The sequence below is a fragment of the Actinophytocola sp. genome, assembly GCF_049647105.1.
Classification (GTDB): Bacteria; Actinomycetota; Actinomycetes; order Mycobacteriales; family Pseudonocardiaceae; genus Actinophytocola.
Genome location: NZ_JBARWZ010000217.1, coordinates 1 through 41,167 on the forward strand (window position 1 = coordinate 1; position 41,167 = coordinate 41,167).

Below are 41,167 nucleotides of genomic sequence, written 5' to 3' on the forward strand. Positions count from 1 at the left end.
GGGTGGCCCGGGTGCGGGGGGCCACCGGCACACTCAGAGCAGGACGCCGAGCAGCGCGTCCACCGCGGCGCGGACCAGCGCCCCGCTGTCCGCGTCGGAGCCGCCGGACGACAGGGCCTCGTCCGCCCACGCGTCGACCGCGGCCAGCGCGGCCGGGCTGTCCAGGTCGTTCGACAGGTGGGTCCGCAACCGGTCCACCAGGTCCTCGGCCGGCGGTGCGGCGGCCAGCGACACCGCGGCACGCCACCGGGCCACCCGCTCCTGCGCCGACGACAGCACCTCGGCGGTCCACGGCCGGTCGTCCCGGTAGTGGCCGGACAGCAGCCCGAGCCGGACCGCCATCGGGTCGATCCTGTCCGCACGCAGGCGGGACACGAACACCAGGTTCCCGCGTGACTTGGACATCTTCTCGCCGTCCAGCCCGATCATCCCGGCGTGCGTGTAGTGCCGGGCGAAGGGGTGCTGGCCGGTCAGCGCCTCGGCGTGCGCGGCGCTGAACTCGTGGTGCGGGAAGATCAGGTCCGAGCCGCCACCCTGCACGTCGAAGCTCATGCCGAGCTGGTTCAGCGCGATGACGCTGCACTCCACGTGCCAGCCGGGCCTGCCGGGCCCCAGCTCGCTCTCCCAGCTCGGCTCGCCCGGCCGCGCGGCCCGCCACAGCAGTGCGTCGAGCGGGTGCCGCTTCCCGGGGCGGTCGGGGTCACCGCCGCGCTCGGCGAAGAACGTCGCCATCTCGTCCGGCGAGTAGTGCGACACGGCACCGAACCGGCCGGACGCCAGGTGCGAGAAGTAGATGTCCGGGTATTCCTGGTCGTCCACCCGGTAGGCGACGCCGTCGGACAGCAGCTTCGCGACCGTCTCCACGATCTCCGGGATCGACTCCACCGCGCCGAGGAAGTCCCTCGGCGGCAGCACCCGCAGCGCCGCCATGTCCTCTCGGAACAGCGCCGTCTCACGCATGGCCAGCACGACCCAGTCGTCCTGATCGCGCTTGGCGCGCTCCAGCAGCGGGTCGTCCACATCGGTCACGTTCTGCACATAGTGCACGTCGTGGCCGTTGTCGAGCCACTGCCGGTGCACCAGGTCGAACGCGAGGTAGGTCGCCGCGTGCCCGAGGTGGGTGGCGTCGTACGGGGTGATGCCGCAGACGTACATGGTCGCGGTCGGACCTGGTGCGGTCGGGCGGATCTCGCGTGCCGCGGTGTCGTACAGCCGAAGCGGTCGGGGGGTGCCGGGAACGCGAGGCACCGGAGTGGATGGCCAGCTCTGCATGCTTCCGACCCTAAACGTCCGGCTCGGGAAGGTCGGCACGGACAGATCATGTGATGCCCGTTACACCACATCGGCCGCGTGCGAAATACCTAGTGCCCCGTCCAGGTGGATCGGGGTGGTTATCGGCGGATCCCGGTGTTCGCCGGCAAGGCGCCGAAAGGTCCTCGTACCGGGTTGTACTCGGGCCTTTCGGCAACGCCGCCAGCGGGCGGCGGGGCCGAAAGAGAATCGTGCCGTATCCGCCTGGACGGGGCACTAGTGGCCGGATGCACGCGAGCCGAGCGAAAGAGAAGAAGGTGGCGGCCATGACAGCGGCTGCAGACGGGACGACGGGACGGTACCTCGTCCTGCTCAATGACGATTGGACCGACGCGACCGGCGAGCTGAACCGGGTGGCGGGTATCCGCACCGTGGACTCGGCCGACGGCGCCACGGAGGCGCTGTGGGAAGCGGACGGTCTGCTGATGCACGAACTGGGCGTCGCTCTGGTGAGCGCCGATGACGACCAGGTCACGGCGCTCGCGCGGGCCGCGGACGAGCCAGGGCCGATCGAACTGATCGAACCGGAGCGCTTCGTGGAGGCCATCGAGCCCACCGCCCCGGTGACCGACGCGGACCCGCACACGGTCGACGAGTCCGTGTTCACGTGGGGGCTGCAGGCCACGGGCGCGCTGAACAGCAGGGCGACCGGCGAGGGCATCAAGGTGGCCGTGCTGGACACCGGCTTCGACCTGTCGCATCCGGACTTCGCGGACCGGACCGTGGTGTCCGAGTCGTTCGTCCAGGGCGAGGAGGTGCAGGACGGCCACGGGCACGGCACGCACTGCGTCGGCACCTCGTGCGGGCCGCGCGAGGTCGGCGACGGCCCCGGCTACGGGGTGGCGTACCAGGCGGAGATCCATGTCGGCAAGGTGCTGAGCAACCAGGGCTCCGGCGCGGACGGCGGCATCCTGTCCGGCATCAACTGGGCGATCACAAGCGGGTGCTCGGTCGTGTCGATGTCCCTCGGCGCGCCGACCCAGCCAGGTCAGGCGTACTCCCGCACGTTCGAGCGGGTCGCGACGAGGGCACTGGAGAAGGGCACGCTGATCATCGCGGCCGCCGGCAACGAGAGCGACCGGCGGATCGGGCGGGTCAACCCGGTCGGCCACCCGGCGAACTGCCCGTCGATCATGGCGATCAGCGCGATCGACGTGGCCAGGGCGATGGCGTGGTTCTCGTGTGGGACGGTCGACACGATCGGTGCCATCGACCTGACCGGGCCCGGGTTCGACGTGCACTCCAGCTGGCCCATGCCGCTGCGGTACAAGCGGATCTCCGGCACCAGCATGGCGACCCCGCACGCGGCGGGCATCGCGGCACTCGTCGCGCAGGCGACCGGCGCACGTGGACTGGAGCTGTGGGCACGGCTGTCGCAGTACGCGCGGCGGCTGCCTTTGCCGTCGACCGACATTGGGGCAGGATTGATGCAAGCGCCCTGACATGTCGAGGAGGCCTGGTGGCGGACGAGCAGGTGGTCATTTCGGTGGCCGACGACCAGGTCGACGACATGTCCACTGTGGTGGACGCGCTGCGGGCCGCGGGCCTGCGGGTGAGCGAGGTACTCGACAGTGCCGGAGTGGTGACCGGCACGGTCGACGGGGAGGCGCTGACCTCCCTGTCGACCGTGCCAGGGGTCGTCGACGTGGAACGGTCCCGGGTGTACCAGGTGCCGCCGCCCGACTCACCCGCGCAGTAGGCGCCCGATCTCGGTCATCTGCTCCGGCCTCAGTGGACCGTGCGCGAGCGCGCCCGCGTTGTCCTGCGCCTGGGTGACGTTGCGGAAGCCCGGGATCGGGATGGTCCGCTCGCTGCGCGCCCACAGCCATGCCAGCGCGCCCTGCGCGAGGGTGCGGCCGTCGCTGGTGAGAATGTCGCGCAGGCCGTCCACCACGCCGGCCCACTCGGCGGTTGGCACGCCGTCGGCGAAGAACCGCAGCCATTCCGGTGCGGCCGAGCGGATGTCCGCACCGGTCGCTGGTGTGCTGCTGTCGCGGCGGCCGAGCAGCCCCATGGCGAGCGGGGTGCGGTCGACGCTCGCGAGGCCGTGCTGTTCGCAGAGGCCGAGGATCTCCGGCGCGTCGTGCAGCACGCTGCACTCGTGCTGCACGGCCACGTAGCCGGGCCTGCCCACCCAGGACGCCGCCCGCTCCGGGTCGTCGGTGCTCCAGGCGAAGCCGAGGATGAGGCCCTCCTTGACCATGTCCTCGGCCGCGTCGGCGAGCGGCGCGGCGTCGGTGACCGACGGAGCGGTGTGGAGCTGGTAGAGGTCGAGGTAGTCGGTGCCGAGCCGGGTGAGCGTGGCCCGGATCGCCCGGTGCATGTACTCGACGGTCTGGTCGGCGCCGGTGAGCACCTTCGTGTCCCCGTCGAACACGTTGCCCCATTTGCCGGCGACGACCACGTCGGCACGCCGCTTGCCGAGCGCGCGCCCGAGCACCCGCTCGCTGTGGCCCGCGCCGTAGACGTCGGCGGTGTCGAAGAAGGTGATGCCCAGGTCAAGCGCCCTGTGGATGGCGGAGATCGACTCGTCGTCGTCGACCTCGCCCCAGCCGAGTGGTTTGCCGTCCGTGTCGGAGAAGGGGCCGCCGATCGCCCAGCACCCGAAACCGAGCGCGCTGACCTCGCGGTCCCCCAGGAGTCGTGTCTTCATGTCTGACCATCGTGGTACGTGGAGCGCGCTCCAGGTCCAGAGTAATTTCGAGGTTGTGCGTAAAGAGGTGAGCCCCAAGCGGGTGCGGGTGTACGCGGGTGGTCAGCTGGTGGCCGACAGCAGGGCGCCGATGCTGGTGTGGGAGGTGCCGTACTACCCGGCCTACTACCTGCCGGCGGCGGACGTCCTCGCGGAGGTGACACCGTCCGGGGACGTCGTGGTCGGTGACGTGACGGTGCCGGGCGCCGCCCGCCGCGTCGACGACCTCGTGCGGCTGGAGTTCTCCGCCATGGACGAGTGGCTGGAGGAGGACGAGCCGATCTACGTGCACCCGCGCGACCCGTACAAGCGGGTGGACATCCTCGCCAGCTCGCGGCACGTGCAGGTGCGGCTCGACGGGGTGACGGTCGCGTCGTCGCGGCAGCCGAGGATCCTGTTCGAGACGTCGCTGCCGCCTCGGTACTACCTGCCGCTGCCCGACGTGCGGATGGACCTGCTGCGGCCGTCGGCGACCACGACATCGTGCCCGTACAAGGGGACGGCGTCGTACTGGAGCGTCGGCGACCACGAGGACGTCGTGTGGATCTACCGTGCGCCACTGCCGGAGAGCCAGAAGATCACCGGGCTCGCGTGCTTCTACAACGAGAAGGTGGACCTGTACGTCGACGGCGAGCACCAGGAGCGGCCGAGGACACCGTTCAGCTGAACTCGCGGGTGTCAGTAGCCGAGTGCTTCGTCGATGGTGCGGTAGATGCGTTTCTCCGAGACCGGGTACGCCGTTTTGAGGGTCTGCGCGAAGTAGCTGATCCGCAGTTCCTCGATCATCCAGCGGACCTCGCGCAGCCTCACATCGTCGGGCCCCAGTTGCCCTCTGGCCTCCTCGTACGCCTCCCACACGCCCTGCACCGCGTAGGCCCAGTCGGCGTCGCGCGCCGGGCGTTCCGGGAGTTTGTCCAGGCGGCGCAGGATTCCGTTGAGGTAACGCTCCACATCGGACAGATGACGGTATCCCGTCGCGGTCACGAAACCGTTGAACACCAACGCGTTCCGCTGTGCGTGCATGTCCGCGACCGACTCCGCGAACACCTTGCCCGTCATTCTCGACAGTGCCGCGTCCAGGTTCGCGTTCACCGTGAGCACGCCCCTTGTCCTCGCCAGCACGTCGTACAGCGCGTCGTGTAGATCCGCCCTTACCTTGTCGCACAAGGACTTGAACGCGGCCGCCGTCCACACCGGTCCGCCTGCCGCGGTGATCAGGTGGTCCGCGGCGCAGCTGAGGCAGTCCTCCAGCAGCCCCGGCACGCTGCCGTGCGGGTTCGCCGACAGGGCCAGCTTCGCCGTGTTGTCCAGGCGGCGCACCACCTGCTTCACCGGCGACGGCACGGTCAGCAGCACCAGCCGCCGCGTGCCACGCCACATCGCCGACGCCTGTTCGCGCTCGTTGTCGAACAGGCGGATGGCGACCGAGGTGCCCTCGTCGACCAGCGCCGGGTACGCCGTCACCTGCTGGCCAGCACGACGCAGGGACACGCTGCGCGGCAGCTCGTCGAAGTCCCACGAGGTCAGCCCGGTGCGCGTGATGCCTTCGGCACCGGTCGCGAGCGACTCACGCACCCGGTCCGCCAGCTCCCGCTTCAGCGCACCGAGGTCCTTGCCCTCGACGATCGGCCTGCCGTCGGACTCCTCCACCACCTGGAACGTGGTCTTCAGGTGCTGTGGCACCTGGTCGAGCTGCCACGCGTCCGGCGGCACGACCACGCCGGTCAGCTCACGCAGCAGCGCGCCGACGTCGTCGACCGTCGGCTCGGGGCCCAGCCGGTCCAGCACGGCGGCCACGTAGTCCGGCACCGGCACGAAGTTGCGGCGCACCGGCTTGGGCAGCGACCGGATCAGCGCGGTCACCAGCTCGCCACGCATGCCAGGCACCTGCCACGGCAGGCCGTCCGCGTTCACCCTGTTCAGCAGCGGCAACGGCACCCGCACGGTGACCCCGTCGGTGGCCTCGCCTGGCTCGAACCGGTAGGTCAGCGGCAGCCGGACGTCGCCAGACCGCACCGCGTCCGGGTAGTCCTCCGCGCTGACGCCGACGTCCGGGTTCACCAGCAGGTCACGCGTGAACGTCAGCAGTTCCGGCTGCTTGTCCCTGGTCTTCTTCCACCAGGTGTCGAAGTGCCGTCCGGACACGACGTCCTGGCCGACGCGCTCGTCGTAGAAGGCGAACAGCGTCTCCTCGTCGACGACGATGTCGCGGCGCCGCGCCTTGTGCTCCAGCTCCTCGGCCTCGGCGAGCAGCTCGGCGTTGCGTTTCAGGAACCGGTGCCGGGTGTCCCACTCCCCCTGCACCAGTGCGTGCCGGATGAACAGCTCACGCGCCACCGGCGGGTCGATCCGGCCGTAGTTCACCGCCCGGTCCACCACGATCGGCACGCCGAGCAGCGTCACCCGCTCGGTCGCCATGACCGCGGCGCGCTTCTTCTCCCAGCGCGGCTCGCTGTAGTTGCGGCGCACCAGGTGCCCGGCGAGCGGTTCGATCCACTCCGGTTCGATCTTCGCGACGATCCGGCCCCACAGCCTGGTCGTCTCCACCAGCTCCGCTGCCATGATCCACCTCGGCTGCTTCTTGAACAGCGAGGAACCGGGGAAGATGCCGAACCGCGCGCTGCGGGCGCCAAGGTAGTCGTGCTTGGCGGCGTCCTTGAGGCCGATGTGCGACAGCAGGCCCGCGAGCAGGGACATGTGCACCTGCTTGGCGGGGGCAGGCGACTCGTTCGGCACCACGTCGAGGCTCTTCGTCATCTGCTTCAGCTGGCCCGCCACGTCCTGCCACTCCCGCACCCGCAGATAGTTCAGGTACTCGGCGCGGCACAGCTTGCGGAACCGGTTCGCCGACAGGTCGCGCTTCTGCTCGGTCAGGTAGTCCCAGAGCTTGAGGTAGGACGTGAAGTCCGAATCGGGGTCCCGGAACCGGGCGTGCTGCTGGTCGGCCTGGGTCTGCTTGTCCGAGGGACGCTCGCGTGGGTCCTGGATGGACAGTGCCGCCGCGATGATCGTCACCTCGGTGACGCAACCGTTCTTGTCGGCCTCGAGGACCATGCGGGCGAGGCGCGGATCGACCGGGAGGCGGGCCAGCTTGTGTCCCAACGCCGTCAGCCGCAGCGTGGTGTCCTTCGTGGACGTGTCCAGCGCGCCGAGCTCGTGCAGCAGGTTCATGCCGTCGGTGATGTGGCGGCGGTCCGGCGGCTCGACGAACGGGAACTCCGCGATGTCGCCGAGGTCGGCCGCGGCCATCTGCAGGATGACCGACGCGAGGTTGGTACGCAGGATCTCCGGGTCGGTGAACTCGGGCCGCGCGTCGAAGTCGTCCTCCGCGTAGAGGCGGACGCAGATGCCGTCGGAGGTGCGCCCGCAGCGGCCCTTGCGCTGGTTCGCCGACGCCTGCGAGATCTTCTCGATCGGCAGCCGCTGGACCTTCAACCGGTTGCTGTACCGGGAGATCCGTGCGAACCCGGGGTCGATGACGTACTTGATGCCGGGCACCGTCAGCGACGTCTCCGCCACGTTCGTGGCCAGCACGACCCGGCGCCCGCGATGTCGCTGGAACACCCGGCGCTGCTCGCCGGAGGACAGGCGCGCGTACAGCGGCAGGATCTCCAGCCCTGGTTTGTCCAGCGCGAGCAGCGCGTCCGTGGTGTCGCGGATCTCCCGTTCGCCGGAGAGGAACACGAGGACATCACCGGGGCCCTCGGCGGACAGCTCGTCGACCGCGTCGAGGATCGCCTGCGTCTGGTCACGGTCCGAATCGGCGTCCGGGTCGTCGGGGTCGACGATCGGGCGATAACGGACCTCGACCGGGTACGTCCGGCCGGAGACCTCGACGATCGGCGCGTCGTCGAAGTGGCGGGAGAACCGCTCCGGGTCGATCGTGGCGGAGGTGATGATCACCTTGAGGTCCGGGCGGCGCGGCAGGATGCGCTTGAGGTAGCCGAGGATGAAGTCGATGTTGAGGCTGCGTTCGTGCGCCTCGTCGATGATCAGCGTGTCGTACTGGCGCAGCATCCGGTCGGACTGCAGCTCGGCGAGCAGGATGCCGTCGGTCATCAGCTTGACGTGGGTCCTGTCGCTGACCTGGTCGGTGAACCGGACCTTCCAGCCGACGGCGTCGCCGAGCCGCACGGAAAGCTCGTCGGAGATGCGTTCGGCGACCGTGCGCGCGGCGATCCGGCGGGGCTGGGTGTGCCCGATCAGGCCGCGGACGCCGCGCCCAAGCTCGAGGCAGATCTTCGGCAGCTGCGTGGTCTTGCCGGAGCCGGTCTCGCCGGCCACGATCACGACCTGGTGCGCCTCGATGGCCGCGCGGATGTCGTCGCGCCGCTGGCTGATCGGCAGCTCTTCCGGATAGGTGATCTTCGGGACCGACGCGGCACGTGCGGCCATGCGCCCGGCGGCCCTGTCGATCTCCTTGCCGATCTCCTCGGCCCGCGCGGCCCTTGCCTCGGTGTCCCTGATCTTGCCAAGGCTCTCGATGCGACGAAGCAGGCGGCGTTCGTCGCGGAGCGTCAGTTCTGGGAGGCGCGCGCGCAGGTCGGCGGTGGAGGACATACTCATCTCGACATCGAGCCTAACGGCGTGCACGAACGAGTTTTCCCCGCCTACGGCCCCGGCGGCCTCCGGACCGGCCCTACGCCAGTCCCAGGGGGGCCAGGTCGCCGGCGCCTTCGCGGATGACCTCGGCCTCGTCGTCCGAGAAGTCGATCACCGTGGTCGGCTCGGTGCCGCAGTCGCCGGAGTCGATCACGGCGTCGACGACGTGGTCGAGCGCCTCCTTGATCTCCCAGCCCTGCGTCATCGGCTCCTCCTCGCCCGGCAGGAGCAGCGTGCTGGACAGCAGCGGCTCCCCCAGTTCGGCGAGGATCGCCTGGGTGACCACGTGGTCGGGGATCCGCACCCCGACGGTCTTCTTCTTGGAGTGCATGAGCCTGCGCGGCACCTCTTTCGTGGCGGGCAGGATGAACGTGTACGGGCCCGGGGTGGACGCCTTGACCGCGCGGAACACCGTGTTGCTGAGGTAGACGAACTGACCGAGCTGCGAGAAGTCGTGGCACACGAGCGTGAAGTGGTGGCGGTCGTCGAGCTGCCGGATCGCCTTGATCCGCTCCAGCCCGTCCTTGTTGCCGAACTGGCAGCCCAGCGCGAAACAGGAGTCGGTCGGGTACGCGATCAGCCCACCGGACCGCACCAGGTCGACGATCTGTCCGACCGAACGCCGCTGCGGGTTGTCCGGATGCACGTCGAAGTACTTCGCCACCCTGACGAGCCTAGAGTGACCGCTGTTTCGCACACCTGTTCACTGCGGCGAATCCTGTGGCCGCCCCGCGTCCAGGTAGCGCCGGAACACGATCTGCCCATCGGAGACGAACGGCCAGGAAGCGATCGCCTCGGTCAGCTCCTCGGGGGTGAGCCAGCCGTGCCACGCGATCTCGCGCGGATCCGCCCGGACCTCGCCGTCGAACACGGCCTCGTACACGGCCAGCCAGTACGAGGTCAGCTCGCCCCGGCACAGGAACACGCAGACCGGGCGCACCGGCACGTCGATGCCCAGTTCCTCGCGCAGTTCGCGGACGGCCGCGGCCGCATAGGACTCGCCGACGGCGACCGCACCGCCGACGCACACGTCATGGTGGCCGGGAAACCGGGTGATGCCGTCCGCCCGCCGGTAGACCAGGTAGCGGCCCCGCGTGTCACGGCAGACGGTCGCCGCCACCCGGTGGAACCAGCCGTTGCGCACCGCATCGTCCCGGTCGACCACGCCGACGACCCGGTCGTGTTCGTCGACGCGTTCGACCCGTTCCGACACGGTCAGAGGTGGACCTGGGTGTGCACCAGGCGGTCCAGTTCGGCGGCGGGGTCGTCGGTCAGGCCGGTATGGGCCGGGGACGTCTGCAGGATGGTGCTGCGCGGGGCGGTGAGCCAGCGGAAGCGTTGCCCGACGCCGGTGCCCGCCATCGGGCCGGTGCCCTCGCAGGCCTCGTGCATCGAGCTGAGGGCCGCGTCGAGAATTTCCAGGTCGAGTCCCGGGTCCAGGGCACGCAGGCGATCCTTGTCCACGGCCACCGCGCACCTGAGAAAGCGGAGCGACGCGCAGTAGACGATCGCACCGACGTTCATGAACTCGCCACGTTCCTGGCGGGGCACGGCACGTACGATAACGTACTCAAACACGTGCGGCACGGGTCTCCTCCAGGGCGGCGACCCAGTTGGGCGCGTCGGCGAGGCGCGCGGCGAAGTATGCCGCATACGCGTCGCGGACCTGCGCCGGTGACCCGAACGCGGGGTCGAGCCACTCGTCGGGGACCAGGGCCAGCACCTCGCGTACCAGCTCGGGTGTCACCTGCGGGCGCAGCACGGCGTCCGCCGCCACGACCGAGCCCGCGACCGGCATCATCACGTGGTCGGCGGCGTCGTAGCGGTACGTCGGCGCCGGCCGCCAGCCGGGCAGCCAGCGGTGGTGGAAGATCAGCGCCGCGCCATGGTCGATGAGCCAGATCTGACGGTGCCACAACAGCATGTTCGGGTTGCGCCAGCTGCGGTCCACGTTGAGCACCAGTGTGTCCAGCCACAGCAGCCGGGCCGCGAGCTCGCTGCCGGGGTCGCGGACCCGTGGGTTGAAGTCGAACGAACCGGGCAGATAGTCGATGCCGAGGTTCTGGCCGGGGCTCGCGCGGAGCAGGTCCTGGATCTCCTCGTCCGGCTCAGCACGGGACAGCTCCGGGTCCAGGTCGACCAGCGCCAGCTCGGGCACCCGGAACCCGAGCCTGCGTGCCAGTTCACCGACGATGATCTCCGCGGTCAGCGCCTTGAGGCCCTGACCTGCACCTCGGAACTTGAGTACGTACATGCCGAGGTCGTCCGCCTCGACGAGTCCGGGGAGTGAGCCGCCCTCCCGGAAGGGCGTCACGTAGCGGGTGGCCGCCACGGTACGCAGGCTGTGCTGATCCACATTCGCATCATGGCAGGTCAGGACCTGACATTCACATGGGCTTTCGCCCCCGATGGCCGCCCCCTACCGGATCGCGGCCGCGTACTGCGGCACCAGTTCCGCGCACAGGGACGCCTTGAGCTCCGGTTTGCCCCGGCCGACGATCACGCCTTCCCTACCGGTCCGGTGGGCGAACTCCACCATGAGCCGGTAGTGGTTCAGGTACAGGTTGGGGCGGTCCGGCCGGGTGGCCGGGCGCGCCGACCAGTGCCGGGTGACCGGCCACCTCGGGTGGTCGAGGACCGACACGAACGCCTCAAGCTCACCCGTGTCCGCAGTGCGGTAGGCCCCGACCACGACGTCCGGCTGGCGCAGCAGCGCGGTCAGGTAGCCGGTGGTCTGCGGGAGCGGGGCCAGCCTGCCCCCGTACTTGCGCTCGTTGTGACGCAGCACCCGCGCGACCTCCAGCGGATCGAGGCTCGCACCAGGGACCACGTCGACGGTCAGCGCCTCGTACTGGTCCACCGTGCGGATGACCTGCCGCATGTTGTGCCTGCGCTTGCGTTTCATGGCCGCCACCCAGGCCGCCACCGACGGCCACGCCGACGCGCGCAGGATCGCGAGGGACTCCGTGGGGCGGGACACACAGCGGCCCATCGCCGCGACCTCGTCGGCCGTGAGCTGGCGCAGCAGCGCCCCACCGCAGCCAGGACCCAGCGCGCGGCGCATGGCGCTCACGTAGTCGCGGAGGAACTCGGCGGTCGGCAGGTCGTCCGACCACCAGCCCGGCGTCGAGCCGGAGCCCGGGTTGCGCACGTGCAGGCCACCGACGAGGCGGGCCCGCCTGGTGCCGACGAACCCGTTGCGGCGCACCGGAAGCCCGGCCCAGTTCGCGAACACGACACCGGCCGCGGCCGGGCCGTCGCGCAGGACCGCGACGAACACCGGGGTGCGGGACGTCCACGCCTGCGCCGCGAGCACCTCCCACGCCCAGTCCGCGCGCAGCGCCGCCTTCGTGCGGAGTTCGCGCCAGTACGGCGGTTCCTTGTCATGGCGCGGGTCCAGCACTTCCCAGCTCATCGGCCGATCACCGGGCCGGGCACGCCGACGACGCACATCGGGCGGGCGCCGAAGCCAAGCGACTCCTTCTGCGCGAACTTCGCGCGGCCAGCGGACAACTCCTTGCGGCCGCCCGCGATCACGTGCCGGATCGCGCGGGCGTGGCAGTCGAAGTAGAGGTGCCCCCGGTCCTCGCGGCTCGCCCAGAACTGGAGAATCGGGGCCACGGGGTGGTCGAGGTAGGTGCTGAACGCCAGCACCTGACCGTCCACATCGGAGTAGGTGAGCGTGTGGACGTCCTGCCGCCGCACCACCTCCGCCAGGTACGCGCCCGCCACCGGGGTGCGCGGGTCGAACGGCTGCTTGCCGAACTTCGAGCGGTGCGTGCGCATCAACCCGGCCAGCGCCACACCGTCCACATCGGTCCGGGCGGGCCCGAAGCGCACCACCAGTGACGGGTCGGCGGCGACCAGGCGGTCCACGCGGCGGACGTTCTTGCGCCGGTTGCGGGACAGGCTCGCCAGCCACTCGTCCTCGTCACCGAAGGTGTTCTCGAGCACGGACGCCGAGGGCGACACCTGGCGCACCACCCGTCCACGGCCCGAGACGAGCGGCGCGAGCGAGGCGGGGACGTTCCGGTAGATCAACCCGGCGAGCGCGGGACCCAGGTGCGCCCGCACTCCTTTCTCCAGCGCACGCACCACGTCCACGGCACCGGACGGCACGAAGAAACCCTCACCGCCGAGCCACGGCTGGTAGACCTGGGCGACCTTCGGCGCCAGGCGGCGCATGCGCGGCGGCGCGTAGCGGTCGCCCCGGCCCGGCACGCACACCAGCACCGCCATCGCACCGGCGATCTCGCCACCCGACCGGGCCACCGCGAGCAGCGGCGGGTTGCGGGACAGCCACGCCTCGACGCCGAGCAGTTCGTAGTCCCACGGCGGGTAGAGGTGGTGCCGGGCGGCGAAGTCGGACCAACCGGACGGCGCTGGGTCGTGGCGGGGGTCGTGGACGGTGACGGTCACGGCAGCACCACCGGCGTCCCGTGCCGAGGGCAGCGGGCGAGCACGGCGGGTCCGACCAGGATGTCGACGAGGCACGGCGACCGCTGCCCCAGCAGCGTGACCGCGAGGCCCGCGTCGGTCTCCCGCGCGTACACGCGCCGCCAGTCAAGGTGCCACCGGCCGCATTGCCGCAATGTGCCGAGATAACCCAGCAGTGAATCGTGGAGAAGACCGGCGGGCCCGCCGTCCAACTCCGCCAATGTCCTGTTGGGTACCACGTCGAGCCGGACCGCGAGTTCCTCCGGCAATTCGGCAACCAGTCCCGCGAGTTGTTTGTCGCCGCCGACGGCGACCACGGGCACATCGCGCCCCAATGCGACAGTCAGTGCGCGCCACGCGCTCTCGGTCGGCCCCTCGACCACGTCGAGCACACAACCAGTGACCCCACGTGGCAGGTCGTTCGGCGGCAGTACGTCCGATTTGTCCAGGACTGTCACGAATCCCTTGCCGCGAAAATCGGATCGCGCCGCCAGCGCCGAACCGAGTCCTCGGAGCGTTTCGACCGTCGCCGTACCACCGGCCAGCGGTACGAGATCAACCAACCGGCGTAACGCCTCGTCTTTCTGGATGGCTCCGCTGTGGACGCCATGCCGTCCCGGCACCACGACGGGGTCCGTCCGGCCCGACAACGCCCACCGCTCGCGATAGAGCGGGACGGTGCGAAACGCGGACGCTACTCTTCGCTGGTAGACCGCCCGCCACCACAGCTCAACGTTCACGACCGGGCAGTGTGCCACTCGTTTGCCCTACGGCGACCCTCGGCGCCTCCGTGCGGCCGAACGCCGCAGCAGGGCGGTACCCCCGCTGAACTGAACGGCCGAATTACGGGAGGTGAACTGCCTTTCGATCTCCGCGCCTGCTAGGAACTGTCCCGCGTGCCAGCACCACGGCACATCCACAGAGGGACGGGATCGGAGATCCATCGATGAAGGTTGGCGTCACGGGGGGTAACGGTTTCATCGGCCGTTACGTGTGCGAGGAGCTCATCAGCAGGGGCCACGAGCCGCTCGTGTTCGACCACCACGGTCGAACCGCAGGTCAGGACCATGCGGTGATGCTGGGCGACATCCGGGACGCGACGGCGATGGTGGAGCTCGCCGCGCACTGCGACGCCATCATCCACCTCGCCGCGGTGCTCGGCACCCAGGAGACCATTCTCAATCCCCGGCCGGCCGCGGAAACAAATCTCATCGGTGGCCTGAATTTCCTCGAGGCCGTCGCGCAATACGACCTTCCCGGCGTGAACATTGCCGTCGGTAACCACTGGATGAACAACAGCTATTCCATTTCCAAGTCGGCCGTCGAACGTTTTGTGCACATGTTCAACGCCGACCGGGCAACACGCGTGAACAATGTCCGCGTGGTCAACGCGTACGGCCCCCGGCAGCTCGCCGCCGCGCCCTTCGGCTCCGGCAAGGTACGCAAGATCACCCCCGCCGTCATCTGCCGCGCGCTCGCGGGTTGGCCGGTCGAGCTGTACGGCGGCGGGCGCCAGATCTCCGACATGGTGTGGGTCGGCGACGTCGCCCGCGCGCTCGTGTCCGCACTGGAGGTCGCCGCGCGCGGCGAGGTGCTCGACCGCGTTGTCGAGGTCGGCCCGGTGGAGTCCACGAGCATCCGGGCGGTGGCCGAGCTGATCATCGAGCTGTGTGTCGAGCGCGGGTACGCCCCCGTGCCCATCGAGGACCTGCCGATGCGGCCAGGTGAGCAGGCGGGTGCGGTCGTCACCGCCGACCCGGAGACGCTGCACTCGGTCGGCATCGACCCGGTGTCCATGATCTCGCTGCGTGAGGGCATGGCCCGCACGGTCGACTGGTTCATCGAGCACGAGGGCGTCCACTGGTCGGTTCCGGAAGGCGAGCAGCTCGTCCGCACGGTCAACTAGGACGGCACCCATGTCCGGTCCGGTCAGCACGGGCATGACCGCGGTGGTGCCCTGTTTCAACGAGGCGGACAACGTCGAGCACGCGTACCGGGAGATCGTCACCGAACTCGGTGGCCACGACCTCGAGGTGCTCTTCGTCGACGACGGCAGCTCCGACGGCACGCTGGAGACGGTCCGCGCACTCGCGCGGACCGACCCGCGCGTGCAGTACCTGTCGTTCACCCGCAACTTCGGTTTCGAGGCCGCGTTCTCGGCGGGCTACCGGTACGCGAGCAGGCCGTGGATCCTGCACATCGACGCGGATGTGCAGTTCCCGGTCGCCGAGGCGCACAAGCTCGTCGCGGCCGCGGAATCAGGCCAGGACGCGGTGTTCGGCGTCCGGGAGACCCGGCACGACCCGCTGGTACGGCGGGTCGGTGCGCGGTTCTACCACTTCGTCGCGCGGCGGGTGCTCGGCATCGAGATCCCGCCTGGCGCGACGACGTTCCGGCTCGTGCGTGCCGAACTGGCCCGCGCGATCGTGGACCTGCGGCTCGGCACGCCGTACTTCCTCGCCACCGTCCCCCGGCTGACCAACCGGTACTCGACCGTGCCGGTCGCACACCGGGCCAGGGAGCGCGGCGGGTCCAAACTGCACTTCCGCTGGCTCGTCGGGCACGCGATGGGGTTGTTCTTCGGCTTCTCCAAGCGGATGGCGACGGCCGCGTCGCTGCTCGCGCTGTTCGCGGCCGCGGTCGCCGGGCTCGGGGCGGCCGGCGCCGCCGCCGGTCTGCTGAGGACCGACGTGGTCGCGACCGTGGTGCTCGGGGTGCTGCTCGCGGTGCTCGGCGTGCTGGCGGTGGCGGTCCGCTACCTCGTCGCCGTCGGCGCGGGACAGGCGAGACCCGCGTTGTTCTACGTACGGGAGTCGACCATGCCGGTCGACCCGGCGGACCGCCTGATGACGGAACGAATCGGCGAGGGGGTCCGCTCGTGACGTCACTGGTGGTTCTCGGCGCGGCCGACGGCGCGGTGCCGACCTACCAGCGGGCCGCGAAGCTGGGTTACCGCACGATCTGCGTCGACATCCAGCCCGGCGCGCCCGGCGTCCCGCTCGCCGACGAGTACCTGCACATCAGCACGCGCGCACCGGAACAGGTCGCGGCCGCGCTGGCGGGCAGGAAGGACATCGTCGGGGTGCTCGCGCCAGCGAGCGACATCGCGCTGCCGTCCCAGCGGTGGCTCGCCAACCACTGGGACCTGCCCGACCCGATCTCCGAGCAGGCCGTGCTGGCGTCGGCGGACAAGTCGGTGTTCCGGGAAGTGTGCGAGCGGCTCGGTTTCCCCGTCTACGGCGCGGTCGCCGGCACGATCGGGTCCGGGTTGCGGGAGGCGGCGCTGGGGCTGCGATTCCCCACGCTCGTGAAGCCCGTGGACAGCACGGGCAGTCGCGGGGTCGTGCCGTGCGGCGAGCCAGGCGGGCTGACGGCCGCGATCCGGGCCGCGATCGAGCACTCGCCGTCCGGCCGGGTGGTCGTCGAGGAGCACGTCACCGGCGAGCACCTGACCGTCGAGGCGGTCGTGGCCGAGGGCCGGGTGCTGTTCCACGCGGTGAGCGCGCGCACGCTGACCGCGCCGCCGTACTTCATCACCGCCGCCCAACTGCTGCCCGCCGACCTGCCGGAGGACACCGACCGCAGGCTCGTCACCATGCTCGACAGGCTGTGCGCCGAGCTTGGCTACGTCAGCGGCCCGCTGAACCTGGACGTGGTGCTCGCGCCGGACGGCGAGCTCTACTTCATCGAGATGGGTGCGCGGACCGGCGGCAACGGGCTCGCCGAGCTGATCGAGACGATGTGCGGCGTCGACACACTGTCCGCGACGATCGCGCTGGCCGTCGGTGAGCCGGTGGTCGTGACACCGCGCACCCCGCGCCCGGTGATGCTGCGGGTCATCGCCGCGGACCGGCCGGGCAACCTGGTCGCCGTCCACGGGCTCCGGCAGGTCACCGCACTGCCCGAGGTGGTCGACCTGCGACTGTTCGCGCAGCCCGGTGACCACGTGCGGCCCTACACGCAGGCCGCGCACAAGGTCGGTTACGTCGTGCTGTCCGCGACGACCACAGGAGAACTGCGAGCCGCGGCCAGGGTGGTGGACCGGACACTGCGGCTGGAGTTGGCCACGCCATGACGGTCGCGTCCACGGCGCCGCCCCGGCTGTCGGTGATGGTGCGTCTCGCGGCGGGTCGCGGGGTGTTCCGGCTGGCGAGCCAGCTGATGGCGGTGGCGCTGGCCGTGGTGTGGGGCGCCGAGTCGTTCGGCCGGTTCGCCAACGCCATGGGCCTGTGCGCGTGGCTGCTGTTCCTGCCGACCGCGGCGGAGAAGGCGGCGCTGAAGGTGCTGCCGCGCACGCGTGTCCTCACCGCGCAGGTGGCGCGGCTGGTGATCCGGCTCGCGGCGGCGCCGGTGCTGGCGCTGGTGGCGGCGTTCGCGGTCGCACTGGCGGTGAGTCCACAGGGGACCGTCACGCTCTACCTCGTCACGGCGGCATGGTCGGCGGCCACCGGGCTGCTGATGACCATCTCCGGCCTGCACCGCCTGCGGGACAAGCCGATGCTGGACGCTGGCGCGTTCGGCGCGATGACCGCGGTGGTGCTCGGCGCCACCGCGGTCACGTGGGTCGCCGGCTGGTCGCCGACCACCCACCTGTCGCTGCTGCTCGCCGGGCTGCTCGCGGTCACCGGGTACTCGGTGTCGGCACTCCCCCGCGACTGGGTCCTCGGCACGGGCACGGACCGCAGGCTCCTGCCCGCGCTCGGCCGGACCACCTGGCTGCTCGGCCTGTCCGAGCTGCTGGACGTGGCCGCACTGTCCACTGTGTATCTCGTGCTCGCACTCACCGGACGCACCACCGACAGCGGTCCGCTGTATCTCGCGGTGCTCGTGGCGAGCATGGTGGGTTCCCTTGCGCTGTACCAGTTCAAGCTGTACCAGCCCGCCACGTCGTCCCGGCTGCGTGGCGCGGGCGGCGCGGGCGGACGGGCCCGCACCTTCCGGCTGCTGCACACCGCGGAACGCGCCGGGCTCGCGTTCACGGCGGTCGTCGCCGTACTGGTCGCCTTCCCCGGCACGAGGGCATTCCTGACCGCCGAGTCCTACGTCGTGCTCGGCACGATCCTCGCCGTCGAGGTCGCGGTGTCCACACTGGTCATCTACGCGAACTTCCTGCTGGAGAACACGAACAGCAGCGTGCTCACGATCACGTCGGTCTCGGCGGTCGTCGGGCTGGCCGCCACCGCGGTGATCGCGCTCGCCGTCGTGCCCTGGCTCGGTGCGGCGGGCGGGCTCACCGCGCTCGTCCTCGCCGCCGCCGTGAAGGCAGGCACCCTGCGCAGGCTGCTGCTGCGCAGGCACCCAGAACTCCACCCGTAACACGAGAAGAACAGCGGAGCCACCATGTACGTACTCGGTATCAGCCGCCACCACGACGCCGCCGCGGCGCTGGTGCGCGACGGCGAGATCATCGCCTTCGCCGAGCAGGAGCGGTTCAGCAGGGTCAAGCACGACGGCCGCTTCCCCACCGACGCCATCCGGTTCTGCCTGGAGCGGGGCGGCATCACGCTGTCCGATGTGGACCACGTGGCGTACTTCTGGCAGCGCTGGCGCGAGCCGTGGCACGCGGCGAAGGTGTTCGCCCGCTACTTCCCCGGCACGCTCGAGGTGTTCCGCAACCAGGGCGACCATGGCGCGAAGGCGTCCGGGCTGGTCGAGACGTTCCGGCAGGGCGGCAAGGGCGTCGACAACTTCCACGTCGGCGGCGCGGTCCTCGGGCACGTCAAGCGCGGCTACACCCTCGGCCGCGACGTGCGGGAGGCACTGGGGCACACCGGGCCGACCAAGTACAAGGTCCACCTGATCGACCACCACCGCGCGCACGCCGCGAGCACGTTCTTCATCTCGCCGTGGGACGAGGCCGCGATCCTGACGCTGGACGGCATCGGCAGCGACGGCACCAGCACGTTCCTCGCGGTCGGCAAGGGCGACAGGATCACCGACCTGCGCCGGTACAAGTTCCCGCACTCGCTCGGCGCCATGTACGCCGGGGTCACGAACTACCTCGGGTTCTACCCGACCATGGACGAGGGCAAGGTGATGGGCCTCGCCCCGCTCGGCAAGGACACCTACGTCGAGAAGTTCAAGGACCTGGTGTTCCTGACCGACGACGGTGGCTACGAGCTGAACCTCGACTGGTTCCGCCACCACACGTCCGGGCGGCACCTGATGTCCGACGAGTTCATCGACCTGTTCGGACCGCCGCGCGAGCGCACGCGGGTCACCGAGGACAACCCGATCTCCCAGCACTACATGGACATCGCGTACGCGCTGCAGGTCCGCCTCGAGGAGGTCGGCCTGCACCTCGCGCGGTGGCTGCACGAGAAGACCGGGCTCACGAAGCTGTGCGTCGCCGGTGGCGTCGCGCTGAACTCGGTGATGAACGGGCGGATCTTCCTCGAGACACCGTTCGAGGACTTCTTCGCCCAGCCCGCGGCCGCCGACGACGGCTCGTCGCTGGGCGCCGCGCTCGCGGTGAGCGTCGGGAAGTACGGCGCGCCGCGGCCCACCGACGGGTTCCTGTACACCGGCCCGGACTTCACCGAGGCGCAGATGGAGCAGGCGCTGCGGGACGCGGGGGTGGAGTACCGGCGCGTCGAGGACATCGCGCAGCACACGGCGACCCGCGTCGCCGACGGGCTGATCGTCGGCTGGTTCCAGGGTCGCATGGAGTGCGGGCCGAGGGCGCTCGGCAACCGGACGCTGCTCGCCGACCCGCGCGACCCGGAGTCGAAGACCCGCATGAACGAGAAGGTCAAGCACCGCGAGGCGTTCCGGCCGTTCGCGCCGTCCTGCCTCGCCGAGCGCGCTGGCGAGTTCTTCGCGAGCGGCTACCCGTCCTCGGTGATGCTGCTGGTGTTCGACGTGCTCGAGGACAAGCGCGACGTGGTGCCCGCGATCACGCACGTGGACGGCACGGCCCGCGTGCAGACCGTCAGCCGGGAGGACAACCCGCTGTACTGGGACATGATCTCGCGGTTCGAGCAGCTCACCGGTGTGCCGATGGTGCTGAACACGTCCTTCAACGACAACAACGAGCCGATCGTGTGCACGCCGGAGGACGCGATCAACTGCTTCCGCAAGACCGACGTGGACGCGCTCGCGCTCGGCCCGTTCTGGGTGGAGAAGTGATCACGAGCTCGGAACCCTCTGTCGTGCGCCGGATCTACGCGGCACGCCGGTGGCTGTGGCTCGCCGCCGCGGTCCCGGCCGCCGTGCTCGCCGGGCTGATCATGGTGGTGCTGCCGCCGGACCAGACACTCGGCAACCTCGGCGAGTGGCTGTTCAAGCTGAGCCCGTTCCTGTTCGCGGTACTCGCGGTCGCCGTGTTCCCCCGAGGCCGGTTCGGGCCCGCGCTGGTGGTGGCGGGGGTGCTCGTGTACATGGGCTACCTGGACACCGCGTTGATCCTGCGGATCCTGGAGTACCGGGCCGACGGCGAGTTCTCGGTGGTGTACCAGTTCCAGCTGTTCGTGGTCACCTACATCGTCCTGTTCGGACTGCTCGCGTTCCGGCTCGGCGGTGCCCGCACGGCGACCGTGGTGAAGGTCGGTGCCGCCGGGGTGCTGATCGTGATCTCCGGGCTGAACGACCTCGGGTTCTGGGTGATGAACGACTGGGGTCCTGACGGTCGGCCGTCGACCCTGGACTGGGCGTCGCACATCAGCGTGTTCACCGGCGGTCCGCCGAGTGTCCCGGTCGCGGTGGTGTTCCTGCTGGTACATCTGGCACTCGCGGCCGCGGTGGTGATGGCACCCGTCGAGCGCTGGACCGACCGGCGACTCGCGCCGTGAGCACGCTGGTGGTCCTCGGTGCGGCCGACGGAGTCCGGGGTGGCCCGTTCCCCCTCCTCTGGAAACCAAAAGCCGCCCACGGTCGGTGAGCGGCTCCGGCGTGACATGGTCACGGCACGGAGCCGCCCACCGGCCCGCGAGCGGCAACAATGGTTCGCCATGGCGGAAACTGACGACCGAACCCGCCAAGGCAGTCAGGTGAACAGGGTTGGCAGCGGTCACCTGGCGCCGAGCGGTGTGCACCGCCCGGCGCCGAAACGGGCAAGCCTGCGTGCGCCGTGGACGGCGGTGAGGAACTCCCTTCCCCGGTCCTCCGCGACCGGGCGCAGGTGTGGCATCAGCGGGTTGTCGACCACGACAGTGCGGTTGGAACGGAACTCGTAGGCACGGATGGGTGTGGTGAGACTCAGGTTCACTACCGTGTGGGGCCAGCCCTTCTGAATGGGGAGCACGTCACCGCGGTGTTGTAAGGCCTCGAACTCCAGGTTCTCGCCGAACAGAGTCAAGGCACCCTCGTCGCCGCAGTCGTAGACGAGCACGATCACATCGGTTTCCACATGTCGGTGGGGGTTCGCGATGAACCCGCCCGGTACGTCCAGCCCGCCTGCGCACAGGTCGATGCCGGGCGCGTTGCCGTTCGCACGGCCGTCGACCAATGGCCGGATCCGGTGCCCCTGGGGGGTGAGCACCGGGTCGATCGACTCGAAGGGGATTGCGGTGGGAGGTTTCTTCGACATGGGCATTCCTCTCCGTCGGGGCGCCCCGGTGCCCACAGCGTGGGGCTCCGGGGCGACCTTGGGAAGAGATTGTGACGTGACGAAGTAGACATGTTCGCGAAACTTCACAATGTCGCATGCACGTGCTGATGCACATGCAGGCCGCTCAGAAATTGCCATTCGGAATTGCGACAAATGTCGGCGCATAGTGAACCGTCCACTGTCGATACGGAACGGCGCGGGGAACAATCGAGCGATAGTTACGACAAATGCCATGGCTCACTCCCGAGATGGAGCAGGCCGGTACTCCGGAGGGACGTGCGGCGCCATCGGCTCCGCGACAGTCGCCGCATGGACGTCGCACGGACCGCGGCGGCGACCGCGAGTCTCACCGCCACCGCCCTCGGCGTCACCTGGCTGACGACCGGCACCCGCAACCCGCTCGACCACCCGGGCCGCCCGTTCAGCTCGGCACTGTCGGCCTACCCCGGCGGCTGGGCCTCCTGTGGCGGCTGTGGGCGTTCGCGCTCGCCATGGCGAGTGCGAACTACGGAATTCGGCGCACACTCACGGAAGCGAAAGTTTCGGCGGACCACAATGCGACGGAAATGGTGTACGTTCCGAGCACGGGCACACAATTTCCGAAAACTTCCGGAAATTGAGGCAATCTTTCGCTTTCCCTGTCCGAGGAGTTCCCGTGAGAAAGATCCTGAGCCGGCTCGGGGTTGCCCTGCTGCTGGCGACAGCGCTGCTGGGGGCACCGGCACCCGCGTCGGCGGCCACCCTGGTCGAGGTCACCGGCTTCGGCACCAACCCGAGCAACCTGCGGATGCACCTGTACGTGCCCGACAACATCGGCACCAGGCCTGCGGTCGTGGTCGCGGTCCACTACTGCACGGGCTCCGGTCCCGCGTTCCACAGCGGCACCGAGTTCGCGCGTCTCGCCGACCAGCACAAGTTCATCGTGATCTACCCGTCCGCGACCCGCAGCGGGCAGTGCTTCGACGTGTACACGCAGGAGGCGCTGCGGCGCGACGGCGGCAGCGACCCCGTCGGCATCCGGTCGATGGTGAGCTACGTCCAGCAGCGCTACAACCCAGATCCGGACCGGATCTTCGTGACCGGCGCGTCGTCCGGCGGGATGATGACCAACGTCCTGCTCGGCGACTACCCCGACGTGTTCAAGGCAGGCGCGGCGTTCATGGGCGTGCCGTTCGGCTGCTTCGCGACCACTCCACCGAACACGTGGAACAGCGAGTGCGCGAACGGCCAGATCACCAGAACCCCCCAACAGTGGGGCGACCTCGTCCGCGGCGCCTACCCCGGCTACGCGGGCACGCGCCCGCGCATGCAGGTGTGGCACGGCACCGAGGACTCGACGCTGCGCTACCCGAACTTCGGTGAGCAGATCAAGCAGTGGACGAACGTGCTGGGGGTGAGCCAGACCCCGGCGTACACCGACAGCCCGCAGTCCGGCTGGACCCGCACCCGGTACGGCGGCACGGGCACCACGGCCCCGGTCGAGGCGATCAGCCTGCAGGGCGTCGGCCACAACCTCCCGATGAGCGGCATGGCGGCCATGGCGCTCGCGTTCTTCGGCATCACCGGCGGCAGCACCGAACCACCGCCGACCGCGGGCCCGTGCCGGGTGGACTACGCGGTGAGCTCGTGGAACACCGGGCTGACCGCCGCGGTCACGATCACGAACACCGGCACCGCCCCGGTCAACGGCTGGTCGCTGGCGTTCACCCTGCCGAGCGGGCAGACCATCACGTCCGGGTGGAACGCCACCTACAGCCCGGCGAGCGGCCAGGTCACCGCGCGGCCGCTCACCTACAACACGACCATCGGCCCGTCCGCTTCCGTTGGCATCGGCTTCCAGGCAACGCACACCGGCGACACCGGGGAGCCGACGTCGTTCACCCTCAACGGGAACGCCTGCACGGTCACCTGACCGGGTTCGTCAGTGGTCGGCCCGCCCGGTGCCCGCACCGACCGGCACCGGGCGGGGGCCCTCCGTCTCGTCCTCGGTGAGCAGGCGGCGGGCAACGGTCCTGACCGCGGCACGCAGGTCGGTGCCCGGCGGGCGGCCGAAGTCCCGCTCGACGCGTTCCTCCAGCCACGTCGCCCACGACCGGCCGATCAGCTCCGCCTCGTGCCGCCCGCCCTCGGTGTGCGCGTACTCCCAGCCGTCCCGGGTCAGGTAGCCCTGGCCCGCCATGCGGTCGAACACCGGCACCAGCACCTCGGCGGGCAGGTGGCGGCGGGCGGCGATCGCGTGCAGGTCCGCCGTGCCGGTCAGCCGCGTGGCCAGCTCGACCTGGATCACGGCCCACGCCCCGGCCACGTCCAGCCGGGTGCCGGAGTCGGCGACGATGCGCCGCATCGCGTCGGCCTCGGTGCCGCGGATGATCCGGCTGACCGCCGACTCGAGCAGGCACTGCGAGTCCCCGGTGGACGGCGACGCGAAGCCCTCGCCCATGTCGGTCGAGCCGAGGCGGGCACTGTCGCGCAGCCGGACCTGCTTGAGGAACAGGGCCACGACGAACCCGATGAGCGCGACCGGCACCGTCCACAGGAACACCGTCCCCAGCGCGTCGGCGTACGCGTGGATGATCGGGTCGGCCGCGGCGGGCGGGAGCGCGTGCAGGCCCTGCGGGCTCTGGGCCGCGGTGGCGATCGTGGCCGGGTCGGCGGCGCCGGTCCGCGCGGCCGCCACCACGGCGACGGTCAGCTTAGGGGTCAGGACGTTCGAGTAGATCGTGCCGAACACGGCGGTGCCGAACGCGCCGCCGAGGGTGCGGAAGAACGTGACCCCGGAGGTGGCCGTGCCGAGGTCGGCGTAGTCGACGGTGTTCTGCACGGCGATCGTCAGCACCTGCATGCACAACCCGATGCCCGCGCCGAGCACGAACATGTACAGCGCGACCGTCAACGCGCTCGTGTCCGGCCCCATGCGCGACAGCAGGAACAGTCCGAACGCCGTGACCGCCGTGCCCACGATCGGGAAGATCCGGTAGTGACCGGTCTTGCTGACCACGTTGCCGCTGAAGACCGACGCGCACAGCAGCCCGGCCACCATCGGCAGGGTGCGCACGCCCGCGACGGTCGCCGAGTCGCCGTCGACGTACTGCAGGTAGGTCGGCAGGAAGATCATCGCGCCGAGCATCGCGAAGCCGACGATGAAGCTCAGCAGCGAGCACACCCCGAACACGGGGTTGTGGAACAACCGCATCGGCAGCATTGGCTCGGCGGCGCGGGTCTCCACCCAGCAGAACAGGCCGAGCGCGACCACGCCACTCACGAACAGCCCGATGATCACCGGCGAGCCCCACGCGTACTCGGTGCCGCCCCAGCTGGTCGCGAGGACCAGCGCGCTGGCCCCGACCGCGACGAGCCCGATGCCAAGGTAGTCGATCACCGCGCGGGCCTGCGACCGCACCACGGGGATGGTCCGCGCGGCGGCGATCACGACGACGACCGCGATCGGCACGTTGACATAGAACGCCCACCGCCACGAAAGGTGGTCGGTGAACAGCCCGCCGAGCAGCGGACCCACCACTGTGGACACGCCGAACACCGCGCCCATCGCACCCTGGTACTTGCCGCGTTCGCGCAGCGGGATGACGTCCGCGATCAGCGCCATGGCGGTGACCATGAGCCCGCCCGCGCCGATCCCCTGCACGGCCCGCCACGCGACGAGCAGCGTCATGGAGGTGGCGGTGCCGCACAGGAACGAGCCGGTGATGAAGACGACCGTGGCGACCTGGAAGACCACCTTGCGCCCGAACAGGTCACCGAACTTGCCGGCGAGCGCGGTCGCGACGGTCTCCGCCAGCAGGTAGGCGGTCACCACCCACGACATGTGCGCCGCCCCGCCGAGGTCGGCCACGATGGTCGGCAGCGCGGTGCCGACGATCGTCTGGTCCAGTGCCGCGAGCAGCATCCCCAGCATGATCGTCACGAAGACGATGTTCCGGCGCCTGCCGTCCAGCACCGGCGGCGCGGCGTCCAATGTGGTCGTCACCCCGCCACGATCACACGGTGCCCACGCCACCGCACTCCGAGTTGTCGTACCACCGTTCTAGGGTGTCGGCCATGACTGACACACCATGGGAGCCGCCCTGGGCGGGCACCGAGGCAGAGCACCTGACCGGCGCGCTCGACCGCCTGCGCGCGACGTTCCGCTGGAAGGCCGATGGCCTCGACGCGAACGGGCTGGCGACCCGCATCGGGGTGTCCACGCTGTCGATCGGCGGGCTGCTCAAGCACCTGGCCTTCGTGGAGGACTACACGTTCGCCACCAAGATGACCGGCGCCGCGCTCGACGCTCCGTGGCACACCGCCGAGTGGCCACACGCGGACTGGCCGTTCACGTCGGCCGCCGACGACACGCCGGGGCAGCTGTACGCGTACTGGGACGACGCGGTGGAGCGATCCCGCGCGAAACTCGCCGCGGCACTTGCCTCGGGTGGGCTCGACCAGGCGGCTCACGTGACTGACGGTGAGGGCAACCATGCCAGCCTGCGCAGGCTCGTGTGCGACATGATCGAGGAGTACGGGCGTCACACGGGGCACGCCGACCTGCTTCGGGAGGCCGTGGACGGACGGGTTGGTGAGGACCCGCCGCCTGGCTGGCAGCCGGAGTCGCCCCCGACGCCATGAAGGTGCCCCACCGTGTCAGCCTCGCGGCGTCGCGACGATGCGGGCGCCTCGGCTGGGGACCAGCGTGATGTTGCGTGGCTTCGCGAACTCCGGTGCCTCGCGGGCCGGGCGGAGGTGATACCGGACGAGGATCGAGCGGAGCATCGCCGACATCTCCTTGAGTGAGAAGCCCGCCCCGAGGCAGCGCCGGACGCCACCGCCGAAGGGGATCCACGACCCGAGCGGCAACGGCTTGCCAAGAAAGCGCTCCGGACGGAACTCCCCCGGCGCGTCGTGGAGCTCCGGGTCGTCGTGGGCGAGTGTCGCGTTCGCCGCGACGATGGTCCCGGCCGGCAGCCGGTAGCCCGCGATGTCGATCGGTTCGGTCAGGACCCTCGGGACGTTCTGGATGATCGGGTGCCTTCTCAACGCCTCCTTCGCCACCGCCTGGAGGTAGTCCTCGTCACCCGTGTCGGCTGCCGACTGTGCCCTGGCCAGCACCGCCGGGTTGCGCGCCAGGTCGTGGAAGGACCAGGCGAGCGCCGTCGCCGTGGTCTCGTGGCCCGCCAGCAGCAGGGTGATCATCTGGTCGCGCAGTTCGGTGTCGGTCAGGTCGGTGCCCGGCACGCTCAGCAGCCGGGACAGCACGTCACCTCGGGTGGTCACGTCCGGTGCGGCCCGGCGGTCCGCTATCTCCGCGTACAGCAGGCGGTCCACTTCGCGCAGATTGTGCCGGCTGTGGCGCCACGGCGGGAACTTCGCGAGGCCCGGGTAGCCCCAGCCCAGCGCCTCCAGCGGACCGATGTCGGTCAGGGTACGGATCCTCGGCCTCAGCTCGGTGAGCCGTGGTCCGTCGGCCATGCCGAACACCACCCGCAGGATGATCTCCAGTGTCACGTCGTTCATCGCCGCGTGTACGGGGAACCCACGGGCCACCGGCCATGCCTGCGCGTTCCGGTCGGCCAGCTCGGCCATCATGTCGCCGTAGCCACGCAGTGCCGCTCCGTTGAACGCGGGCATCAGCAGCTTGCGGGTGCGCAGGTGCTCGTCCTCGTCGGTGATCATCACCGAGCGTGGGCCCATCACCGGGCGGAGGATCTCGTTGCCCTCGCCCGCGTGGAACACCGCGGGGGTGCCGGCGAAGATCTCGCGGACGTGTTCTGGCCTCGACAGCGTCACCACCACCTGGCGGCCCAGCAGTCTCATGGTGAACACGTCGCCGAGGCGACGCCGGAAGTGTCGCATCAGGTGTGGACGGACCGTCATGAACAACGCGGTCTGGATCAGCGGCGGCAAGCGTGAGCCGGGCGGGAGTGCTGTAACCGCATTCTGACCGAGCGTCACCATGGGTCGAGTTATAACGGCCGGGCAAGATCGGCCACAAGGTCGTCCAACCTGGACACAACCGCTGTGCGACCACTGCTACAGCAGTTACCGCGCAATGGATTCGGACCTGTTTACTCATCGGACAACGATGCTCGTCGATCTCGTGGTTGTGATTGGGATGCACATGTTAGAAGGGCGCGTACGCGACGTGATCGCGTCGGTGTTGTCGGTCGCACCGGGCGAACTGCCTGCCCGGCTCTCGCCGGAGACCGTGCCGGGCTGGAGCTCACTGCGCCAGGTACAGCTCGCCCTGGCACTGGAACAGGAGTTCGGCCTCGAGGTCGACCCCAACATCATCCCCGACCTGGTGTCCGAGGCGGCGATTCTGGCGTACGTGCGGGAGGTGGCCGCGTGACTCCGAAGACGGTGCACGAGATCGTCGCGCACCACGCCGGCGCATCGCCGGACCACATCGCCGTGATCTGCGAGGACCGCACGGTCACCTACGCCGACCTGCACCACCGCAGCACCCGTACCGCGAACGCCATGCACCGGTCCGGTGTGGAGGCAGGAGACCGGGTCGCCTACCTCGGCAAGGAGTCCGAGCAGTACTACGACATCCTGTTCGCCTGCGCCAAGGCGGGCGCCGTGCTGGTGCCGATCAACTGGCGGCTCACCCCGGCCGAGGTGCACCACATCCTGCTCGACTCCGGTGCCACGCTCCTGTTCGCCGACGACGAGTTCCTCGACGTCACCGCGAAGCTGACGGCCGACCTGCCCCGCCTGCGGCGCATCGTGCCCATCCCCGCGCTCGGCCAGTGGCGCGGCGCCGACGATCACGACCTCGCGCCCGCGTTCGACGACGCGCAGCCCATCGCGCAGGTCTACACCAGCGGCACGACCGGCAACCCGAAGGGTGTGGTGCTGGCGCACCGCAGTTTCTTCGCCATCAAGGAAGCGCTCACCTCGGCTGGTCTCGAGTGGATCGACTGGCGGCCGGACGACGTCAGCCTCATCGGCATCCCCGGCTTCCACATCGGTGGCCTGTGGTGGTCGATCCAGGGTTTCAGCGCGGGCATCACGATGGTGTCCGTGCCGGTGTTCGCCGGGCACCAGGCCGTGGGGCTCATCCGTGAGCTCGGCATCACCACCGCGTGCGTGGTGCCCGCGCAGATGCAGATGATGCTCGCGCCGCCACGCCCGCGCCGCGCTGACTTCGCGTCACTGCGCAAGGTCGTCTACGGCGGCTCGCCGATCTCGGAGGCTCTGCTCGACCGGTCCATCGAGACGTTCGACTGCGAGTTCGCCCAGATCTACGGCCTGTCAGAGAGCGGGAACACCGCGGTGTGCCTGCCGCCGTCGGAGCACGTGCCCGGCGGCCCGCGCATGCAGGCGGCCGGACATCCCTACCCCGGCGTCGACATCAGGATCGTCGACGGCGACGGCAACCCGCTGCCCTCGGGCGAAGTCGGTGAGGTGTGCCTGCGCACCCCGGCCGCGATGCTCGGGTACTGGGGTCTGCCCGACGCCACCGCGGCGACGCTCGTCGACGGCTGGCTGCACACCGGCGACGCGGGCTACCTCGACGACGGCGGGTTCCTGTTCATCCGGGACCGCATCAAGGACACCATCATCGTCGCGGGTGAGAACGTGTACCCGGCGGAGATCGAGAACGCCGTGAGCGCGCACCCCTCGGTGCTCGAGGCCGCCGCCGTCGGCGTCCCGCACGAGCACTGGGGCGAGGTCGTGCACTGCTTCGTGGTGGCAAGACCGGGCGAGACCGTGACCACCCGTGCGCTCGTCGCGTTCCTGCGCGGCAGAATCGCCGACTTCAAGATCCCGTCCAGCTTCGAGACAATCGACTCACTGCCGCGCAACCCCAGCGGCAAGATCCTGCGGCGCGAGCTGCGGGAGCGCTTCTGGCGCCACCTCGACCGCCGCGTGGCATAGCCGCCTGTGGCGAAAGCTTTCCCCGATCCCCTTCACTGAACAGGCGGTACCCCCATGCGAATCTCACTGCGGCACAACAGCGACCGGCTCGCGTTACTCACCGGCAGGCCAAAACTGTTGTCGGTCGGCTACTCCGCCGATCCGACGATCGTGGCGCGGGCGCTGCCGCGCAGGCTGGACGGCGAGCGCAAGAACGTGCTCCTGCTGGGCGGCAACGGGTTCGTTGGCATGCACTTCCTGCACGACCTGCTCGAGGACGAGCGGGTGGACAAGGTGTACGCGCTCGTCCGTCCCAAGGGGACGAACTCGGGTGCCGCGCGGATCGCGCGCCAGGCCCGCAAGTACAAGATGGCACTGCCGGAGTCGGACAAGCTCATGGTGCTGGAGGGCAGCTACCTCGAGCCGTCGATGGGGCTTCCCGAGGCGCGGTACGAGGAGCTGCTGTCCGAGGTGGACGTGGTGATCGACGCCGCGGGCGCCACCACCCACGAGTACCCGTACGCCAAGTACCGGCAGGAGAAGGTGCTGCCGACGGTCACGCTCGCCGAGTTCTGCCTCACCCGCCGGTTCAAGACCCTGCACGTGATCGGCTCGGTCGGCAGCGAGGTCTACACGCGGCTGCGCGACTTCTACCGCCCCAGCTTCTTCTTCTGTGGCTACAGCAAGATGAAGTTCGTCGTGAAGCACCTGTCGCTGAAGATGAACCACGACGGCGTGCCGATCCACGTGTACCAGGCGCCGTTCGCGCTCGGCGGCCCCGGCACCCGGTTCAAGGACCCTGGCATGGAGTACTCGTTCTGGAACATGGTCTGGCACATGGTGCAGCAGGGCAGGACCTACCAGTTCGGCGGCACGAACCCGATGGTCGCGAGCGACGTGCTGTCCAGGGCGGTGCTGAACAACGCGCTGTCCTCGGCGCCCCGGCCGATCAGCTACCCGGTGACGCCGGTGACGAACGAGCAGCTCGCCGAGCGGCTCGGGCTCGACCTGGTGCCGTACAAGGAGTTCCGTCGCGGACTCGTGCGGGCCAACCGGTTCCGGCTGCGTGAGGTCAAGTGGCGCAACCCGATCGCCAGCACGCGCCGCGAGTGGCAGCGGGCCGGGTTCGTGCGTTCGCTGTTCCCGCGCTGCCTGCCGGAGCTGCTGACGAACATCGACACCGCCGTGCGCGCGCCCGCCGTGCCGCTGAACGCGGGCATCCCGGCGATCGACGTGCTGGTCGAGAACGTCAAGAACATCCGCAAGATCGCGAAGGATCTGCCTGCCCTCCCGCAGGCGGAGCAGACACCCGCACCGAGTACGGCCGCCTGAGAGACAAGATGCGGTCGGTGTACAAGGCAGCGGCCTGAGAAAGGGGTGTGGCATGCGGCTGGAGACGCGAGACCTCGCGTGGAGTGACACGTGGCGGGCGGCGCGGCTGCTTGCGCACGCCTACCGGGACGGCACGATCTGGGCGGCGGCCGGCACCGTCGCGGGGTGGCGCAAGCAGACCTCGCTGACGCTGCTGTACCTGGCCGAGCTGCTGATCTGCCGGTGGGAGAAGGGTTTCGCGCTCGGCGCGGTCCGCGGTGACCGGCTCGACGGGGTGATGATCTCCTACGAGCACGGCGAGCGGCCCACCCCGTGGTGGGGGTGGGTGCTGCGGTCCTTCTCCTGCCTGTTCGCCGGGCCGGTCGCCGTGGCGCGCTGCGTGCGCATCTCGAACGACCTGGAACGGTTGAAGCCCAAGGAACCGCACGTCTGGTACGCGGTGCTCGGCAGGCGGGACGACGCCCCCGGCGTCGGGTACGCACTGCTGCGTGCGGGGCAGGCGCGGGCGGACAAGCTCGGCCTGCCCGGCTACCTGGAAACCTCCGCCGGTGAGGAGCAGGTCCGGATCAACGAGCTGCTTGGCTGGTCGCTGCGCGACGAGTACGTGCTGCGGACCGGTGCGGTGGTGCGCACGATGTGGCGCGACTGCCCCGTGAAGGTGGCGTCGTGACCGGCGTCATGAACACGGAGCTGTCCGTCGACGGGATGTACCTCATCCCGCCGGAGCACCACGTCCCCGACACCGACCGGGCCACGGCCGCGCAGCTGCTCGGCTGCGACGACCGGACCATCGACGCGCTCGTCAACGGCGGGCTGACCGTGCGCGACGACCGGTTCGACGGTCGTGACCTGTTCAACCTCGGCCTGCACTCCGGCACCGGCGCCACGGTGCCGGAGCAGGCGTTCGCGTTCTCGCTGCGATGGATGCGCGGCTCGGCCAACGCACTGCTGTCGCCGCGCACGCTCGCGTTCACCCTCACGACGGAGTGCGCGTGCGCGGACACGGTTCTGGCCGTGCCGCGACCGGACCGGTACGGCGGCACCGTGACCCCGCCGCCCGCGCACGACGTGGTCCGCGCGTCGGCGGTCACCGCGACGATCCGCACCGAGGGCAGGGCCGTTCCGCTGCGGTCGCCCGCGCTGCGCGGGCTCGTCGAGGAGTTCGCCGGACTCGGGGTGCGGTGGGTGAAGCTGCCGGACGCCCTGCGGGAGGACGAGTCGCTGGTGACGTCGCGGCGGGTGGCGACGTGCGAGTCGGCGAGCCGCTACCTGGCACGCCGCTGCCGGGACGCGGGCTACGCGGCGACCACCAGGATCGGGTGGATCGTCGGCATGCTCGACCTGGTGCACGCGTGGGTCGAGGTCACCGACGACGACGGCGAGACCAAGATCGTCGACCCGGTCTTCTCGTTGTTCGCGGCCAGGGTGCCTGGCGCGAACCCCCTGCTGACCGACCCGTCGGTCGCCCTGCGCACGAACCGCCTGGTGCCGACGGCACTGTCGGTCGGCGGCCGGGTGGCTCGCCACGGCTGCGACCTCCCCGTCACCGTCCGGATCAACCCCGTCAAGGAGTGATCATGAGTGTGCCGACGTTCATCACCGAGTTCCTGCACACGAAGTGCCCGGACAGCGGCCCGATCGGCGAGGACGAGGACCTGGTGCTCACCGGCGTCCTCAACTCGATGCACTTCGTCGAGCTCCTGTACCTGATCGAGTCCGAACTGGACACGGAGATCTCCATGGACGACGTGTCCAGTGCGGACTTCCGGACGATCGCCAGGATCAGGAACCGGTTCTTCCCCGAGGCCGCCTGACGTGACGCTCGACAAGGCACTCGATGCGGCGCGGGCGCGGTTCGCCGAGGACAACCCGGCAAGCCGTGCCGCGCACGAGGAGGCAGCCGCGCACCTGCCGGGCGGCAACACGCGGACAACGCTGTTCTACCAGCCGTTCCCACTCACGATGGCGAGCGCGGACGGCTGCCGCCTGACCGACCTGGACGGGCACACCTACGTCGACCTGCTCGGCGACTACACGGCAGGGCTGTACGGCCACAACAACCCCGTGATCCGCGGGGCCGTCGAGGCGGCACTGGACGGTGGCTGGAACTACGGCGCGCACGGCCCGGACGAGGCCCGCCTCGCGGCCGTGCTGTGCGAACGGTTCCCGAGCCTCGAACTTGTCCGGTTCACGAACTCCGGCACGGAGGCGAACCTGCTGGCGCTGGCGACCGCGACCACGCACACTGGCCGCGGCACCGTGCTCGTGTTCACGGGTGCCTACCACGGTTCCGTACTGTCCTTCGGCGACAGCGCGTTCCCGCTGAACGTGCCGCACCGGTTCGTGGTGGCCGAGTACAACGACGTGGCCGAGACGGCGTCGGTGATCGACCGGCATGCGGCCGACCTGGCCGCGATCCTGGTGGAACCGGTGCTGGGCAGCGGCGGATGCCTGCCCGCCGACCCCGCCTTCCTGGCCTACCTCCGCGAGCGCGCGGACGAGACCGGCGCGCTGCTGATCTTCGACGAGGTGATGACGTCCCGGATGTCGGCCGGTGGCATGCAGGAGCTGCTGGGCATCACCCCGGACATGACGACGCTCGGCAAGTACACGGGCGGCGGCATGACGTTCGGCGCGTTCGGCGGCCGCGCGGACGTGATGGCGATGTACGACCCCCGCCGCCCCGGCCACGTGGCGCACGCGGGGACGTTCAACAACAACGTGCTGAGCATGGCGGCCGGGTACGCGGGCCTCACGGAGCTGTTCCCGCCGTCGGCCGCCCGCGCGTTGTTCGAGCGGGGCGAACGGCTGCGCACCCGGCTCGACGCGATCGCCGATGGCACCGCGCTGGTGTGGACCGGGCTGGGCAGCATGCTGACGGTCCACTTCGGACCCGGCCCGATCACCTCGCCCCGGGACCTGCGCCCGGCCCCGGCACTGCGGGAGCTGTTCCACCTGGACATGCTCGCCAGGGGCTTCCACCTGGCCCGCCGCGGCATGATCGCGCTGAGCCTGGAGATCACCGACACCGAGTGCGACGCGTTCTGCGACGCCGTGGCGGGCTTCGTGGCCGACCTCCCAGCGCAACGGCCGGAGTGAGCGCCGACGGGTATCGTGCCAGCCGACCATGACCGAGCCGATCGATCCCGACGCGGACCCGCGAGTTCCGGCACGCGCGCACCTGCCGGTGCTCTGCGTGATCGCGCTCGGCGGCGGCCTCGGCGCCCTCGCCCGCTACGGCCTCTCGGTCGCGTTGCCCACCCCGCCGGGGCACTTCCCGTTGGCCACGTTCGTCACCAACGTGGCGGGCTGTTTCCTCATCGGTGTCCTGATGGTCCTCGTCACCGACGTGTGGGCGGCGCACCGGCTGACCCGGCCGTTCCTCGGCGTCGGGTTCCTCGGCGGGTTCACCACGTTCTCCACCTACGCGGTCGAGATCCACGGGTTGCTGCGCCCCGGCACCGTCGGTACCGCCTTCCTCTACCTCGGGGGCACTCTGGTCTGCGCGATGCTCGCGGTGCTCGCCGGTGTCCGGTCCACCCGGTGGGCGGTCGCGTGACCGCCGTCCTGGTGTTCCTTGGCGCGGCGGTCGGGGCGCCGCTGCGCTACCTCACCGACCGGCTGGTCCAGTCCCGCCACGACAGCCTGTTCCCGTGGGGCACCCTCACCGTGAACCTGGCCGGCAGCCTCGTGCTCGGTGCACTCGCCGGTGCGGGCACCGCACTCCCCGGCACCGTGCTCGCGCTGGTGGGCACCGGTTTCTGCGGGGCACTGACCACCTACAGCACGTTCAGTTACGAGACCCTGCGCCTCGCCGAGCGGAAGGCGTACCTCTACGCCGCGATGAACGTGGTCGTGAGCATCGCCGCCGGGCTCGCCGCCGCGTGGCTGGCCTACGACATCACCAACGCTGGTCCGCCTCCGCGGAATTGAAGTGTTGGTCCCGACCCAACGACAGCCGCGGACCGCAGCCGGTTGGTGGCTGGGTGCCGTCACGTGCCCCTGAGGTCACTGTTGATCAGGCCCAGACCCTTCCACAAAGATCCATGGGACAGGCCCTATTGTCCCATCATGAGCTGGCTGGGGGACACGAGGACGTCGTACGACACGGTCGCGGCCGCCTTCGCCGACCAGGTGCGCGACAGTCTCGAGACGAGGCCGTACATGCGCGCGATGGTGCGGCTGTTCGCCGACCTCGTGCTGGCGGCGGGTGGCGGCCCGGTGGCGGACGTCGGCTGTGGACCGGGCCACGTGACCGCGTTCCTGCGTGAACTCGGCGTGGCCGCGTTCGGCATCGACCTGTCACCCGCGATGGTCGAGGTGGCTCGCGCCGACCACCCCGACGCGCGGTTCGAGGTGGGCTCCATGACCGACCTCGACCTCGCCGACGACTCCCTCACCGGGCTGATCGCGTGGTGGTCCCTGATCCACACCCCCGACGACGCGGTGCCCGCCGTGTTCGCGCACTTCGGGCGCGTGCTGCGGCCGGGAGGTGTGCTGGCGCTCGGCTTCCACGATGGCAACGGCTCCACCCTGAAGACCGACGGCTACGGCGGGCACCCGATGAACGTGCACGTCCACCGCCGCCCACCCGCCCGCGTGACGGCATGGCTGCACCAGGCGGGCTTCACGGTCGAGGCCAGTGTCAGCCTCGACCCGGCGGGGCGGTTGCCTGGCGCTGTCCTGTTCGCGCGAAATGGTCACTGAACAGCAGCGGCTCGCCGAGATGTCGTCACCGTAGCTCCTCGTTGTGTTCGCCCAGCTTCGGTGGGCGGCGGCGGTACTCGGGTGGGGTGCGGGACAGGCCGATGGGGTTGGCCACCATGTCGAGGCCGTCGAGTGGCACCGTCGGCGACAGGCCGAGGCGGTCGGCCAGCGCGAACGCGCCCGCCACGTCGTTGACCGGGCCGCACGGGACGCCCAGCGGGGTCAGCAGGTCGAACCACTCCCCCGCGGTGCGGGTGGCGAGCCGGTCGGTCAGCAGGGCGACCAGCGGACCGACGTGCGCTACCCGTTGTGCGTTCGTGGCGAATCGGGGCTCCACCGGCAGGTCGAGCGCCTCGCACAGCCGCGCGAACTGCCGGTCGTTGCCGACCGCGAGGACCATCGGCACGTCGGCGGTCGCGAACACCTCGTACGGTGCGATCGACGGGTGGCGGTTGCCCATGATCCCCGGCACCACCCCGCCCATCGTGTAGCCCGCGCTCTGGTTGACCATGCTGGACAGCAGGCAGCTCAGCAGATTCACCTCGACCACCTGCCCATCACCGCTGGTCTCCCGCTCGCGCAGCGCGGCCAGGATGCCGACCGCGGCGTGCAGGCCGGTCAGCACGTCGACCAGCGCCACCCCCGTCTTCACCGGCTGCCCCGGCGCCGGGCCGGTGACGCTCATCAGCCCGCCCACCGCCTGCAACAGCAGGTCGTAGCCCGGCAGCGTGGCACCCTCCCCCGTGCCGAACCCGCTGACCGAGCAGTACACCAGCCGTGGGTTCAGCTCCCGGACCTCGTCGTAGGACAGGCCGAGCCGCGCCATCGTGCCGGGGCGGAAGTTCTCCACGAGCACGTCCGCGGTGCGCAGCAGCTCCCGCACCCGTTCGGTGTCGCGCTTCAGGTCCATGGCCACCGACCGCTTGTTGCGGTTCACGGCCAGGAAGTACGTCGCGTCGTCGCCCGCGAACGGCGGGCCCCAGGCGCGGGTCTCGTCGCCGGTGTCCGGGTGCTCGACCTTGATCACGTCGGCGCCGAGGTCGGCGAGCAGCATGGTGGCGTAGGGCGCGGCGAGCACACGGCCGAAGTCGGCGATCACCACACCGGATAAGGCAGTCACACGCGCCATCCTGCGTGATCGTCCTCGGCCGCGCAGTGGCCGATATGCGCCGCGGTGTCCGGTCCACTTGACACCGGCGACCAAAGGCGCAGTAATGTCCTGTTCGAGCGTGACGTGTGGGAGCGTCCACGCTCGACAGGGGAACGGGGAGGAACCATGTCCGAACAGAGCGTGATGACCACGCCGATCTTCGATGAACTGGTCAACGAACTGGCTGGTCAGCCGCCGAAAGAACCCGTGGCGGACCAGCCAGGTCATGACGACGACCAGCAGGACGACGACCGCTGACCTGACCGTCTGAAGCGATCCAGCAGGTGCCCGGCCGCACGGGGGTTACCCCGGGGCGTTGCCGGTTACCCGGTACCCATGTGCCCGACCGCAGGTAGATCGCCCGCAACGACGCTGCGGACCACCACGAGGTTCGTCGACCGGGAGCAGGCGGGTCGTGAACTGGCGGGCGCGCTCGCGGGGCACATCCGACAGGACCGGCCGCTGGTGCTGGCGCTGCCGCCCGGCGGCGTCCCGGTCGCCGCCGAGGTCGCCTCGGCCACCGGCGGGGACCTCGACATCGTGGTCACCCGCGAGATCGGCGCGCCGGGGCAGCCCGAGTTCGTCCTCGGCGCGCTCGCCGAGGACGGGGCGCCGGTGCTCGACCGGCCGACGCTGGCCGACCTGGGGGTCACCGAGGCCGATCTGGCAGGCGCGATCCGCCGCGAGCGTGTTGAGATCGACCGCCACGCCCGCCGGTACCGGGACGGGCGGCCCGCGCCGGCCGTCGAAGGCCGCGAGGTGATCGTCGTCGACGACGGCCTCGTCACCGGCGTCACGGCCCGCGCCGCGCTGCGGTGGCTGCGGGAGCACCGGCCGCTGCGGGTCGTCCTCGCCGTGCCGACCTGCTCGGACCAGGCCGAACGCGACCTCGCGGGGGAAGCCGACGAGCTCGTGTCCCTGCACTCACCGCCGTACTTCTACACGGTTGGCCAGGCGTACGCCGACTTCCGCCAGGTCAGCGACGACGAGGTCATCCGGCTCCTGCGAACACACCGCTGATCAGCGGGACCAGCAGGCGATCGGGGACCCGCGCGTCATGTCCGGATCTCCCGCATCGCCGACAGCTCGGCGGGCGGCGGTCCCGGGTGCACCACACCGAGACCGCGGGTTGCCCTCGTCATCGCGACGTAGAGATCGTTGTGCCCCAACGGGTTCGCGGCGATGATGGCCGCCGGGTCGGCGATCAGGACCGCGTCGAACTCCAGTCCCTTCGCCTGGGCCGGCGTCAGCAGCACCACCTTGCCCGTCAGATCCGCCGGTGTGGCCAGGGAAGTGTCTCGGCCAGCGCGTCGAGGTGCTCCTGCGGCGCGATCACCGCGAGCCGCCCGCCCGCGTGCGGCACTTCGGCGACCTCGGTCACGGGGGCACGCATCCGCCACGGCGTCTCCCCGGCTGACCGGACCGACGTCGGCGGCCGCAGACCGGGGTGGTGCACGGCGAGCAGGTCCTCGGTGGCGGCCATGATCTCGGCCGGGGTGCGGTAGTTGACGGTCAGCTGGGCGAGCCGCCCTCGGTCGGCCACGTGCGGCCGCAGCATCAGATCCCACGACGACGCGCCCGCCGGGGCACCGGTCTGGGCCAGGTCGCCGACGATCGTCATCGACCTGGTGGGACACCTCCGCATCAGCATGCGCCAGGCCATCCCCCAAGGCGGCCTATGTACAAGGTCCGGCCGTCCAGCATGTCGAGCCGCCCGAAGCAGAGCCCGTCCTCGACCGCGGCCAGGCGCGTCACCTCGGCACGCCAGATGGCGGAGGTGTCCTCGTCCTCGGCGTCCACCCGCGTGACCGCCTCGGTCCGCAACTCGTCGAGGTACGCGTAGAGCGCCGTCAGGTACCGCTGCTCACGGTCGATCTCGCTGCCCGTCACGTCCGCTCCCCCGCGAATCGATGAGGTACCGAGCCTGCCCGGCAAACCCACGGAGAAACAGTCTTGTCATTCCCCGCGTCGTCAGCCGAGTGCCAACCGCACCCGCATCGCGGACGCACGGACGATCTTGGTAGAACCGGGTGCCCCGGGACGCGGGTTTCGGCCCCGGCAAGATGTGCGGTGTGTGAAGCTGTAGCCGCGCGGCACACGACGCCAGAAAATTTTGGCGGATCCGTGAATCCAAATCGGGCTTCCGTGCGTCGGAGCCCGTGACAGTCCCGCGAGGGGGAAGCAGACGATGTCCGAACACGACGACCGCAGGGCGCAGCTCGAAGCGCGCAACGCTGCCATGCGCGAGAACGTCGCCGCGCTGATGAGCGACCTGCGGCGCCGCACCGCCGACCTCGCCGACGCGCAGGCCAAGGCCAACGCGGTCACCGGCAAGGCAACGTCGGAGGACGGCCTGGTGCGTGCCGAGGTGAACCCGGCAGGCGTGCTCACCAACCTCGAGTTCTCGTGGGCGGCGTTCGACCGGTACACGCCGGAGACCCTGGCCAAGGCGGTGCTGCAGACCTCGCAGTCCGCGGCCCGGTCGGCGCGGGAACAGGTCGACGGCGCGCTGGCCCCTCTCACCGAGGACACCCCGGACCTGTCCAACCTCTTCGAGGGCGCACCGTCGTTCACCGACCTGCTGCGCCCACCCGCCGTCGATGACCCGGGCCCGGACGACGACCGTCCGTCGCGGCCCGCATCGAGGCGGGACGAGGACGACGACAGCAGCGACAGCATCTATGGGAGGGACTAGGCGCCCATGCCTGACGGATTCAATGTCCAGACTGACCGGCTCCGGCGTGGAGCCAGTGGCTTCGGCAGCTCCGGGGACGCACTGAGCCAGGCGGGGACCACGCTCGGCAGCGCCCTCGACGCGCAGGGTCAGTGCTGGGGCAACGACGAGTCCGGCCAGTCCTTCGCCAAGGACTACGTGCCGAACTCACAGAAGGTACGTGACGCGTTCGGCTCGCTCGCCGAGGCGTTACAGGCGATAAAGACCGCGCTCGAGGAGTCGGCCAACTCGTACGAGAACGTCGAAGACCAGAGCACCGACGGCTACCGGGCGATGGAAGGCTGAGCAGTTGTCGATCACCATCCCATCAGAGATCACTTGGCTGTTCCCCATCGTCGTCGGGGAGAGCTGGCCGGAAGGCGACGAGGACAAGCTTCGTGCCCTCGGGGACGCCTGGCGCGCGGGGGGCGTCGACATCGGCGAGGTCATCACGCAGGCGAAGACCGCGGCGGACCAGGCGATGGCCGGGATGGACGGGCAGGCCGCCGACGCCTTCGAACGGTACTGGAACACGTTCGTCGAGGGCTCCGAGGCGTACCTGACCGGGCTGCAGGAGGCCTGCGACGGCCTCGGCGGCTCGTGTGACAACTGCGCGCTCGAGGTGGAGTACGCCAAGTACTCGATCATCGCCGCACTGATCATGCTCGCGATCGAGATCGCCGCACTGATCGCCGCCGCCTTCGGCACCTTCGGCGCGTCCACCGCGGGCATCCCGATCGCCCAGGCCGCCACCCGCATCACCGTTCAGATGATCTTCCGCCGCCTGATCATGGCGATCCTCAAAGAGGTCCTGATCGAGGTCGGCATCGACGTCGCCATCCAGGGCCTGCAGATGGCCAAGGGCGACCGCACCAGCTGGGACTGGAACAAGACCGGCAACGCCGCCCTCTCGGGCGCGATCTCCGGCGCCATCGGCGGCGGCCTCGACTTCGTCCCGACCAGGGCGACCGGCCTCGGCGGCAACATCGCGGAAGGCGCCGTCCGCGGCGGCGTCGAAGGTGTCGCGTCCACCGTCGCGACCGCCGCGATCACCGGCCAGGACATCACCGGCGGCGACCTGCTCAGGGCCGGTGTCTCCGGTGGTTTCGGCGGCGGCATCGGCGGTGCGAAGACGCACTTCGACACGCCGAACGTCTCCACCCCGGACAGCTCGAACATCCCGCCCACCGGGCCCGGCACTCCCCCCGGTGGCCCCGGCGGCCCACCGTCATCTCCGCCATCGCCATCACCGTCGCCCTCACCGTCTCCGTCTCCGTCGCCGTCCAACTCGCCTGACGGTCCCGGTGGCTCGCCTGCCCCGGCCACGCCGGGGACCCGGAGCCCGGACAGCACCTCGGCCAGTGGTCTCACTCCGCCGCCGGACGGCCCGGCCGGCTCGAACTCACCTGGGTCGAGCGCGCCTCCGCGCCTCCCCATGTCGGGTCCGGGCGATGGGCCGCAGCAGAGCGGGCCGAGTGGTTACTCGGGTGGCCAGCAGGGTGGTGCGCCTTCCCAGTCGCCTTCGGGTGGCGGCCCTCGGCCTGGTGGGCCCGCGCCCAGCTCGCCCAGCGGTTACTCGAGCCCAGGTGGCAGTCCTGGTTCCACGCCTGGCGGTTCGCCCGGGGGCAGCCCCGGCGGTTCCACTCCGGGCGGTTCGACGCCCGGCAGCTCCAGCCCGGGCGGTCCCGGCAGCAGCACTGGCGGCAGCTCGACGCCCGGCGGCCCCGGCTCCGGCGGATCTGGCAACGGCACCCCTGGTTCCGGCGTGTCCGGCAACGGCGGCCCGACGCCCGGCAGCACTGGCGGCCCGAGCGCGGG

Annotated in this window: 42 protein-coding genes and 1 pseudogene; 26 read left to right on the plus strand and 17 right to left on the minus strand. The window is 70.3% G+C overall.

From position 1 onward, the window contains the following. Positions 1–33 precede the first annotated feature (33 nt). A complete protein-coding gene (mshC, locus tag WBA97_RS25405) occupies positions 34–1,272 on the minus strand; it encodes a cysteine--1-D-myo-inosityl 2-amino-2-deoxy-alpha-D-glucopyranoside ligase (protein WP_424233432.1) in 1,239 nt (412 codons plus the stop codon). Positions 1,273–1,577: 305 nt separating this feature from the next. Between mshC and WBA97_RS25410 the strand changes: the two genes are divergently transcribed. Both WBA97_RS25410 and WBA97_RS25415 read left to right on the plus strand, forming a co-directional pair. Next, positions 1,578–2,753, plus strand: coding sequence for a S8 family peptidase (locus WBA97_RS25410; protein ID WP_424233433.1), 1,176 nt, complete (start codon positions 1,578–1,580; stop codon positions 2,751–2,753). Between the two features lie 17 nt (positions 2,754–2,770). After that, positions 2,771–3,010 (plus strand): hypothetical protein, encoded by a 240-nt coding sequence (locus tag WBA97_RS25415; protein ID WP_424233434.1) that lies wholly within the window; start codon positions 2,771–2,773, stop codon positions 3,008–3,010. On the opposite strand, the gene WBA97_RS25420 is transcribed toward WBA97_RS25415, so the two are convergent. Then, entirely contained in the window at positions 2,996–3,964 is a 969-nt protein-coding gene (locus tag WBA97_RS25420; RefSeq protein WP_424233435.1) for an aldo/keto reductase, read from the minus strand. The two genes, WBA97_RS25415 and WBA97_RS25420, sit on opposite strands and share 15 nt — an antisense overlap. Between WBA97_RS25420 and WBA97_RS25425 the strand changes: the two genes are divergently transcribed. Further along, the gene (locus tag WBA97_RS25425; protein ID WP_424233436.1) at positions 3,963–4,670 is read left to right on the plus strand and encodes a DUF427 domain-containing protein; all 708 of its coding nucleotides are present in this window, start codon (positions 3,963–3,965) and stop codon (positions 4,668–4,670) included. The genes WBA97_RS25420 and WBA97_RS25425 overlap by 2 nt on opposite strands. 11 nt (positions 4,671–4,681) lie before the next feature. Here the strand turns inward: WBA97_RS25425 and hrpA are convergent, their stop codons facing one another. The 8 genes from hrpA to WBA97_RS25465 form a co-directional block, all read right to left on the minus strand. Beyond that, a complete protein-coding gene (gene hrpA, locus WBA97_RS25430) occupies positions 4,682–8,563 on the minus strand; it encodes an ATP-dependent RNA helicase HrpA (protein WP_424233472.1) in 3,882 nt (1,293 codons plus the stop codon). A gap of 79 nt (positions 8,564–8,642) precedes the next feature. Continuing rightward, a complete protein-coding gene (locus WBA97_RS25435; protein ID WP_424233437.1) occupies positions 8,643–9,269 on the minus strand; it encodes an L-threonylcarbamoyladenylate synthase in 627 nt (208 codons plus the stop codon). 39 nt (positions 9,270–9,308) lie between these two features. Further along, positions 9,309–9,818, minus strand: a complete 510-nt coding sequence (locus tag WBA97_RS25440; RefSeq protein WP_424233438.1) for an NUDIX hydrolase — start codon at positions 9,816–9,818, stop codon at positions 9,309–9,311. A gap of 2 nt (positions 9,819–9,820) precedes the next feature. Next, positions 9,821–10,192, minus strand: coding sequence for a DUF3037 domain-containing protein (locus tag WBA97_RS25445; protein ID WP_424233439.1), 372 nt, complete (start codon positions 10,190–10,192; stop codon positions 9,821–9,823). Next, positions 10,176–10,961, minus strand: a complete 786-nt coding sequence (locus WBA97_RS25450) for a HipA family kinase (protein ID WP_424233440.1) — start codon at positions 10,959–10,961, stop codon at positions 10,176–10,178. The genes WBA97_RS25445 and WBA97_RS25450 overlap by 17 nt, the downstream gene beginning before the upstream one ends. A gap of 63 nt (positions 10,962–11,024) precedes the next feature. Then, positions 11,025–12,020 (minus strand): GNAT family N-acetyltransferase, encoded by a 996-nt coding sequence (locus WBA97_RS25455; RefSeq protein WP_424233441.1) that lies wholly within the window; start codon positions 12,018–12,020, stop codon positions 11,025–11,027. Then, positions 12,017–13,024 carry a GNAT family N-acetyltransferase gene (locus WBA97_RS25460; protein WP_424233442.1) on the minus strand — a complete coding sequence of 336 codons (1,008 nt, stop codon included), beginning with the start codon at positions 13,022–13,024 and terminating at the stop codon, positions 12,017–12,019. Before WBA97_RS25460 ends, WBA97_RS25455 begins: the two co-directional genes overlap by 4 nt. Further along, the gene (locus WBA97_RS25465; protein WP_424233443.1) at positions 13,021–13,782 is read right to left on the minus strand and encodes a hypothetical protein; all 762 of its coding nucleotides are present in this window, start codon (positions 13,780–13,782) and stop codon (positions 13,021–13,023) included. Before WBA97_RS25465 ends, WBA97_RS25460 begins: the two co-directional genes overlap by 4 nt. Before the next feature lie 206 nt (positions 13,783–13,988). Here WBA97_RS25465 and WBA97_RS25470 point away from each other — a divergent pair, with 206 nt between their 5' ends. Genes WBA97_RS25470 through WBA97_RS25495 form a run of 6 tightly spaced genes read left to right on the plus strand, consistent with a single transcriptional unit; the run spans position 13,989 to position 20,832 of the window. Then, positions 13,989–14,948, plus strand: coding sequence for an NAD-dependent epimerase/dehydratase family protein (locus WBA97_RS25470; protein WP_424233444.1), 960 nt, complete (start codon positions 13,989–13,991; stop codon positions 14,946–14,948). A gap of 10 nt (positions 14,949–14,958) precedes the next feature. Then, on the plus strand, positions 14,959–15,924 hold the full coding sequence (locus tag WBA97_RS25475; RefSeq protein ID WP_424233445.1) for a glycosyltransferase family 2 protein: 966 nt from the start codon (positions 14,959–14,961) through the stop codon (positions 15,922–15,924). Then, positions 15,921–17,117, plus strand: coding sequence for an ATP-grasp domain-containing protein (locus tag WBA97_RS25480; RefSeq protein WP_424233446.1), 1,197 nt, complete (start codon positions 15,921–15,923; stop codon positions 17,115–17,117). Before WBA97_RS25475 ends, WBA97_RS25480 begins: the two co-directional genes overlap by 4 nt. After that, the gene (locus WBA97_RS25485; protein WP_424233447.1) at positions 17,114–18,358 is read left to right on the plus strand and encodes a hypothetical protein; all 1,245 of its coding nucleotides are present in this window, start codon (positions 17,114–17,116) and stop codon (positions 18,356–18,358) included. Before WBA97_RS25480 ends, WBA97_RS25485 begins: the two co-directional genes overlap by 4 nt. A 24-nt stretch (positions 18,359–18,382) precedes the next feature. Continuing rightward, a complete protein-coding gene (locus tag WBA97_RS25490; protein WP_424233448.1) occupies positions 18,383–20,170 on the plus strand; it encodes a carbamoyltransferase family protein in 1,788 nt (595 codons plus the stop codon). Further along, positions 20,170–20,832, plus strand: a complete 663-nt coding sequence (locus tag WBA97_RS25495; protein WP_424233473.1) for a hypothetical protein — start codon at positions 20,170–20,172, stop codon at positions 20,830–20,832. Before WBA97_RS25490 ends, WBA97_RS25495 begins: the two co-directional genes overlap by 1 nt. 218 nt (positions 20,833–21,050) lie before the next feature. Here the strand turns inward: WBA97_RS25495 and WBA97_RS25500 are convergent, their stop codons facing one another. Further along, a complete protein-coding gene (locus tag WBA97_RS25500; protein WP_424233449.1) occupies positions 21,051–21,569 on the minus strand; it encodes a hypothetical protein in 519 nt (172 codons plus the stop codon). A gap of 676 nt (positions 21,570–22,245) precedes the next feature. Between WBA97_RS25500 and WBA97_RS25505 the strand changes: the two genes are divergently transcribed. Then, complete coding sequence (locus WBA97_RS25505; RefSeq protein WP_424233450.1) at positions 22,246–23,502, plus strand: PHB depolymerase family esterase; 1,257 nt, start codon at positions 22,246–22,248, stop codon at positions 23,500–23,502. Positions 23,503–23,511: 9 nt separating this feature from the next. Here the strand turns inward: WBA97_RS25505 and WBA97_RS25510 are convergent, their stop codons facing one another. Beyond that, the gene (locus WBA97_RS25510) at positions 23,512–25,575 is read right to left on the minus strand and encodes an MDR family MFS transporter (protein ID WP_424233451.1); all 2,064 of its coding nucleotides are present in this window, start codon (positions 25,573–25,575) and stop codon (positions 23,512–23,514) included. Positions 25,576–25,646: 71 nt separating this feature from the next. Between WBA97_RS25510 and WBA97_RS25515 the strand changes: the two genes are divergently transcribed. Continuing rightward, the gene (locus WBA97_RS25515) at positions 25,647–26,213 is read left to right on the plus strand and encodes a DinB family protein (protein ID WP_424233452.1); all 567 of its coding nucleotides are present in this window, start codon (positions 25,647–25,649) and stop codon (positions 26,211–26,213) included. Between the two features lie 15 nt (positions 26,214–26,228). Here WBA97_RS25515 and WBA97_RS25520 read toward each other — a convergent pair whose 3' ends face one another. After that, the gene (locus WBA97_RS25520; RefSeq protein ID WP_424233453.1) at positions 26,229–27,539 is read right to left on the minus strand and encodes a cytochrome P450; all 1,311 of its coding nucleotides are present in this window, start codon (positions 27,537–27,539) and stop codon (positions 26,229–26,231) included. A gap of 163 nt (positions 27,540–27,702) precedes the next feature. Here WBA97_RS25520 and WBA97_RS25525 point away from each other — a divergent pair, with 163 nt between their 5' ends. From WBA97_RS25525 to WBA97_RS25570, 10 genes are all read left to right on the plus strand, one after another. Then, complete coding sequence (locus WBA97_RS25525; protein WP_424233454.1) at positions 27,703–27,933, plus strand: acyl carrier protein; 231 nt, start codon at positions 27,703–27,705, stop codon at positions 27,931–27,933. Continuing rightward, complete coding sequence (locus WBA97_RS25530; RefSeq protein WP_424233455.1) at positions 27,930–29,468, plus strand: fatty acid--CoA ligase; 1,539 nt, start codon at positions 27,930–27,932, stop codon at positions 29,466–29,468. The genes WBA97_RS25525 and WBA97_RS25530 overlap by 4 nt, the downstream gene beginning before the upstream one ends. A 54-nt stretch (positions 29,469–29,522) precedes the next feature. After that, positions 29,523–30,779 carry an SDR family oxidoreductase gene (locus WBA97_RS25535; protein WP_424233456.1) on the plus strand — a complete coding sequence of 419 codons (1,257 nt, stop codon included), beginning with the start codon at positions 29,523–29,525 and terminating at the stop codon, positions 30,777–30,779. A 52-nt stretch (positions 30,780–30,831) separates the two neighbouring features. Continuing rightward, positions 30,832–31,449 carry a hypothetical protein gene (locus WBA97_RS25540; protein ID WP_424233457.1) on the plus strand — a complete coding sequence of 206 codons (618 nt, stop codon included), beginning with the start codon at positions 30,832–30,834 and terminating at the stop codon, positions 31,447–31,449. Next, positions 31,446–32,354, plus strand: a complete 909-nt coding sequence (locus WBA97_RS25545; RefSeq protein WP_424233458.1) for a hypothetical protein — start codon at positions 31,446–31,448, stop codon at positions 32,352–32,354. The genes WBA97_RS25540 and WBA97_RS25545 overlap by 4 nt, the downstream gene beginning before the upstream one ends. A gap of 2 nt (positions 32,355–32,356) precedes the next feature. Next, positions 32,357–32,593 (plus strand): phosphopantetheine-binding protein, encoded by a 237-nt coding sequence (locus tag WBA97_RS25550; RefSeq protein WP_424233459.1) that lies wholly within the window; start codon positions 32,357–32,359, stop codon positions 32,591–32,593. A gap of 1 nt (position 32,594) precedes the next feature. Beyond that, positions 32,595–33,878, plus strand: coding sequence for an aspartate aminotransferase family protein (locus WBA97_RS25555; protein WP_424233460.1), 1,284 nt, complete (start codon positions 32,595–32,597; stop codon positions 33,876–33,878). Between the two features lie 28 nt (positions 33,879–33,906). Continuing rightward, a complete protein-coding gene (gene crcB, locus WBA97_RS25560; protein WP_424233461.1) occupies positions 33,907–34,338 on the plus strand; it encodes a fluoride efflux transporter CrcB in 432 nt (143 codons plus the stop codon). Continuing rightward, positions 34,335–34,712 carry a fluoride efflux transporter CrcB gene (crcB, locus tag WBA97_RS25565; protein ID WP_424233462.1) on the plus strand — a complete coding sequence of 126 codons (378 nt, stop codon included), beginning with the start codon at positions 34,335–34,337 and terminating at the stop codon, positions 34,710–34,712. Before crcB (WBA97_RS25560) ends, crcB (WBA97_RS25565) begins: the two co-directional genes overlap by 4 nt. 138 nt (positions 34,713–34,850) lie before the next feature. Further along, the gene (locus WBA97_RS25570) at positions 34,851–35,486 is read left to right on the plus strand and encodes a class I SAM-dependent DNA methyltransferase (protein ID WP_424233463.1); all 636 of its coding nucleotides are present in this window, start codon (positions 34,851–34,853) and stop codon (positions 35,484–35,486) included. Between the two features lie 25 nt (positions 35,487–35,511). Here the strand turns inward: WBA97_RS25570 and WBA97_RS25575 are convergent, their stop codons facing one another. Next, a complete protein-coding gene (locus WBA97_RS25575) occupies positions 35,512–36,615 on the minus strand; it encodes a CaiB/BaiF CoA transferase family protein (protein WP_424233464.1) in 1,104 nt (367 codons plus the stop codon). A gap of 147 nt (positions 36,616–36,762) precedes the next feature. Here WBA97_RS25575 and WBA97_RS25580 point away from each other — a divergent pair, with 147 nt between their 5' ends. Both WBA97_RS25580 and WBA97_RS25585 read left to right on the plus strand, forming a co-directional pair. After that, a complete protein-coding gene (locus WBA97_RS25580; protein WP_424233465.1) occupies positions 36,763–36,894 on the plus strand; it encodes a hypothetical protein in 132 nt (43 codons plus the stop codon). 78 nt (positions 36,895–36,972) lie between these two features. After that, a complete protein-coding gene (locus WBA97_RS25585) occupies positions 36,973–37,656 on the plus strand; it encodes a phosphoribosyltransferase (protein ID WP_424233466.1) in 684 nt (227 codons plus the stop codon). 35 nt (positions 37,657–37,691) lie between these two features. On the opposite strand, the gene WBA97_RS25590 is transcribed toward WBA97_RS25585, so the two are convergent. The 3 genes from WBA97_RS25590 to WBA97_RS25600 are packed head-to-tail and all read right to left on the minus strand — an operon-like array spanning position 37,692 to position 38,526. Beyond that, positions 37,692–37,892: an ATP-binding domain-containing protein gene (locus WBA97_RS25590; RefSeq protein ID WP_424233467.1), complete on the minus strand. Its 201-nt coding sequence runs from the start codon at positions 37,890–37,892 to the stop codon at positions 37,692–37,694. Positions 37,893–37,903: 11 nt separating this feature from the next. Then, complete coding sequence (locus WBA97_RS25595; protein ID WP_424233468.1) at positions 37,904–38,257, minus strand: hypothetical protein; 354 nt, start codon at positions 38,255–38,257, stop codon at positions 37,904–37,906. Between the two features lie 23 nt (positions 38,258–38,280). After that, the gene (locus WBA97_RS25600; RefSeq protein ID WP_424233469.1) at positions 38,281–38,526 is read right to left on the minus strand and encodes a hypothetical protein; all 246 of its coding nucleotides are present in this window, start codon (positions 38,524–38,526) and stop codon (positions 38,281–38,283) included. 298 nt (positions 38,527–38,824) lie between these two features. Here WBA97_RS25600 and WBA97_RS25605 point away from each other — a divergent pair, with 298 nt between their 5' ends. From WBA97_RS25605 to WBA97_RS25615, 3 genes and pseudogenes are all read left to right on the plus strand, one after another. Continuing rightward, positions 38,825–39,331: a YbaB/EbfC family nucleoid-associated protein gene (locus tag WBA97_RS25605; protein ID WP_424233470.1), complete on the plus strand. Its 507-nt coding sequence runs from the start codon at positions 38,825–38,827 to the stop codon at positions 39,329–39,331. A gap of 6 nt (positions 39,332–39,337) precedes the next feature. Beyond that, positions 39,338–39,655 carry a WXG100 family type VII secretion target gene (locus tag WBA97_RS25610; RefSeq protein WP_424233471.1) on the plus strand — a complete coding sequence of 106 codons (318 nt, stop codon included), beginning with the start codon at positions 39,338–39,340 and terminating at the stop codon, positions 39,653–39,655. Between the two features lie 4 nt (positions 39,656–39,659). Then, positions 39,660–41,167 (plus strand): annotated as a pseudogene (locus tag WBA97_RS25615) (hypothetical protein); the annotation flags it as partial.

What these genes read in the sequence shown, in the direction of transcription:
- mshC (WP_424233432.1), bottom strand. Translation starts at nt 1,272, where the DNA reads ATGCAGAGCTGGCCATCCACTCCGGTGCCTCGCGTTCCCGGCACCCCC.
- WBA97_RS25410 (WP_424233433.1), top strand. Translation starts at nt 1,578, where the DNA reads ATGACAGCGGCTGCAGACGGGACGACGGGACGGTACCTCGTCCTGCTC.
- WBA97_RS25425 (WP_424233436.1), top strand. Translation starts at nt 3,963, where the DNA reads ATGTCTGACCATCGTGGTACGTGGAGCGCGCTCCAGGTCCAGAGTAAT.
- WBA97_RS25420 (WP_424233435.1), bottom strand. Translation starts at nt 3,964, where the DNA reads ATGAAGACACGACTCCTGGGGGACCGCGAGGTCAGCGCGCTCGGTTTC.
- hrpA (WP_424233472.1), bottom strand. Translation starts at nt 8,563, where the DNA reads ATGTCCTCCACCGCCGACCTGCGCGCGCGCCTCCCAGAACTGACGCTC.
- WBA97_RS25455 (WP_424233441.1), bottom strand. Translation starts at nt 12,020, where the DNA reads ATGAGCTGGGAAGTGCTGGACCCGCGCCATGACAAGGAACCGCCGTAC.
- WBA97_RS25470 (WP_424233444.1), top strand. Translation starts at nt 13,989, where the DNA reads ATGAAGGTTGGCGTCACGGGGGGTAACGGTTTCATCGGCCGTTACGTG.
- WBA97_RS25475 (WP_424233445.1), top strand. Translation starts at nt 14,959, where the DNA reads ATGTCCGGTCCGGTCAGCACGGGCATGACCGCGGTGGTGCCCTGTTTC.
- WBA97_RS25485 (WP_424233447.1), top strand. Translation starts at nt 17,114, where the DNA reads ATGACGGTCGCGTCCACGGCGCCGCCCCGGCTGTCGGTGATGGTGCGT.
- WBA97_RS25490 (WP_424233448.1), top strand. Translation starts at nt 18,383, where the DNA reads ATGTACGTACTCGGTATCAGCCGCCACCACGACGCCGCCGCGGCGCTG.
- WBA97_RS25500 (WP_424233449.1), bottom strand. Translation starts at nt 21,569, where the DNA reads ATGTCGAAGAAACCTCCCACCGCAATCCCCTTCGAGTCGATCGACCCG.
- WBA97_RS25515 (WP_424233452.1), top strand. Translation starts at nt 25,647, where the DNA reads ATGACTGACACACCATGGGAGCCGCCCTGGGCGGGCACCGAGGCAGAG.
- WBA97_RS25520 (WP_424233453.1), bottom strand. Translation starts at nt 27,539, where the DNA reads ATGGTGACGCTCGGTCAGAATGCGGTTACAGCACTCCCGCCCGGCTCA.
- WBA97_RS25525 (WP_424233454.1), top strand. Translation starts at nt 27,703, where the DNA reads ATGTTAGAAGGGCGCGTACGCGACGTGATCGCGTCGGTGTTGTCGGTC.
- WBA97_RS25535 (WP_424233456.1), top strand. Translation starts at nt 29,523, where the DNA reads ATGCGAATCTCACTGCGGCACAACAGCGACCGGCTCGCGTTACTCACC.
- WBA97_RS25540 (WP_424233457.1), top strand. Translation starts at nt 30,832, where the DNA reads ATGCGGCTGGAGACGCGAGACCTCGCGTGGAGTGACACGTGGCGGGCG.
- WBA97_RS25550 (WP_424233459.1), top strand. Translation starts at nt 32,357, where the DNA reads ATGAGTGTGCCGACGTTCATCACCGAGTTCCTGCACACGAAGTGCCCG.
- crcB (WP_424233461.1), top strand. Translation starts at nt 33,907, where the DNA reads ATGACCGAGCCGATCGATCCCGACGCGGACCCGCGAGTTCCGGCACGC.
- WBA97_RS25570 (WP_424233463.1), top strand. Translation starts at nt 34,851, where the DNA reads ATGAGCTGGCTGGGGGACACGAGGACGTCGTACGACACGGTCGCGGCC.
- WBA97_RS25575 (WP_424233464.1), bottom strand. Translation starts at nt 36,615, where the DNA reads ATGGCGCGTGTGACTGCCTTATCCGGTGTGGTGATCGCCGACTTCGGC.
- WBA97_RS25580 (WP_424233465.1), top strand. Translation starts at nt 36,763, where the DNA reads ATGTCCGAACAGAGCGTGATGACCACGCCGATCTTCGATGAACTGGTC.
- WBA97_RS25585 (WP_424233466.1), top strand. Translation starts at nt 36,973, where the DNA reads ATGTGCCCGACCGCAGGTAGATCGCCCGCAACGACGCTGCGGACCACC.
- WBA97_RS25595 (WP_424233468.1), bottom strand. Translation starts at nt 38,257, where the DNA reads ATGACGATCGTCGGCGACCTGGCCCAGACCGGTGCCCCGGCGGGCGCG.
- WBA97_RS25605 (WP_424233470.1), top strand. Translation starts at nt 38,825, where the DNA reads ATGTCCGAACACGACGACCGCAGGGCGCAGCTCGAAGCGCGCAACGCT.
- WBA97_RS25610 (WP_424233471.1), top strand. Translation starts at nt 39,338, where the DNA reads ATGCCTGACGGATTCAATGTCCAGACTGACCGGCTCCGGCGTGGAGCC.